Genomic DNA, 55,507 nt, shown 5'->3' with positions numbered 1-55,507 from the left:
GGCTGCAAGAGCAGGGCGCAGAGGTCCGTGTGATCAACGCTGGCGTATCGGGCGACACGACGGCGGGGGGCGCGTCGCGTGTTGAATGGACACTGACACCCGATGTGGACGGGATGATCGTCGCGCTGGGTGGCAATGATCTGTTGCGGGGCATCGACCCAGAGGTGTCACGAGGCAATCTCGAAACCATTTTGAAGGTGGCGCAGGCTGAGGATGTTGGAGTTTTGCTGGTTGGGATGCAGGCGCCAGGAAACTACGGTGCCGAGTATAAGCAAAGTTTTGATGCCATGTATCCGGAGTTGGCGCAGGCATATCAAACCCAATACGCGAACAGCTTTTTTGACGGCTTGGCCGCGGACGGAGATCCGAGCGCGGTTGGTCAGTTCATGCAGGCGGACGGCATTCACCCCAATGCCAAAGGGGTCTCTCGGATTGTCGAAACGCTTGGGCCCTTCGTATTGGATCTTGCCAACGAGGTTGCCAAACAGGAGTGAGCAATGCCCGGGCGGTTTTTTCTGATACGGCCAATGACCGAGATCGCGACGGTTCTGGGTGTTTCGAATACAGCCCCGGGCCAGTCAGCCCGTAATAACATTCAGCCGGGGCAGGAAATGGTTGTGCTGACCACCCGCGGGTTGGTGTCCATGCGGTGGGGCATGATCCCGGTGGGGCGTGTCAACGCTCGCGGACGACCAGTCATGGAAACCATCATCAACGCGCGGTCAGAAACTGTATTTGACAAAGCCGCGTTCGAAGGGGTCGGTCGGGCAGTTGTCCCGGTGGATGGCTGGTATGAGTGGACCGGAGAAAAGCGCCTAAAAACGGCGTGGCGCATTGCTTCAAAGGATGGGGCACCGTTGTTTTTTGCCGCGATCACTGATCGGTGGCAGGCGCCCGGTGGCCTGCATGTTGACCAATTCGCGGCTGTGACATGCGAACCAAATGCCGATTTAGAGCCGATCCACCACCGAATGGGCGTGTTACTGGATTTGGCAGGGGTGCAGCTATGGCTTTCCGCGCCCGAAGAGCAAGCTAAGGAATTGGCGCAACCCTGGCCAAATGGATTGCTGCACATCGAGCAGGCAACAGATGTGGATTGGACCGCACCCTGACGATGCGGTCAGACGACAGTGACAACCGTTCCGATGGGAACCCTGTTGTATAGATCGACGACATGCTCGTTCAGCATCCGAATGCATCCGTTGGACGCAGCCCGTCCGATTGTCTGCGGCTGAGTTGTTCCGTGAATGCGAAAATAGGTATCGACCCCGTTTTGGAACAAATACAATGCCCGGGCGCCCAAAGGGTTGCCATTGCCTCCGGGCTGAACATAGTCGTTGTCCTTGAATTTCGCGTAAGCGACCGGGTCGCGTTCGATCATTTCATTCGTAGGTCGCCAGGTTGGCCATTCTTTTTTTACATCGATTGTGGCCATGCCGGTGAATTCCAGCCCGGCTTTGCCGACGCCGCACCCATAACGGATCGCCTTACGGGGTTCTGTCACGAAATAAAGATAAAACGAGCGTGGAACGACCAGTAGCTGACCGGGCAGGAACTGCTTTTTGACCCGGACAAATTGCGGTGCCGGGTCATATTCCACCGCTTTTTTCGCCACAGCGAGGCCAGGTATTAAGCTGGCGGCGGCCGTTGACGCAAGAAATACGCGACGCGTGAACATGATGGTCCTCACAAAATTGCCAAATAAATCATTGCCGTAGTTTGAGAATGATAGCCTATCTGGTCAATTGCAGGGCAAGGATAACCGAAAAGTGATGTATTCCGCGGGCCACACTGACGGCCGCGAGGAGTTATGTCTCCGAAGAAAAAGGGCGAGGAAAAACCTCACCCTTTCAAAAGCTTAGACAAGCTGGATGTCGTCGGCGCTTTCGCGACCGTCACGACCAGCGCGCAGCTCGTATGTGACTTTCTGGTTGTCGGCGAGACCGGTAAGGCCCGAACGTTCGACGGACGAGATGTGCACAAACACGTCTTTGCCACCATCTTCAGGTGCGATAAAGCCGAAGCCTTTTGTGGTATTGAACCATTTTACGGTGCCTGTAGGCATTCCGAAATCTCCTATAAGTGCTACCCACGGTGTTGCGGCAGCCCGGCGTCGTTGTCTGTATCGATAGACTGAGCGCCGGAATCGGAGACAGTAGGTCGAATAGAAAAACGTAAGCGCCCTTGATATGGCATTGAGAACTGCGTGTGACAAGGTAATTTGTGCGGTTTGTACAAGGGTTTGAGGGCCAATCGTTGGTTTTGCACAAGAATCCGCCGACGCAATCTGCCGTGAATCTAAGTGTCATAAAGATACTGAATTGCGACAGTTTGAGGCTGTGGATTGCAATTCAGACGACGGTTTTGCGAGCTATGGATCGTGCGTCATGCCAGGATCAGTTTTTGTATCTGCAGAGAACGAGGATACGATAGCGAGGTCTTTTTCAATCGACATGTTGGAGGAACTCTTATGCCCGTCCCGCAGATTGTAACCGTCATCGGATATTTTTTGGTACCTGCCGCGAATGCCGCTGCCTTTCGCAAGAACTGTGCCGAGATGATTGACCTGCGAAAGAAAGAGACCGGCCATTTGGCCTCCGCCTATAGTTTCGGGGCCGATGGCACGGCGGTGTCCCGTGAGGACTACGACAGCGCTCATGCGGTGATCCGGCATATGGAGGTGGGCAGCCACATCTTTGAAAGCACGCAGGCACTGGTGGAGACCACCGGGGTCGAGTTGAATGGACCCGAGGCCGAGCTTGAGAAGCTGCGCGATCTGTTCGGCGGGATGTCTCCGCGGGTTTATGTGACGGAGTTTGGGTTTCGGGGGTAGAAACGCGCTTTCCACTTTTTTTGGATCTGGTGCGAGTTTGGCGCGAAAGGCCCAGTGCTAAGCTAGATCTGCTGCTCCATTTGTTGCTTCAGTAGATTGCGGGCGTATTTGATGCGCTCGGCACTGTTGCGAACATACGCTTGGTAACGGAATCGCAGCAATTGCCGGAGCCCTGCGATTATGGCGACATAGGCGAAAACCCCGAACCAAAGGCCTTCGATAGAAATATCACCTGCCACCATGCCTATTGTCAGGACGACAACGGAAAACAGGAAATAGTAGTAAAGTATGATCAACGTCCAGCCGAAAGGCGTGCGGGGAACGGGCAAGAAAACCGCGCGCCTGATTGGTTTGAGCCTGCCCCATTCGATTGGTGTACCCGCACTTGCGCCCAGAACCTCCTCATCATGTCCACCAGCCCCAAATTCGGCGACCAGTTCAGCGGAAATGTCGTTCAACTGGGCGGATAGGTTGGTCCGGATTTCGGGCGAAAGATTGGAATTATCCATCAGGCCGTTGACGATTATCAGCCGTTTTTCCTGTGCTTCCAATCGTCTGATCTTGCCTGAAATCCCAAGCCTTTCGCCGACAAAGGCGACCAGACCTGCGGCAAGCGGACCAAAAAACGCGATCGCCAAAAAATCTCGGGTCGTCTCATTATTGAGCCAGTTCAAAAGAGTTGCAGTGTCTTCCATGTCGCACCGAACTTGTGTTGAAATCTGAATATCAAATGCAGACAAGATACCACTTTTGGCTAATAAAACATAGCGCTTGGACTGTAAGGAGAGGATAGCGGCGGTAGGGCAGTACACTAGGAACAAGCACGATTACCGCAATCACAAGCATATTGTTGGCGGTGAGCGCTATCCCACCGCAGGTGGCGAAACGTCCAGTGGGCGTTTCGAGGTGCGAACGCGCGGATCCCCGGTCAAGCATGGGTTGGCCAAGCACTCGACCGATTGGTTGCATTCGGAGAGCTGAAGCACAGGGAATTCCACCCATTGTATGAAGTGTAGGGTTGAACGGAAATTGGGACTAATACGAGCGAGCATCAATCCTGCGATTCGATATCTGCGTTTATGGTCTCGTCGATTCTTAGAATTACACGATCACCCCAAAAGGTAATTTTGCTTACCGAGCCCAATTCCAACTCGTACCAGCATTCTTTCTGTTTGATGCCGGGAGCATCGAACGCAATTCCTCGCAAACTTATACGATTTCGGCTACGCTTGACAGTTTCCACGATCCAATTCTCGGTTCGTTCGTTGGCCTCAAATTGAATTTTGGTCGGTGAGGACGGCACCAGACGAAGCGAGTAGCTGTAATTGCCCACTGCGAACTTAATCGATCTTTCACGCTCCAAACATGGGACATCTTCGGGTATTCGTTCCCAACTAAATGGCATGCCTCACCGCGCAAACTTCTTATGCTTCAACCGTTTGGGCTCCAGCGCGTCCGGCCCCAGACGGCGTTTTTTGTCCTCTTCGTAATCCTCGAAGTTGCCTTCGAACCACTCCACGTGCGCGTCGCCCTCGAAGGCCAGAATATGCGTGCAGATCCGGTCGAGGAAGAAGCGGTCGTGTGAGATGACGACGGCGCAGCCGGCGAAATCGACCAGGGCGTCTTCCAGCGCGCGCAGGGTTTCGACGTCCAGATCGTTGGTCGGTTCGTCGAGCAGCAGGACGTTGCCGCCCTCTTTCAGCAGGCGGGCCATGTGGACGCGGTTGCGCTCACCACCCGATAGCAGTGAGACCTTTTTCTGCTGGTCGCCGCCCTTGAAGTTGAAGGACGAGCAGTAGGCGCGGGAATTGACCTGCGCGTCGCCCAGCTGAATGATCTCGGCGCCGCCGGTGATCGCTTCCCACACGGTGTCGTTGTCCTTGAGGTCGTCGCGGGACTGGTCGACATAGGACAGTTCGACCGTGTCGCCCAGCAAGATGGTGCCTGCGTCGGGCTGTTCCTGACCGGTGAGCATCTTGAACAGGGTTGATTTACCGGCGCCGTTTGGGCCGATGACGCCGACGATGCCGCCGGGGGGCAGGGCGAAATCCAGCCCTTCGATCAGTTGCTTGTCACCCATGTGTTTGGCCAGACCCTCAACCTCGATCACCTTGCCGCCAAGGCGCTTGCCGTTGGGGATGACGATCTGGGCGCGGGTCAGCTTTTCGCGCTCGGACTGTTCGGCCAACTCATTATAGGCGTTGATCCGGGCCTTGGATTTGGCCTGACGGGCCTTTTGACCCTGACGCATCCAATCCAGTTCGCGCTGCAGGGTCTTCTGCTTGGACTTGTCCTCGCGCGCTTCCTGCTCCAGCCGTTTGGCCTTTTGTTCCAGCCACGCGGAATAGTTGCCCTCGTAGGGCAGGCCGCGGCCGCGGTCGAGTTCGAGAATCCAGCCGGTGATGCTGTCCAGAAAATAACGGTCGTGGGTGACGATCAGGATGGTGCCCTTGTAGTCGATCAGGTGCTGCTGCAGCCAGGCGATGGTTTCGGCGTCCAGGTGGTTGGTCGGTTCATCCAGCAACAGCATGTCTGGCGCTTCGAGCAGCAGTTTGCATAGCGCGACGCGGCGTTTTTCACCGCCCGACAGGTTGGCGATGTTGGCATCGTCAGCGGGGCAGCGCAGCGCCTCCATACTGACGTCGATCTGGCTGTCGAGGTCCCAGAGGTTCTGGCTATCGATCTCGTCCTGCAGCTTGGCCATCTCATCAGCGGTTTCGTCGCTGTAGTTCATCGCCAGTTCGTTATACCGGTCGAGGATCGCCTTTTTTTCGGCCACGCCCAGCATGACGTTTTCACGAACGCTGAGGGTTTCATCCAGTTTCGGTTCCTGCGGCAGATAGCCGACCTTGGCACCCTCGGCGGCCCAAGCCTCACCCGTAAAGTCCTTGTCGAGCCCCGCCATGATCTTCATGAGCGTCGATTTACCGGCGCCGTTGACGCCGACGACACCGATTTTCACGCCGGGCAGAAAGCTCAGGTGGATGTTTTCAAAGCACTTCTTGCCACCTGGATAGGTCTTTGAGACACCTTGCATGTGGTAGACATATTGATAGGCGGCCATGTCGCGTCCTCTGGGTCGGGGAAATCAGGTTGGGCGGGGTGATAGCGGATGGTTCGATTGGGGGCAATGGATAGGATCGTCGAAGGCGTCGGTGGACTACGAGATTGAGATTGGGTAGTTCAAGCGTGGATCATTTGGCTGCAGGATTAGGTGTACGGTTTGAGCAACTCTATTGGATTAACCGAGTCCGCCGGATATCTTTTGTGGTTCGGATTGTTTTGCTTTTCGATGTTTTGTCTGCGGAAACTCCACCGGGACGCCGCGCGGGCACGCTCGGAAATCTACAACGAACCAATCCGACGCATTGACCGATTGATGCCACCTGCTCCCGCGCACAAGGCGGAAGTCAGACCGGAAGATATTCGCTATCGGTGGTATTGGAGCAAGGCATTTTGGAGAACAAATATCGATGTTGGGTTGGCCTGAGGCCTGATGTACGCAATTAAGAAACTGGTGATTTAGGTGGCCTTGAAAGATCTCATAGCTGGTTGGACGCAGCCGGGGCGTGTCGAATGGATCGGTCTGCGGCCTGAGCGTCGTGCGGAGATGGTCGCGGTTAAGGAAGGCATGATCTCCACCAATGGGCTTGATGGCGACCGGGGCCGCGCAGGCAAACGGGCGGTGACCCTGATCCAGCATGAGCATCTGGCGGCGATTGGGTCATGTTTGGGGCAGGGGCCGGTGTCGCCCGATATTCTGCGCCGCAATCTGGTGGTCTCAGGGATCAATTTAGCCGCGCTCAAAGGGCGCGAAGTGCAGGTGGGCGAGGCGATCCTACGCTTTACCGTGATCTGCGCGCCGTGCAGCCGGATGGAGGAGGCGCTGGGCAAAGGCGGCTATTCCGCCGTGCGGGGGCACGGTGGGTGGTGCGCCGAGGTGGTGTGGCCGGGGCGGGTCACGTTGGGCGATGCGGTTCAACCGGTTGATTGACAACGTTGTCCAGTTCTGAACATCAGCAAGGCATGGATCGTTTTGGCATTCCATACACGCGGCCCGGGCAGGTCATCGGGCTGTTCGGTGGGTCGTTTGACCCGCCGCACCAGGGGCATGTGCATGTCACGCTTGAGGCGATGAAGGCGTTTGGACTGGATCGGGTGTGGTGGCTGGTGTCGCCAGGTAATCCGCTAAAGGAACGTGGCCCTGCTCCATCGGCGCGGCGTATGGCGGCGGCGCGGGAGATGATGCAGCATCCTCGGGTCGAGGTGACAGATATCGAAGCGCTGACGGGGACGCGCGCGACGGCGGATACGCTGGCGGCGATGCGAAGGCTTTATCCGCAGGTCCGGTTTGTCTGGCTGATGGGTGCCGACAATCTGGCGCAGTTTCACCGTTGGAAAGACTGGCGACAGATCATGGACAGCGTACCGGTGGGCGTGGTGGCGCGACCGGGGGATCGGATATCGGCCCGGATGTCTCCGGCGGCGCGCGCATATGCACAGTACAGGATCGATGGGCAGGCGCGGCATTTGCTTGGGCGGGCTGCTGCGCCGGCGTGGTGTTTCGTGAATGTGCCTATGATCAATGTCAGCTCGACTGAAATTCGCGGGCGCGGCGGTTGGGGCGATGGGGTGTTGCCGGAATAGCCACACCCGGCGCATAGTGCATTTCAGTGGTTGTTTGGTTGTGATCTCTGGGATTTTAATTGACCCATGGTTGATCGTATTTCACGTCGTTTGTTTCTGGGGGGATTGGGGGCGTCTCTGATCCCGGGCATGTCTTTGGCACAAGCCCCCTTGGTGTCTTTGAGGCCGCAGGCGCGTGGACCGCAGCTGAGCGGCGTCGAACGGTTCATCAAAGCCGAGGGTTTAAAGGGTGACGTTGTGTTCGCCGTGGCTGATGTAAAAACCGGCGCGCAGTTGGAAGCTTTTGGGGACGAAAAGGGATTGCCTCCGGCAAGTGTTGCCAAGGCGATGACAGCCCTTTACGCACTGGATGTTCTGGGGCCGGCGCATCGATTTGAAACCACGCTAATGGCGAATGGTCCTATTGAGAATGGAATTCTAAAGGGCGATCTTATCCTTGTCGGCGGGGGTGATCCGCTGCTGGATACGGATGCTCTGGCCCAGATGGCGGCTAATTTGCGCAAGGTGGGCGTGACCGAGGTGCGCGGGGCGTTCAAGGTCTATGACGGCGCTCTGCCGTATATTTTCAGCGTGGATCCCGGACAACCGGATCATGTCGGGTACAGTCCGGCGATCAGTGGAATATCGTTGAACTTTAACCGGGTGCATTTCGAGTGGAAACGTGAAGCCACGAGCTATGACGTGACCATGGACGCGCGCAGTGCGAATTATACTCCGTCGGTTGAGATGGCGCGGATGCGGGTCACGGACCGGCGACTGCCGATCTACACTTACGAAGCGAGTGCCCGCCAGGATCGCTGGACCGTCGCAAAAGGTGCCTTGGGCAAAGGTGGCGCGCGGTGGTTACCAGTACGCAAGCCCGCGCTGTATGCTGGTGATGTGTTCAAGACATTGGCGCGGGTAAACGGAATCGTTCTGGGCCGGGTGCAGGTTACAACCGAAACACCGCGCGGAGATGTACTGGTTCTGCACCAGAGCGATTCTCTGGACAGTATCCTGCGCGGGATGCTGAAGTACTCGACCAACCTGACCGCAGAAATGGTGGGGCTTGCCGCGTCGGTCGCACGGGGCGCTGCACCCAACAGCCTTGCGGATTCGGCCGCCGAGATGAACCGCTGGGCCGCTGAGACCTACGGGGTCGAAGGGGTCGCGATGGTGGATCATTCCGGGCTTGGCGATGCCTCGCGCATGAAACCGGGTGATTTGGTGGCTGCGCTTGTCGCTGCGCGGAAGACGGGTGCGCTGCGGCCATTGCTGAAGCCGTTTTCTTTGACCGATGCCAATGGCAAGCCGATCAAGGATCACCCGATCCGCGTGGATGCCAAAACCGGGACGCTGAATTTTGTTTCGGGGCTGGGCGGGTTCCTGACAACTGCGGGTGGCTCGGACCTGGCTTTTGCCATTTTTACCGCCGATATGGATCACCGCGCCACGATCCCGCGAGAGGCCCGAGAACGCCCGGATGGCGCGCGCAGCTGGAACCGAAGATCACGCAAGCTGCAACGAGCATTGATAGAGCGATGGGGCGCATTGTACGGAAGTTAGATTCAGACGACGTGACGCGCCCGCGAACCGCGCTCGATCGCGGCTGCGTGCAGCCGGTCGATATTCAATTCATACCGGATTTCTTCCAACAGGCGCAGTTCGGTTTCAGCCAGTGACCCGTCAGCCGCAGCAACGTCGCAAGCCAGTGCATAAGCGGTTTCGTTCAAACGCTCGGGCAGGTTGACCCGGATCAAGCCAAAAAGGGCATCCAGCCCATCCTCTTGTTCGAACAGGTCGAACACGATCTGCGACACGCGGCGGGTGCGGTCGATGTCGTAACCCGAGAAGACCGGCAGCATGTTGACCGCAGTTTCGATTTTGACCAGCTCGGCAGTGCGAATGGTTTCATCCGACGCAGAGACCGCAACCATGATCGCCACAAGGCAATCTTGTGGGGACATGGGGTGGGGAATTTGATCGGTCATTATATGTGTCCTGCTTGGAGGTGTTCGAACGCGTAGGATATGGGCGGGTGGAAGCAGGTACAACACTTTGTTTGATCTGCGGGCGCGGCGGATAGCGCAGGTCAGTTGTATACTTTGATTGTCTCGGCCAATAGCAACCCGTCCCAGTTTTTTAACCGTGTCAAATGTAGCTCTGATCAGACCACCACCGCCGGTGTAGGTACTATTATGCTGGTTGATCCTTTGTCGGTGTCTCTGAGGCCGTTTGTTCTGCGAGGTCTTCGCAGTAGTAAATGTCCCGCCCGATGTCCTCGCAGACATGTACTTTGGGGCTCGGATATACCGCGCGAAGAAAGCTGTGGGTATAGGGAAAGAAGTTGAAGTGCGGGTTGAAGCTGTACCGGTATTCGCGTTCCAACGGGACAACAATGATGACGCGCTTGCGAGCAACACGACGGAGTTCTGCAATGGCGCGGCGGTAATCCAGCAGATGCTCGATCACATGGGTGCAGATCACTGTGTCGAAGGTGTTATCGTCAAATGGCAGATCTTCGATACGGGCTGCGACGTAGTCGATATTGTCGATGGTGGCGACGTCGTCGATTACAAAATCAACACCAGTCATCTTTTCGATATCGGGGCGTGCAGTAAAGACACGTTGCAATAGAAAACCAGTGCCACAGCCAACGTCGCAGACGCTTTGACCAACAACGTCCTTTGCGATCCGCTCAATACATGCTTCGGAGTTGTCAGTTCCCTGATGAACCCGCGGGTGGTCACGATAGAGCGCCTCATACTCGTCATCAGCCAGATATGGCGCACGCTCACGAAACTCAGCAAGACGGGTGATATGGGTTCCCCAGACACGGCGGGCCAGCCAGTGGAATGCTGAGCTGTCGCGCAGGACCGGCGGTAGGATATCCTCAAGGACAAAGCGGATCCTGTTGGTCGTTTCGCGTCGCATGCGTCTTCCTTGTTTTCAGATCGTTTACTTTGTTCTCGCAGAAGACGCGTCATAGCAGGCTTTGGAACCGGGACGAAGCAGAAATACCGCCCAGAGGTTGTTCTGTTTTTTGGCGCACCTGGCAATGCCGTCAAATTCCTTTCGGGCGGGTATTGAGAAATACGGTCCGCTTTATTGACTCATGCTGCATCCGCACAATAACAGGGGCCGGGCTGGTTGCATGGGGTGGCTGGCACGATCCCCGATGGAGTTCAATACAAATGTCTGACCTGCGTGAAACCGCGATGACGTCCAAGGCCTGGCCCTTTGAGGAGGCGCGGCGGTTGCTCAAACGGTACAAGCAGGGTGCTCCGGAAAAGGGATATGTGCTGTTCGAGACGGGCTATGGTCCCTCGGGCTTGCCGCATATCGGAACGTTTGGCGAAGTTGCGCGGACCACCATGGTCAAGCGCGCGTTTGAGGCGCTGTCGGACATTCCAACCAAGCTGATCTGTTTCTCGGACGATCTCGATGGCATGCGCAAGGTGCCCAGCAACGTGCCAAACCCTGAGGCGCTGCAAGACTATTTGCAATGCCCGCTGACCACGGTTCCCGATCCGTTTGGCGAATATCCTAGCTTCGGCGAATACAATAATGCGATGCTGCGTCGGTTTCTCGATACCTTTGGCTTCGAGTATGAGTTCTATTCAGCACGGGACTTTTATCGCTCGGGTCAGTTTGATGAGATCCTGAAGCGGGCGGTCGATAACTATGATGCCGTGATGGCGATCATGCTCAAAAGCCTGCGCGAGGAACGCCAGCAGACCTATTCGATCTTCCTGCCGATCCATCCCGAAACCGGTCGCGTTCTGTATGTGCCCATGAAGAAGGTTTGTGCTGAGACTTACGCGGTTACCTTCGACGACGAAGACGGCAAGGAGTGGACGCTGCCGGTCACCGGCGGCAACGTAAAGCTGCAATGGAAACCGGATTTTGGTGCGCGCTGGGCGGCGCTGGGCGTTGACTTCGAGATGTATGGCAAGGAACACGCCACCAACGAAAAGATCTATGACGCGATCTGCCGGGCGCTGGGGGGCCGTGCGCCGGAGCATTTCTCGTATGAGCTGTTTCTGGATGAAAACGGTCAGAAGATTTCCAAGTCTTCGGGCAACGGGGTGTCGATTGACGAATGGCTGACCTATGCGCCGACTGAAAGCCTTGCGTATTTCATGTACCAAAAGCCCAAGACGGCCAAGCGGATGCATTTCGATGTGATCCCAAAAGCCTACGATGAATATCACCAGCAGTTGCGCGCTTATCCGGGGCAGGAATTGAAGGCGCAATTGAACAACCCCGTCTGGCATATCCACGGCGGCGACGTTCCTGAGTCGACCCTGATCGTCCCCTTTGCAATGATGTTGAACCTCGCCTCGGTTTCCGGGGCCGAGGACAAAGAGGCGCTGTGGGGTTTCATCCGTCGCTATGCGCCGGATGCCACGGCCGAGACGCACCCCGATCTGGATCAGGCGGCGGGTTTTGCTGTTCGGTACTTCAATGATTTTGTCAAACCCACCCGCATGCACCGGGTGCCGACGGATCAAGAGCGTGAAGCGCTGGAAGCATTGAAGGCGGAGTTGGAAGCGTATGACGGACCTATCGAGGATGAAGCGCTGCAATCGGTGGTTTATGCCGTCGGACGTGAGCGGTTTGATCCCCTGCGGGGCTGGTTCACGGCATTGTATGAGGTGCTTTTGGGCGCCTCGCAGGGCCCGCGGTTTGGCGGGTTCATCGCGCTCTATGGCGTGCCGGAAACCATTGCACTGATCGACAAGGCGCTGGCCGGAGAGCTGGTCTGATTTGACCTGACCCAGCGTGAGGCTATCCTTCGAATAGGAGGTGGCCCCATGCGTCGTTTATTGCTTGCTATATCCCTGAGTGCCGGACTGGCATCAGGTGCCTTCGCCCAGAACGCCGAGATCGAGGCTAATATTGCCGCACAGATACAGGCATTCAAGGCGGATGACTTTGCCACTGCCTTCACCTTTGCCAGCCCCAATATCCAGCGCTTGTTCGGAACACCTGAGAATTTTGGCGTTATGGTGCAGCGCGGTTATCCAATGGTCTGGCGGCCAGCAGATGTGCGGTTTCTGAATCTGCGAGAGGTTGCCGGAGCGTTGTGGCAGAAGGTCATGATCACCGATGGTGACGGGCGGGTGCATATTTTGGACTATCAGATGGTGCAGCAGAACGACGCCTGGAAGATCAACGGTGTACAACTGTTGGGCAACGCGGATCCGGCAGCCTGACGCAACACCATCGTTACGGTGATTTGAGCGGCGGTTAATTCCTTTTGGATACTCAGACTTTCGCGTTCGGGGTGGACCTGAGCACGGGGTTTGAACGTGTCGCAGATTTGTGCGGCGCGATTGGGAAAGGGATTTCTATGAACAAGGCAATCACCGACGGCATCGTGTTCATGCCGCCTCAGTTCGCGAATGGCTTAGGTGTATGGTCTGCGGGCGACGGCACGCCGGGCTCACCAACCTATGACGGATCAGGGACAGGCGCCTTTGTTCCGGCGGATGCGGATTTCGGAGGCTGTCTTGAGATACTGAAGGTTAATGCCACGCAAAAGCTGCGTTACATGGGGCAGACGCCAATCGTGCCGGGCTGTTACTTGCAGATCAAGGCCCGGGTAAAGGCGATCAGCGGGCCGCTGCCTGAGGTCAGGATTGCGGCCTGGGCCGGGGCTGCTGGCGACACCCATTTGGCTGCTGTTGCCGAACAGGGGCCCGCCACGCAGCTTTCTGGCTATGGTACGGTGCATGAGATTACGGCGATCGTCGGCACCGGACAGCGTCCTGGGGTGGATATGCCTTGGGGTGTGTCGGCTCTGTACGGGCATTTTGGTTTGGATATCGAAGGGGTCAACGGGGCATTGGTCCGGGTCGATGATATTGAGATCACCGATGTAACCGGTATTTTTTTGCGCGAGATGATCAGCGTCGTCGATGTCCGCGATTTTGGCGCTATAGGGGATGGAGTCACCGACGATTCAGCCGCGTTTGAAGTGGCGGATCAGGCAGCCGGTGGACGCAGGGTCTATGTCCCTCAAGGTACTTATCATCTGGCGGAAAACACCAGCATGGCGTCCGAGATGGATTTCGAAGGCACGGTCACAATGCCCGACGACAAAATGCTGCTGCTGACCAAGAACTTTGACTTTCCTGCCTATGACGCGGCCTTTGGCGACGAAGAGCTGGCGTTTAAGAAGGCATTTCAGGCGTTGTTGAACAACGCAGATCATGAGTCGTTGGATCTGGCGGGGCGCAAGATCTCGGTCAATGCACCGATTGAATTGGCCGCTGCAGTCCCCAACAGGCAAAGCGGGTTTTCCACGCGCCGCGTGATCCGCAACGGGCAGTTTGATGTTAAAAGCAATTCGGCCTGGGATACCGAGACATTTACTTCGGTCGCGACCTACGATCCGTCGGATTCGAAACGACTGACGAATGTGGCCAATATTGCAAACATCCCCGTAGGCTCGTTGGTGGAGGGCAGTGGTGTGGGGCGCGAGATCTATGTGCGATCAAAGGATATTGGCGCCGGAGAGATCACCCTGAACGCACCCATCTATGATGCATCAGGCACCCAAACGTTCACCTTTCAGGCGTTCAAGTATCTCTTGGATTTCAGCGGCTTCAGTACGCTGCGGAAATTCGGAATGGAGCAAATCGAGTTTCAATGCAACGGGCGCTGCAGCGCTATCCGATTGGCGCCGTCGGGCAGTACGTTCTCGCTGACGGATTGTTTTGTCAGCCGACCCAAGGATCGCGGAATCTCGTCGATCGGAACCGGGTGTAAGGGGATGCTGATCGACAATTGTCAGTTCCTGTCTGCGGAGGAGTCGTTCGTTGTCACTGACCGCAATTCGATAGCGCTGAATACCAACGCGAATGACGTGAAGTTACGACACAACCGAGCGGTACGTTTCAAACACTTTGCCGTTGTGGGCGGGGACAACAACATGATCCTGGGTAATCATTTCTTTCAGGGTGACAGCATTCCGCAGGGTGTCCGTACCGCCGGGCTGATCATGATCGGGACCTACAACAGTTCGACCATCGCCGAGAACTATGTGGATAACTGTTTCGTCGAATGGTCAAATGAACGGGATGCCACTCCCAGTTATGTTTCGGGGTACTCGTTCAGTGCAATGAGCATCACTGACAACATTTTCTATTCCAGCGAAGCCCCACCTTGGTTCAGTTATATTGTCATCCGCCCGCATGGTCCCGGGCACTTCTTGAATGGATTGGCTGTCACCGGGAACAAATTTCGCGCCAGTAGCGGCGGGATTGACCGTGCGGAGAGAGTGGATACCACGTTTGCCGATCTGGATAAGAACCGCCATGTTAACGTGACCTTCCAAAACAACACATATCATGGCGTGAGCGTGAAGGCCGCGAACCCTTTGCGAGTCCGGAACATACAGCCGGCCGCAACCAGCGCCTGGCCAGTTTGGTCTTATGCTCATTTGCCGTTCGGCGGTAAGGTCCTGAGTTGTGACGCCGTAACTGTTCTCGGCCCGCTGCGGAGTGCCTTTGGATCGGTGCGTCACGCGACACCTTATGTAGAGCTAGCGCAAGGCAGCAATGGCGATGGGTTATTGCTTCGGTGGCCGGAAAACTTGCAAGGTGAAGTCTCGGTGCTAATGCGGATGGAGCATTGATCTAATGGATGTTGCACACCAACGGGCAGCCACATTTATCGGGTGGTATCCTTGCCTATACTGGGTGCCATTTGGATTTGACAAGAAAGCCGAAGGAAACAGGAGACGTTTCAATTTCCTATGCTAGGCTCAGGTCAGCCAAAGGAGGAGCCAGATGCCGAACATAGCTAAAAACACCAGCGTCCAAACTGTTATTACCACCTTTGAAATGACCCCCGGAACTTGCCAGGACTTGCTCGAATCGTTGACCGAAGCCTATGCTGACTTCATTTCCAAACAGCCAGGCTTCGTTTCAGCTGGGTTGCATGTAAATGACGCTCAGACACGTATCGCCAACTATTCTCAGTGGAAGCGCCGGGAAGACTTTCTGGCGATGCTGCGCACGCCTGAGATGCGCGACCGAAACCGCAAGATCAACGAGCTGTGCAAAAGCTTTGAGCCTGTCATGTATGACGTGGCTGAAACATTCGGCAATTCCTGACCTGGATCAAAGCACGCGCTAGTTTTTAGGCTCATGTTAGATGGGTATAAAAAGGAGGACTGCAGCATGTATCATAACATTCTTGTCCCCATTTCGTTTGATACCGAACGAGATACTTCCGGTTCGCTGAAACTGGCCGAAGTTCTGGCGACGCCAGATGCGCAGGTGACGTTGATGCATGTGGTTGAGCATATTCCGAATTATGCAATTTCCTACATGCCTGCCGAGTATTTGACGGAAGCGCGCAAGGCGATCCAAACCGAATTGGACAATATGGCCGCAAAACTGCCCAATGCGACGGGCTTGGTAGTAGAAGGCCATTCGGGCAGAACGATCTTGGATTGGTCGGAAGAACACAAACCGGATCTGATCATCATGGCCTCGCACAGGCCGGGAATGCAGGATCTTTTGTTGGGCTCGACGGCGTCGCATGTGGTGCGCCACGCAAAATGTGCTGTGCACGTGGTGCGGTGAGGGTTACAGATCGTCAGGGGCAAGGCGGTATGCCTTGCCAAACCCGCCGTTCAGAACGCCATCCTGAACGTCAAAATGGACAAAGCTGAAATCGGCGAAATCGACATAGAGCTTCGCCTTTGGGCGTAAGCTTAGATATCTTGCGCGCAATCTGTTGTGCTCTGGCGTTTCCTTCGGAACCAGCCGTGCGATTGCATGGAGTGTTAACCGAGGATGGGTCAGCGGATCGCCTTTGTCGGCGGGCTCACCAATCAGAAGGGCGCAAGACGAATTTGCCCGCAGCGCTTGAGTATGATCCGCAAGGGTCGAAATCAGAGATACCGGGCGCCCAGCGTCATCCGTGGCCAGCGCGATACGAGAGACTGATGGCAATAAGCTGTCCGGACGCAGAACCGCCAGCGCAGCAAATGTTGCGTCGGTGATCAGTTCTTTCGCCTGACTACGGGCGGTGGCGTCCATTGGTTGGAACGGGTCGGTTTTGGTCATGTCGGGTGGTTCCGGGAACAATCACTAATTGCCATTGATAGATGCCTGATCTACTTGGGACCAGTCCAACTGTTGCCACATATCCGGAGTATCCTGACAGCATGTTGTTCGGAAAACCTGCACGAAACGAGAGCGATCTCAACCCGCGTTCGTCCAAACGGCACCGTCGGGCCGACGCCATGCGTCGAAAGGCCCTGTCCCCCGTGCGCATCCTGATCATGGTGCTTTTTCTGCCGCTGACCACCGCAGTGTTTGCGGCCGGTATGTTTCTGCGGATCTCTGACTATGACCGTAACGACGCTGTGCTGCACCTGATCGCTTTGGCCGGATGTGATGCTGCGGACGCCATCGGATTTGGCCCGTTTCGTAAGGGTCAGCCGGGCTACCACAAGCGCTACGATGCGGATGGGGATGGTGTGTCCTGTGAAAAGTTCGCTCCGGCCTTCACCCAGCAGGCGATACCGCCGACCAGTTCGGCGCCTGCGAACCGCACGGTTGGTAACGCCAAATTCGTGCGACCCTGATCCGCTTGCCTTGCCGGACCGGGGCACTTGGCCGCAACCGGGATGAAAATCAGCCCGATCCTTCCCATCTGACCCGCACAGCTATGGGAGAACGTCTGATGAAATGTCCGATTGATGGCACCAATTTGGTGATTGCCGAACGCAGCGGGGTCGAGATCGACTATTGCCCGCAATGTCGTGGCGTTTGGTTGGACCGGGGTGAGTTGGACAAAATCATTGACCGGTCCGCAGCCCATACCCCTCCACCACCACCTCAGCAGGGCTATGACGACCGCTCAGATCATGGGTATCGCAAGAAGAAAAAGCGCGGCGGTTTTTTGGATGAGCTATTCGATTTCTAACCAACTCAGACGAGGTCACGACAGCTGCCCGCCTGCGCAGTCGCGAAACTTGCGCACTTCGGGCGCGGCGCCGTTTAGCGGAAACTCGGTGATACGGTCCTGCGTGAAGGCGTAGGCCATGTCATTGTATTCCAACCCATCAAGGACGTTCCCAAACCCTGCGTCACTGACGCCAAGTGAATAGGTGTCGGGTGAAAGGACATGGCGCGGTGTTGCGATTTCGATCGGGTTACGCCCACTGAACCGCATCGCAAACCAGGGGGTCACTGTCCACGTGTCGGTTTTCCGAGTGACCGTCAGCGTATACAGCGGCTGTGCCGGATCGTAAGTCAGGAAGATACCTGCGTCATCAGTGTCATGGGCCAGCGTGCAAATCTCACCTACGGTGGCCTCCCAAGCATGGGCGGGTGTACCGACGAGAAGGCTGATAAGAAGTACGCGCATCTGCTGAAACTAGCTGAGGGCTGGGAATTGGCAAGTTCAACAGGGTTCGGACCACGGATCAGCAGTGCCGTGGCTTCGGGAACTCTGATCGTTGAGTTCTGTCTTCGATAGAACGCAAGCGCTTGTCTTGCACCACTAAGTACGCTCAGATTGGCCCCATGACCCGCGATGAATTCAATACCTTCTGTTCCAGCCTCAAAGCCACCAGCCATGTGGTGCAATGGGGCAATGCGGATGTGTGGAAGGTGGGCGGCAAGGTGTTTGCGCTGTGTGGCTGGAATGACGGGAAAGACGCGTTCACCTTCAAGGCCACTGATCTGGCCTTTGAGGTATTGAGCGATGAGCCCGGCATCCGCCCGGCCCCCTATCTGGCGTCCCGGGGGATGAAATGGCTACAGGTTTACGAGGAACGTGGCATGAGCGACACCTCGCTGCGTGAGCATATCGTGACGTCTTATGAATTGGTTGTGGCCAAGTTGACCAAGAAGGCGCGGGCGGAGTTGGGGGTTTAGAACGGGAGAGCAACGGCGCTGACGGATTTTCCTGAGAGTTGCGCCAGATCCTCGGCCGGTACCACGCGGGTGCCTCGCACCCGGTGAATGGCGTTTTGGACTTCACGCGTGCTGGGCAGGGTGTCCGGGTTCGTCAAGGCAACCGTTTGGAATCACAATTTGTGATTTCAAACGTGAAGGAGGGAGCGCTGGGCTGCAAGTTTGAAGTGTGAGGCGGTCTTGAAGCCGCAAGCCATATTGATCGCCTAAAAATTGAGGTCGAAGTGTTGGGCGGCCTGCCCGGGCTATCCTCATAGAAACTTTCAGCATTCGAGGTATTGCAGAGCCTTACAAACTCGTTATCAACCCCAGTATGATTGGATTGTCGCTACTTCTACTTTTATCGGTTGGTTTAGCATTTTGGTCGGTGATGACATCCGGCCCGATATTGACTCTACCGCTTCTACTGGGAGCTATCGGTGTTGTTCTGGCAGTGATTCTGCTGCTGAGACTCAGACTTCGAAAACGGATTAACTGGGTCGTCGTTGATGGATCAAATGTGCTCTATTGGGAAAACGATGAGCCAACTTTGTATTCAGTCAGATTAGTTGTTGAAAAGCTAGTTCTAGATGGGTTTGTACCGTTACTGTGGTTCGACGCGAATGTTGGCTACTTGGTTGCGGGTCACTACATGAACCCTGCCAAACTATCAAAAGCTCTTCGATACCCAGCAGGCCGAATATCAGTTGCGCCAAAAGGAACACCTGCTGACCCGTTGTTAATCAGCGATGCGGAAAGGTTGAGGGCATTAATAGTGACGAATGATCGGTTCAGAGATTGGCAAGAACGTTTTCCCCAAGTAGCTCAGCAAGACTTGTTTTTGCGGGGTGGAATCAGAAACAAGTGCGTTCACTTGAAGTAAGGCACTACCGCTTCCGCCGCTTCACATTCCCACCCCGCTGCCCCGGTCTGCCAGCCGTTGACCGCCCGCGTGACTTCACCGCGTCTTCCGAGGCTTTCTCGACCGCCCATTGGCGTGCCATGGGGTCGTCGGCGATGGCCAGATCGACGGCTTCCAGACGTTTGATCTCATCCCGGATGTTGGCGGCCTCTTCGAACTCAAGGTTCTCGGCGGCTTTGCGCATCTTGTCGCGCAGACCGTCCAGATGGGCCTCAAGGTTGGCGCCGTGCATCGGTTTGTCGATGGTGGCGGTGACGCGGTTCATGTCGACGTCGCCCTGATAGAGCCCGGCCAGAACGTCCTCGACATTCTTTTTCACCGTTGCGGGGGTGATGCCGTGTTCCTCGTTATAGGCGACCTGCTTGGCGCGGCGGCGATTGGTTTCGCCAAGCGCGCGTTCCATCGAGCCGGTGATCTTGTCGGCATACATGATCACCCGCCCGTCGGCGTTCCGCGCGGCGCGTCCGATGGTCTGGATCAGTGAGGTTTCCGATCGCAGAAAGCCCTCTTTATCCGCGTCCAGAATGGCAACCAGCCCACATTCGGGGATGTCGAGCCCTTCGCGCAGCAGGTTAATGCCGATCAGCACGTCGAACGCGCCCAACCGCAGGTCGCGCAGGATTTCGATGCGTTCCAGCGTGTCGATGTCCGAGTGCATGTAGCGGACCCTGATGCCCTGTTCGTGCATGTATTCGGTCAAATCCTCGGCCATGCGCTTGGTCAGCGTAGTGACCAGCGTTCGGTAGCCATCGGCGGCGACCTTGCGCACTTCGTCCAGCAAATCGTCAACCTGCATGCCGACAGGGCGGATTTCTACCTCGGGGTCCAGCAGGCCCGTCGGGCGGATCACCTGTTCGGTGAAGACGCCGCCGGTCTGTTCAATCTCCCACTTGGCCGGGGTGGCCGAAACGAAAACGGATTGCGGGCGCATGGCGTCCCATTCCTCGAATTTGAGGGGACGGTTGTCCATGCAGGACGGCAGGCGGAACCCGTGTTCGGCCAGGGTGAATTTGCGCCGATAGTCGCCCCGGTACATGCCGCCGATCTGCGGCACGCTGACGTGGGATTCATCTGCAAACACGATGGCGTTGTCGGGGATGAATTCGAACAGGGTAGGGGGCGGTTCACCCGGCGCACGGCCTGTCAGATAGCGCGAATAGTTCTCGATCCCGTTGCAGACGCCGGTGGCCTCAAGCATTTCCAGATCGAAATTGGTGCGTTGTTCCAGTCGTTGCGCTTCCAGCAGTTTGCCTTCGCCGACCAGTTGATCCAGCCGGATGCGCAGTTCCTTTTTGATGCCGATGATCGCTTGGTTCATCGTTGGTTTCGGCGTCACGTAGTGGGAGTTGGCGTAGACTCGCACCTGCTCCATATTCGCGGCGCGTTCGCCGGTCAGGGGGTCAAACTCGGTAATGGTTTCAAGTTCTTCGCCGAAGAACGAGAACTTCCAGGCGCGGTCTTCTAGGTGGGCGGGCCAGATTTCGAGGCTGTCGCCGCGCACGCGGAACGAGCCGCGCTGGAAGGCCTGATCGTTGCGGCGATATTGCTGGGCGACCAGATCGGCCATGATCTGGCGCTGGTCGTATTCGCCGCCGACTTTCAAATCCTGTGTCATCGCCCCATAGGTTTCGACCGAACCGATACCGTATATGCACGACACCGAGGCGACGATGATCACATCATCCCGCTCCAGCAGCGCCCGCGTGGCCGAGTGGCGCATCCGGTCGATCTGTTCGTTGATCTGGGATTCTTTTTCGATATAGGTGTCTGACCGCGCGACATAGGCCTCGGGCTGGTAGTAGTCGTAGTAGGACACGAAGTATTCTACGGAATTTTCGGGAAAGAAGCCTTTGAATTCGCCATACAGTTGCGCCGCCAGTGTCTTGTTGGGCGCAAGGATGATGGCGGGGCGCTGGGTTTCCTCGATCACCTTGGCCATGGTGAAGGTCTTACCGGTCCCGGTCGCGCCCAGCAGGACCTGTTCGCGTTCACCATCCAGCACTCCGCTGGTTAATTCCTTGATCGCTGTCGGCTGGTCGCCTGCGGGCGCAAATTCTGTATGCATCACGAATTGCTTGCCGCCTTCCAGTTTCAGGCGCGCGCGCACGTCCTCGGTGGTCATTTGGGTCTTGTCAGAATGGGCGTAAGGCATGGGCAGGCTCCGGGTCAGGCCTCTACATTTGTTCTTATTTTGTCCAACTGCAAGGGCTGAAGGAGATGTGATGACGGCTTAGGATGTCGAAACCACGTCACGACGTAGTTTTTCGGCAAGTCCGTTCAGATTGGCATCCAGAACTTTGCCCATCATCATCTTCATCAGGGTCTGCCCCAGCAGCCATCCCAAAGGACCGTATTTGACCCGGTAGTCCATGCCCCAAATCACACGAGTACCGTCGCCCGGCAATGGTTCTAGGACCAGCGCAGCGCTAGCCTCGTGCAGGGGCATGGCGTCCATTTCGCTCAGCCGCACGCCATATCCGTGGCGGGCCTGCCAACTGGTGACTTCCTCGACGACCGACGTCCCGTTTTCGAAGTGACAGCGCCGGCGCGATCCGATCCCGTCTGTGCCATCTGTCAACGCATCCACCGATGTGACCGCCGGGGCGAATTCGTCGATATGCATGTAGCGGCCTAAGACAGCCCATACTGCATCGGGTGTCGCATCGATATCCAGTTTGCATTCTTTGCGAATCATAGTGGTTGTCCCGATTTGAAAGCTACGGAATGTCTAGACGCCGCTCACGACAGAAATTGTCATTAGCAGCGTCACAATACGTTGGCAGCTGAGTCAGGGCCATCCGGGATTGTCGGATGGATTTGTTGCAGAGCATTTTATCGTTCAGCCGGACAATCCAACGCGTTCCAAGGCCACATCCGGCCAATCCGTAATTTGCGCTGGATCGGTCACGATGATCTCGGGTCGTCCCGTATCGTTGTCCGGGAACATCTTGGTTGCGCCTGTGACATAGGCATAAGATCGACGCGGGACGTCTTCTCCATCTGCACGATAGCGTGTGAGGATCAGGTTCATCACATCCTCGCCGCCGCCCATGTTCCCGTTTGGAATGAACAGTTGATAGGGCTGGGTCAGACTGCCTGTGTTGAACAGTATGTGATCCCCCGAGGTTGGGGTAAAATCGCGCAGCTCGATGAACACGGTGGTTTCCTGCCCGGCTTTGGCAATTTCGACCAGCCGGTCATAATCCAGCCGGGTATTGAACATGTTGATCTGCGGATTGCGGCGTTTGATATCGCGGTAGCCTTCAATGATCCGGGCGCGCAGGTCCCACCATGTGGTCAGGGGCGCATAGTTTCGCATGACCGAGCCGTTGTTGGCGACCTGGTCCCAGATCCCAAGCTTTGCGGTCTGGGCCCGGCGCTCGGCATCTCGGTAGCGATCGTGTAGATGGGCGAATTCTGCATACCCATATTTCTGGAAGTAAGGCGACAAGCCTTCCTGAATCATCACCTGTTGAAAGTCTGTGCCGTCCTCCAACTCCAGATAGCACAACACACGGCCGAAATTTCCACGGTATTTCTGCAAGGCCTCTTCACGGGGTTCGGTTCCGGGCAGGATCAGTTTCACGGTATCGCCTGGCGTGATCAGTTCCTTGGCGCGGTCAGATGCAGCCTGACCCAATGGGGTGACGGGCTTGCTGCCAGCAAACACCTCTTCGGTGTCCAAAGCCAGAACGCGCAGGCTTTCGCTATTGTCGCTGTCGTCATCCAGAAAGACGCGAACGGTGTCGCCGTCGACCACACGGTCCACTTTGGCTGTAAATGATGTGCCAGACATAAGATTCCTCCAAATGGCATAAATAAACAGGGCCAGTCTACCATGGCGGGACGACAGATTGTTAACTGTGACAATTGCAATCTTGTCCCGGCCCGCACTCTGACGCATAAACAGGCACAGCCAAGTGAGTACTACGGAGAGGCGACATGCGCGCAAGGATCTACCAACCTTCACGGAATGCGATGACTTCGGGCATGGCAAAGACCCGGAAATGGGTTCTGGAATATGCCCCGTCTTCGGCGCGCGAGGTTGATCCGTTGATGGGGTGGACTTCGTCCAACGATACCCAAACCCAAGTGCGTTTGAAATTCGACACCAAGGAAGAAGCGCTGGATTACGCCAAAGACAATGGGATCGACGCTCAGGTCAGCGAGCCGCATAAGCGCAAGCCGAACTTGCGGGCGCGTGGGTATGGCGAGAATTTTGCGACCGATCGGCGTGGTCCCTGGACGCACTGAATGATCGATATCCGCGAGGCTGACCCCGGCGCAGAGGATCTGCGACCTATCATTGAGGCGCATCTTGCCCATAGTTGGGATGCGACGCCGCAAACCTCGAATCACACCTTGGATGTTGATGCTCTGCGAGAGCCGGGTATTCGGTTCTTTGCCCTCTATGATGAGGGACAACCCCTGGGGTGTGGCGCGCTTAAAACGTTGCCTGATCACACTGCCGAAGTAAAATCGGTCCATATTCTGGCAACCGCGCGCGGCCGCGGCCTAGCGCGCGTGATGATGACTCATCTCACCGACATGGCGCGGGCCGAGGGCATATTGGCGCTGGTTCTGGAAACAGGTGCCGCGCATCTGACGGAATATGATGCCGCACGCAAGCTCTATGAGACACTCGGCTATTCCTACTGCGAACCGATCTATGGGTACGACCATGACCCGAACAGCGCCTTCATGCGCTTGGCTCTTGAACCTCGGTCGTAAAAGCAGCAAGAAGAACCCAGCGGTCCCTTAGCTCAACTGGATAGAGCAGCTGACTTCTAATCAGCAGGTTGAGGGTTCGAGTCCTTCAGGGATCGCCATTTCAGACTTTATTGCCCAATAAGTACCGCAAGTGCGAGCGCACCGTGCTTGGTTTATTTTACTTTTGGGGAGGTCTGAGGGGCTGGGTGAGGGGGTCAGGCCAGCCCCTCATCAAGGGGGTCGTTGAGTGGTAGTGTGTTCCAGTAAATCCAACTTAGCCTAGGTTAACGACTCAATAAATTGGGGGATTCCCGTAGTTGTTGAAATTAGGTGTCCTAAGCCGTCATTTCTTTGCGCTCTGCTAGGAAACATCGCTGCTTCGCGGACCTATGTGGGAGCAACTGATTGGCGAGCAGCTGAGGCCCCAAGCGGCGGGTTGGAAGGTGTTTCTAACGCTATTAGGCGTGTCCCGTGAAATAATTCTTGCAACCGGTTGCAAAGAAACTCATTGTTGGGTCCAACAAGGATTCGGGAGAGTTGAATGCTGAAGGTTGGACTGCTGGGCGCTGGGCGCATCGGTCGCGTTCATGCGCAGGCCATTTCTGCCCATCCGCGCAGCAGGCTTTGCGCGGTCTCTGACGCGGTGCCCGAAGCAGCCGCTGATCTTGCGGACGCGCATGGTGCCAAAGTGCGCAACTCGGACGAGATCATTGCGGATTCTGACATTGATGCGATTCTAATTGCGACGCCGACAGATACACATTCTGACCTGATTGAAGCAGCGACCAGCTCGGGCAAGGCTGTTTTGTGTGAAAAGCCTGTTGATCTGGATTTGGAGCGGGCCATTGCATGTCAGGTAAATGTTGCGATCCACGGGCTACCGGTGATGATCGGATTCAACCGTCGATTTGATCCCAGCTTTTCGGCGATCAAAACAGCCGCCAACGCGGGTGAGATCGGCAAAACCGAATTGCTGTCGATCACCTCCTTTGATCCGGCACCGCCACCTGTAAGCTATATCAAGGTGTCGGGGGGGTTGTTCCGGGACATGATGATCCATGATTTTGATATGGCCAACTACCTGATGGGAGATGTGCCAACGGTTATCTCTGCTGTTGGGTCTTCGATCATTGATGCTGAAATCGGTCATGCCGGCGACGTTGATACCGCAGTTGTTACAATGACTTATGCAGATGGCCGGATTGCCGTCATCAAGAATTCGCGCCGGGCTGCATATGGCTATGATCAGCGGGTCGAGATGCTGGGGTCCGAAGGGCTATTACAAGCGCAGAACATGCTGGAAAACACAATGGTCAAGTCTACAGCCGATGGCGTCATAGCGGCCAAGCCGACCTACTTTTTCCTTGAACGCTATATGCCGGCCTATCAGGCAGAATGGGCCGCTTTTGTCGAGGCGGCGCTGTCCGGCGCAAAGGTGCCCGTGACGCTGGAGGATGGCGTCGCGGCGCTGGCGATGGCCGAGGCAGCAACGCGCTCAGTCCAGTCTGGCGGGCCAGTGCGAATGGATGAAATTTTGAAACCGGTTGCAAAATGATCGGATTTCTTCAAACTGAACACAGCTCGGCCTTGGGTTGGAGCGTCAGAGATTCGGCTGTGCCGAACTATTGGGGTTAAGACCCCGGCGACAAGACAAACTGTTCTAATGGGAGGAATGGAAATGAAAATGTTCGTAAAAGGGGTATTAATGGCAAGCGCGGTCGCGCTTGGCGCAGCGACCGGTGCTGCGGCGGAAGGCGAGAAGTACATTCTGGTCAGCCACGCACCTGACAGCGACAGCTGGTGGAACACAATCAAGAACGGCATCGCCTTGGCGGGTGAGCAGATGGGTGTCGAAGTCGAATATCGCAATCCCCCCACCGGAGACCTTGCCGATATGGCGCGGATCATCGATCAGGCGGCGGCATCTGGGCCCAACGGCATCATCACAACTCTGGCGGACCCAGACATTCTGGAAGGTCCGATCAAGGCCGCGGTTGATTCCGGGATCGATGTCATCATCATGAACACCGGTACGCCTGAAAAAGCCCGTGAAATTGGTGCACTGATGTATGTCGGCCAGCCCGAATATGATGCCGGCTTTGCCGCAGGTCAAAAGGCCAAGGGCGATGGCATTGGGTCGTTCCTGTGCGTGAACCATTACATTGTGCAGCCGTCCAGCCAAGAGCGGTGCCAGGGCTTTGCCGATGGTCTGGGAATTGAGCTGGGCGAGCAAATGATTGACGCAGGTCAGGACCCTGCGGAAATAAAAAACCGGGTTCTGGCCTATCTGTCGGCGAACCCAGACACAGACGCAGTTCTGACGCTTGGCCCTGTTTCTGCCGACCCGACCATCCTTGCTTTGCAGGAAAATGGCATGGCCGGTGACATCTATTTCGGCACCTTCGATCTGGGTGGTGAAATTGTCAAAGCAATCAAGGACGGCACCATCCAGTGGGGCATCGATCAGCAGCCCTTCTTGCAGGCGTACCTGCCGGTTGTTGTAATGACCAACTACCACCGTTACGGCGTTCTGCCGGGCAACAACATCAACTCGGGCCCCGGCTTTGTAACCGCTGATGGCCTGACCAAAATTGAAGAATTTGCGGGCGAGTACCGCTGATCTTCACTTAGGTGCGGGCGCAACAAATGCGCGCCCGTACCAACCTTGTTTTCCAATTCTCAGAAGACCGCTTGAGGGAGGATAAAAATGGCTGAGTCGGCGCAATCCACGACAGGCGATGACGAACGAATCAAACAAATCTCACCCCTGCGTCAGGCCCTGATCCGTCCGGAACTGGGCGGTATGGTGGGCACAGTTGCTGTCTTCACGTTTTTCCTGCTTTTTGCTTTTGACAGCGGAATGTTCAACAGTCAGGGCGTTCTAAACTGGTCCATCGTTTCGGCGCAATTCATGATTATCGCAGTCGGGGCATGCCTGCTGATGATTGCTGGTGAGTTTGACCTATCAGTGGGATCAATGATCGGCTTCGCCGGTATGATGATCGCGATATTCTCGGTCACGATGAGCTGGCCTGTCTGGATGGCGATCATTGTGACCTTTGTCCTCTGTGTCTCTATCGGCGCGCTCAATGGCTTTATTGTCGTTCGAACCGGTCTTCCGAGTTTTATCGTGACGCTTGCATTCCTGTTTATTCTGCGCGGTTTTACCATCTTCCTGCCACAGACAATCGAACGCAAAACCATCATTGGCGGTATCAAGGATACGGCCGAAGGCGACTGGCTGGCGTCCGTGTTTGGCGGCAAGATTGGTCAGGGTTTCTTTGCGTGGCTGGGTGACACAGGGATCATTGCTACGTTCGAACGCGGAACACGCGAAGGGCAGCCCGTTGTTGACGGGATACCAATGCTGATCATATGGGCCATCGGGCTTATTATCTTTGGCCATGTGTTGTTGACCAAAACCAAGTTTGGGAACTGGATTTTCGCGGCTGGTGGCGACGCCGAAGCGGCCCGAAACTCTGGTGTTCCGGTGAACAAGGTCAAGATACTGATGTTCATGTTCACTGCCTTCTGCGCAACAGTCTTCGCGACCTGTCAGGTTATGGAATTCGGCTCTGCCGGGGCCGATCGCGGCCTGTTGAAAGAGTTCGAAGCAATCATCGCTGTGGTTATCGGCGGCGCATTGCTGACCGGCGGCTACGGCTCGGTATTGGGGGCCGCACTTGGGGCGTTGATCTTTGGCGTGGTGCAGCAGGGGCTGTTCTTTGCCGGGGTTGAAAGCTCTCTGTTCCGAGTGTTCCTGGGCGTCATACTTTTGGGCGCGGTGATCCTGAACACATACATCCGCCGCATCATCACAGGAGAACGCTGAGATGACTGAAGACAGCAAATTCCATCACGGCGATGCAGATCAGAAAGAACCGATCATCAGAATGGTGAATATCGAAAAGCACTTTGGTTCGGTAATTGCCCTAGCTGGTGTGAGTTTTGATCTGAGGCCCGGTGAGTGCCACTGCCTTCTGGGTGACAATGGTGCGGGCAAGTCGACCTTCATCAAGACGATGTCCGGTGTACATAAGCCAACTGCGGGCGAGATCTTCTTTGAGAATCGTCCGATGCATTTCGAAGATCCGCGCGATGCAATTTCGGCGGGGATTGCGACCGTGCACCAGCACCTTGCTATGATTCCGCTGATGAGCGTCAGCCGCAATTTCTTCATGGGAAATGAGCCGACCCGAAAAGTCGCGGGGATCAATTTCTTTGATAAGAAGCAAGCTGATGAAATCACCATGGAGGAAATGCGAAAGATGGGCATTAACCTTCGTGGACCAGATCAGGCGGTTGGAACCCTGTCAGGGGGCGAGCGCCAAACGGTCGCCATTGCCCGCGCTGTGCATTTTGGCGCCAAGATTCTAATCCTTGATGAGCCGACCTCGGCCCTTGGTGTACGACAGACTTCGAATGTTCTGGCGACCATCGACAAGGTGCGTAGCCAGGGTGTGGGTGTTGTCTTCATCAGCCACAACGTGCGGCATGCATTGGCCGTCGGCGACCGCTTTACTGTGCTGAACAGGGGTAAAACCCTTGGCACGGCCAAGCGCGGGGAAATCACGCCGGAAGAGTTGCAGGATTTGATGGCCGGGGGTCAGGAGATGGCGCAGCTGGAAGGATCGCTGGGCGGTACCGTCTAGGCAGGCAGAAATCAGGGTGTTCCGCCGTGTTGGGTGGGACATCCGAAACGACAGCATAGGCTTTCTAGCCCTAAGCCATGCCAGTCAAGAGAATGAGAACCTTCAAAAAAATGAGACATGATGGATTGCCCGGCGTGGGCTCCTGTTGAAAGGGATTATCATGAGCAAGACAATCCGACTGACCGCAGCGCAAGCTCTGGTGCGCTATTTAGGCGCTCAGATGAACGAGGCCGGAGAACCGTTCATCGCCGGTGTCTGGGCAATATTCGGCCACGGAAACGTGGCTGGGCTGGGCGAGGCATTGCACGCCGTGAAAGACAGCCTGCCCACCTATCGTGGCCACAACGAGCAGACCATGGCGCATTGCGCGATTGCATATGCCAAGCAGATGCGACGTACACGTACAATGGCGGTCACGTCGTCGATCGGTCCAGGGGCAACCAACATGGTGACGGCGGCGGCGCTGGCGCATGTGAACCGGCTGCCGGTTCTGATCATTCCCGGTGATGTGTTCGCCACGCGGGGACCTGACCCGGTTTTGCAGCAGATCGAAAGCTTTGGTGATGGGACCGTCAGCGCCAATGACTGTTTCAAACCCGTCAGTCGGTATTTCGACCGCATTTCCCGCCCTGAGCATCTACTGACCGCGCTGCCGCGTGCCTTCCGGACCATGACGGACCCGGCCGATTGCGGGCCCGCAACGTTGGCCTTCTGTCAGGACGTTCAGGCGGAAGCTTATGAATATCCCGAAAGCTTCTTTGAGCCGCGCGTCTGGTATCAACGTCGTATCCGTCCGGATGAGGCGGAATTGGCCCGCGCGGTTGCTGCTATCAAGACAGCAAAGCGACCGGTCATCATCGCCGGGGGCGGGGTGCACTACTCGGGTGCGACTGATGCACTGCAAAGCTTTGCCGAGACGCACAACATTCCCGTGGCTGAGACGCAGGCGGGCAAATCCGCCTTGGCCTGGGATCATCCGCTGAACCTTGGTCCGGTCGGCGTGACAGGCGGCGAGCCGTCCAATGCAGTTTGCGCCGAAGCCGATCTGGTATTGGGCGTTGGCACGCGGTTGCAGGACTTCACGACAGGTTCCTGGGGGCTGTTCTCAAATCCGCAGCGTGAATTGGTCTGCCTGAACACGGCCGCTTATGACGCTGAAAAGCACGGCGCGATGCCCCTGCAATCCGATGCGCAGGTTGGTCTGAACGAACTGGGCCAAGGGCTGCAAGGCTATCGCGCAGAACCGGTGGCCGATACGCTGAAATCGGGCTGGTTTAGCAAGGTTGATGCGCTGACGGATGCGCCGGGCGAGGGCAACGCGTTGCCGACCGATATGCAGGTGGTGGGCGCTGTTCAGCGGGCATCAAATGACGACACAGTTGTGATGTGCGCCGCGGGCACCATGCCCGGAGAGTTGCACAAGCTGTGGAAAGCACCGCGCCCCGGGTCTTACCACATGGAATACGGGTTCAGCTGCATGGGGTACGAGATTGCTGGTGCCATGGGCATCAAGATGGCCCAGCCCGAGCGTGACGTAATCTGCTTTACCGGCGACGGCACATATATGATGGCGAACTCGGAAATGGCGTCGGCAGCGATGATGGGTATGTCCTTCACCGTCGTTATCACTGATAACCGCGGTTTCGGCTGCATCAACCGTTTGCAAATGGGCACCGGCGGGGCGGAGTTTAACAACCTTCTGGACCATGCCGTGCATGACACGCCGTCGGCCATCGACTTCACCGCCCACGCGGCAGCGATGGGCGCGACCTCGGTCAAAGTCACTTCGATTGCAGAGTTGGAGGAGGCATTGGCCAAACGTTCTGAGGTCAAAGGCCCGTATGTGGTTGTTATAGACACCGACCCATACCCGTCGACTGAATATGGCGGCACATGGTGGGAAGTGGCGGTGCCCGAGGTCAGCAGCCGCCCCGAAGTGAATGAAAAGCGAGCGGCATATGAAGTCGCCATAAAGGAAAGAAACACGAAATGAGCGTGAAAATCGGGATCTCGCCGATCGCCTGGCAAAATGATGACCTGCCCGATCTGACTGCGGCCTACACAATGGAGCAGGCTTTGAAAGAGGCGCGCGAGATCGGCTATACCGGCGTGGAACGTGGCCAGCGGATGCCCGGCGATACCGAAGGGCTGCGCGCCTATCTTGACGGCAGTGATATCGCGCTCTGCGGTGGTTGGTGCTCGGGCGCGTCGCTGATTAATGACTTCGCAACCGAGCGTGATGCCGTGCGTGAGCAGGTAGAACAGTTCGTGGCGCTGAATAGCCCATGTATCGTTTACGCGGAATGCTCGAACACAATTCAGACGCAGGCTGGGACACCGCTCAACGATCGTCCGAAACTGTCCAAAGACGAGGTGCTGGCCTACGCCGCAAAGATCACCGAACTGGCCAAATGGATGGCCGATCGGGGCATGCCGATGGCCTATCACCATCACATGGGCACGATCATCGAAAGCGAAGATGACGTGAACTGGCTGATGGAGGGGGCCGGTCCCGAGGTGAACCTGTGCTTTGACGCTGGCCATCTGTTGTTTGGTGGTGGCGATGTCATGGCGACGTTGAACCGGTGGGGCGATCGCGTTCATCACGTGCATTTTAAGGATATCCGCCCGGCTGTGGTACAGGACACGCGCGAAAACAACCTCAGTTTCCTGGACGCGGTGATTGCCGGTGCCTTCACGGTGCCCGGCGATGGCTGCATCGATTTTCAGGCCGTCGCCCATGCGCTGAAGGCGATGGACTACAACGGCTGGATCGTGGTCGAGGCGGAACAGGATCCAGCCAAAGCGCCACCATATGAGTACTCAAAACTGGGCTACGACCACATTGTCGATGTCTGCGGACATGCTGGATTGGAGATCAAAGCCTGACGACCTGCCCTTTCGGGAGCATCACCTTGGCCATGAGGAAGGAACAAAATCATGGTAGATCAAGACCTTGGATATGTCGGATATTTTGACCGGGAATCCTGTGATCTGGATGAATTCAAGGTGTTGACCTCACAAAATCTAATAGCCCACGCCGTGCCACATGCTGCGTCGGTTGAAAAGAACGTGCCGATATACGACATGCATGCGTTGCGCCCTGCGTTGAAGAACGGTGAAACGCGCCGTGCGCTGCTGGCGGAATGGGGCTGGGTGCTGGATAAATCGTCGGGTGTTATTGCTCTTAAGGGGGCATATGCGGACACGTCCGTGATTGATCGGGCCACAGATGTATTCCGTCAGATCATCGAAGATGAGAGCAGAAGCGGGGCAGGCGAGGGCGATCATTTCGCCGCGTCCGGGGCCAATGACCGGATTTGGAATGCGCTGCAAAAGCAATGCCTGCGCGACCCGGAAGGATTCGCGCTCTATTTCGGCAACACAACAATCGCGGCAGCGTGCGAGGCTTGGCTGGGTCCGAACTATCAGGTCACAGCGCAGATCAATCAGGTGCGCCCGGGTGGAAAGGCACAACAGGCGCATCGGGACTACCATCTGGGGTTCCAAAGCGCCGACAGCGCCGCCCGGTATCCCGTACATGCGCATCTGGTGACAGCTGCGCTGACGTTGCAAGGGGCGGTTGCCCATTGTGACATGCCGGTGGAGAGCGGGCCAACCAAGCTGTTGCCGTTTTCTCAACTTTATCCGCCCGGGTATCTGGCGTTTCATGATGATGGGCATCGGGCCCATTTCGAAGACCGCTATATCCAGTTGCCATTGGCAAAGGGCGATGCTGTCTTTTTCAACCCGGCGCTGTTTCACGCTGCGGGCGAAAACAGCAGTTCGGACATCCACAGAATGGCGAACCTGCTGCAAATCTCCTCGGCTTTTGGTCGCGCGATGGAGGTGGTGGATCGCCGGACCATGTCCGAGGCCATTTTCCCCTCACTTGTTGCGTTGAAACAGCGTGGTGATCTCAGCGCGGCTGAGGTGGACGCGGCCATCGCGGCTACGGCTGAAGGCTACCCTTTCCCAACCAATCTGGACACAGACCCGCCGATTGGCGGCAACGCACCGGCAAGTCAGGCCGACATTCTGCGCCGTGCGGTGTCGGAAGGGTGGACAGAGGGGCAACTGGCCGAAGCACTTTCGGCCTTGCAAAACCGGCAGGCTGCCTGAAGCAAGAAACGGGTGGGCGTTGCGCCCGCCCATCAAGGAGAGACCCAAATGGCCGATCTGCTCAAAAAACCCGTTGGCACGAGTGGTAAAGTGCATGACATCACCCCTGCCAGCGCGGGATGGCAGTACGTTGGGTTTGGGCTTTTCCACCTTAAAGCGGGGGACCTGGCGGCAGAGGACACCGGAGACAACGAAGTCATTCTTGTTATGGTCGAAGGCAAGGCACAGGTCACCGGAGCTGACCAGGATTGGGGTGTTCTGGGCGACAGGATGAACGTTTTCGAAAAGACGCCTCCGCATTGTCTGTATCTACCGAATGGGACGAGTTGGGAGGCGGTGGCTGAAACCGATTGCGTCATCGCCGTGTGCTCGGCGCCGGGGAACAGAGGGCATGAGGCGCGCCGGATCGGACCTGATAGAATTACCCTGACCGAACGCGGGAAGGGCGTGAATACAAGGTATATCAATAACATTGCGATGGAGCATGAAGACTACGCTGATAGTCTGTTGGTGACCGAAGTCTTTACGCCCAACGGGCATTGGTCTTCCTACCCAAGCCACCGTCATGACGAAAATGACTTTCCCCGGATCACCTATCTGGAAGAGACATATTATCACCGCCTGAACCCGGCCAATGGTTTTGGCATTCAACGGGTTTACACTGATGATGGGCAGTTGGATGAAACCATGGCCGTGTCCGATGGCGATGTCGTGACCGTTCCACGTGGACATCACCCTTGCGGAGCACCTTATGGGTTTGAGATGTACTATCTGAACGTCATGGCCGGACCCTTACGGAAATGGCGTTTTGTTCCGGCCCCCGAGGTCGAGTGGATCATGGAGCGTGATAGTTGACCAAAGACTTTGCCATCTACCCCAGCCTGCGCGGCAAGACTGTCATTGTCACCGGCGGTGCTGGTGGTATCGGAGCAGACACCGTACGCGGCTTTGCGGCGCAGGGTGCAAAGGTCGGATTTATGGACATCAATGCGGATGCCGGGCACGCGCTGCTGACCGATCTTGAGGGTGAGCATGTCTTTGCCCCGTGTGATTTGCGAGACATCGACGCGCTGCGGGATGCTTTCACCCAGATAACCGAAGAGTTAGGGCAAGCTCAGGTGTTGGTTAACAACGCTGCCCATGATGACCGCCATGATTGGCGCGAAGTCAGCCCGGCCTACTGGGACGAACGCATGGCGACCAATATCCGCCATATGTTTTTTGCTATCCAATCCGTCGCCCCGGGGATGATTAAAAACGGTGGAGGGTCGATCATCAATCTCGGTTCAAATTCCTGGTGGGAGGCGGGCGCTGGGTTCCCGGCCTACGCCACGGCTAAATCGGCCGTCCACGGCCTGACCCGGACCATGGCGCGAGAGCTGGGCAATCACCGTATCCGCGTGAATACGGTTGTGCCGGGCTGGATCATGACCGAGCGTCAGAAAGACCTGTGGGTAACGCCTGAGACGCTGGCAAAACAGCTGGACCGCCAGTGCCTGCCGGACCCGATTGACCCAATATACGTCGCGCGGATGGTGCTGTTTCTGGCTTCCGACGATGCCGCAATGTGCAGCGCTGGAAACTTCATGGTCGAAGGCGGATCGATCTGAGGCCAAGCCTCGCGTCTATTAACCTTGTGGCGGTGCTCCAAATGCACGGATGACCGCACGGGCGGCGGCCTCAACGGGGGCGTGGGTCTCTTTCAGGATCGTCACGCGATCAAATCGGCTCGGGTCTTGGTTGACGGCGTCACGCAGGGCTGCACCAAAGGCCATACGCAGCTCGGTCCCGATGTTGAACTTGCAGATTGACGTTTCGCGCGCCAGTCGGGTGCGCTGTTCGATTGGCACACCCGATCCGCCATGGATCACCAATGGCACCTCAGTCATGGCATCGATCTGGCGGATGCGGTCTTCGTCCAACCCGCCTTCCTTGTTTTCCTGCAGATGGACGTTGCCAACCGAAATGGCCATCGCATCAACACCGCTTTCCTTCGCAAACTGTGCGGCCTCGGCGGGGTCGGTGCCGTTGGATTCTTCTCCGCCGGAATAGCCAACGAACCCGATCTCGCCCTCGCATGAGATGCCCGCCGCATGGGCCATCTCGGCAATTGCCGCGGTTTCGTCAATATTCTGCTGCAGGGGTTTTCGAGATCCGTCGAACATTAGAGATGTGAAGCCGCTGTCCAAGGCGATTTTGCAGTCTTCGAACGTATAGCCATGATCCAGATGGGCAACCACGGGAACAGATGCGTTGTCGGCCAGATGGCGGAACATCTTACCCAGGACTGGCAGCGGCGTGTGCTCCCGGCAACTGGGACCTGCTTGCAATATAACCGGTGCATTTTCGGCCTCAGCAGCGGCCACATAGGCGCGCATGTCTTCCCAACCGAGCGTCACCAGGCCGCCAACAGCATAACCTTGATTATGAGCAGGCGTCAGAACGTCTTTGAGCGTGACGAGGGTCATTTGAACTTTGCAATCATGTCTTTGATGCCCGGGATCGTTTCGATCTGATAGGCATGGGTAGGTTGGAAGTACTGCACCAACGATCGTTGACTCAGGCCACCGAGGATTGTGAAGTAGTACATCTCGTACCCCGGAAGCACGCAGCAGGGGTGATAGCCTTTGTCGATGCAAATCGTAGACCCGTCAACGATGTGATAGGCATCCCCTGGTTCGTTGTCCTCGCGCTGCAGCATCTGCAGGCCGGATCCCCAGTTGGGTTTGAACCGGAAGTTATAGGTTTCGTCGTGTCGGGTTTCATCCGGCAAGCGATTGGTGTCATGCTTGTGGCTGGGAAAGCCGGACCAGCCACCCTGACCGACGGTGAACAACTCGCTGACCAAAAGGCGCCCGACTTTTTCGTGTTGTTTCTGGCCTAGGATGTGTTTGATTTTGCGATGGGTTTTAGTGTCGTCGCTACCATACTGAACCAGATCATGTTCGCGGACGTCAAACGGGTCGAGCACTTTGTCATATCTGGCGCCTGCGATAAAAACCTCGGTATTGTCCGAGACGCAAACCAGCCGAACCTTTGCCCCAACCGGAACGTAAACCCCTTCGGGTTCACCATCCCAGACATCTTCGCCGCGATTGCCAAGGCGGGGGAACTGAACCCCTTCTACGTCGACATCGACGCTGCCGGTTGCAGGTGCGATGCAGGTTTCATAACCGGGCACCTGATATTCGAACACCTCGTCTTTTTTCAGTTTGACGATGTTGAAATAGTTCAACGGCACCGTTGGATCGTCGGCATCTACGATGGCTTTGTTCTGATTGTCGTAGGGCGCGATATGCATGGGAAACTCCTATCGGGTCGGACCTGGGTGGGCGGCGAGAAACGCGTCCAATTGAGATGTTGTGGGCATGGCAGGGGCGCAGCCGGGTTGTGACACGACGATGGATGCGCAGGCCGACCCACGCATGACCGCGTCCTCCAAAGAATGCCCTGTTGCGATTGAGGCCAGCAAACCGGCCATGAAACTGTCGCCCGCGCCATTGGGTTTAACGGCGTCGATCGGGTAGATGCCGGTGTGAATCTCTTGGCCATCGGCTAAGGTGACAGCACCCTTTTCGCCCATTTTGTAGATGACGATGCGGCCCGGCTTTTCCGCCAGCTCCGTTGCTTTGGCAAAACCCTTGTCGACTCCACCTGCCATAAACCCGAACTCTTCATCATTTCCGACGATCAGGTCACTGGCTTCACCCGCGCGGGACAGGACGTCAGCGGCGACCTCGGGCGACGGCCAGCTATAGGGACGGTAGTCGATGTCGAAGATGATCGGCAACGTTGCATTGCGCGCGTTCTCAAAGGCCCGAAAGGTGGCGCTGCGTGACGGTTCGGCAGCAAAAACTGTTCCTGCCGATATGATCGCCGAGAAAGAGCCATAGTCGACCTTGTCCATGTCTTCTTTGGTCACCTGAAAATCGACCGCGCCGTTTCTGTAGATGACGTTCTGAAAGTCGTCGATCCGGCTTTCGTAGACAGCCAGAGACATACGATATTCTCCACCCACGATGCGGATGAACGACGTATCCACCCCATAGTATTCCAGCTTGTTCATGCAAAACCGTCCGACTGCATCATCTGAAACTGAGGTGATCAGCGAGGCCTGACTGCCCAGTTTGGCCAGACCAGTGCAGATATTGGCGGAAGACCCGCCCAGATCTGCACGGAACGTATCGGCATCTTCGCTTTTGGTACCAATGGGATCGGCAAAAAGATCCATGCCAGCGCGCCCCAATACGGCGAAACGGTTTCCTTTGATACCGTCTATCAAAGCGCTCAACTCATATCCTCCGGCAAATTGGGGTGGGCAAAGTCGGTTGGACCTTGCGTTTGATCGATTCACACGATACTGATTTTGCAACCGGTTGCAAATGATATGTTCGGAGCCGCCAAAGATGCCTAAAATCGGAATTGGAATTGTAGGTGGCGGCTATATGGGCAAGGCTCATTCCGTCGCTATGTCAGCGGTCGGCGCGGTGTTTAACACGGCGCTGCGTCCTCGGCTGGAGATGATCTGTGCCTCGACCCCTGAAAGCGCCGAGAGGTATCGAGCAGCTTATGGGTTCGAGCGCGCGACTGACAACTGGCGTACACTGGTAGATGATCCGGGGGTCGAAGCCATCGTGATCGCCTCGCCACAGTCAACACATCGACAGATCGCCGAGGCCGCATTTGGTTGCGGCAAGCCCGTGTTATGCGAAAAACCACTGGGTGCTTCGTTGGATGACAGCCTTGCGATGACGGCTGCGGCCGAGGCGGCAGGCGTGATCAACATGGTTGGGTTCAACTATATACGCACGCCAGCCAGCCAATACGTGCGTCAGCTGATTGCCACAGGCGAGATTGGCGACGTCACCTGGTTTCGGGGCGAACATACCGAAGACTTCTATGCGGACCCAGAAACGCCTGCGACCTGGCGCACAACTGGAATGGCGAACGGAACCATCGGGGACCTTGCCCCACATATGGTCAATGGCGCGCTGGCGCTGATCGGTCCGATTGCGCAGGTCATGGCGGATGTTGAAACCGTGCACCGGACCCGGCCCGGTGGAGATGTGACAAATGATGATCATGCCCAGATGATGTGTCGCTTTGAAAATGGCGTGATGGGCAATCTGTATTTCAGCCGCGTCGCGACCGGACGTAAGATGGGCTACGCCTATGAAATCTCGGGAACTAAGGGCGGCATTCGCTTTGATCAGGAAGATCAGAACGCCCTTTGGTTGTATCGGCGTGAGGGGCCAGAGGCGTCACGTGGGTTTACCAAAATCCTGACCGGTCCTGCGCATCCTGACTACGAGCCGTTTTGCCAGGGGCCTGGGCATGGCACTGGGTATCAGGACCAGATCATCATAGAGGCTAAGGATTTCCTGCAAGCCATCCACTCCGGCGAAGCGATCTGGCCGACATTCCGCGATGGGCATGAGGTGAACCGCGTTTTGACGGCCGCGCTGGCTTCGTCAGAACAGCGGCAGTGGAAAGAGATCAGCGATTTCTAATCGCAGTACCAATGAAATTCTGAAGAGAGACGAAGACCATGGCAAAGCTGAAATGGGGCATGATCGGTGGTGGTGAAGGTAGTCAAATCGGACCCGCGCATAGGTTAGGTGCTCTTGCTGACGGGATGTTCGAGTTCGCCGCAGGTGCGCTGGATCATCGCCCCGACGTTGGCCGCGAATACGCCCTGCGACTGGGTGTCGCCGAAGATCGCGCGTATGGCAATTGGCAAGAGATGCTGGCAGGCGAACAGAACCGCTCGGACCGGATTGATCTGGTTACCATCGCCACGCCGAATTCAACCCATTTCGAGATTGCGAAGGCCTTTCTTGAAGCTGGCTTCAACGTGTTGTGCGAAAAGCCGATGACGATGACCGTGAAAGAAGGCGAAGAGATTGTCCGCGTTGCCGAAGCTTCGGGGAAAATCTGTGCTGTTAACTACTGCTATTCGGCCTATCCCATGATCCGTCAAGCGCGGGCAATGGTGCGTGCCGGTGAGATCGGCAAGGTGCGTCTGGTGGTCACGAATTTCAGCCATGGTCACCACGGTGACGCCACGGATGCCGACAATCCACGCGTTCGTTGGCGGTATGATCCGGCAATGGCCGGTGTATCGGGCCAGTTTGCGGATTGCGGGATTCACGCCTTGCACATGGCCAGCTTCATCTGCGATGACGAGGTCAAGTCGCTGTCAGCTGATATGGCCTCGACCATTTCCAGCCGCGAACTGGAAGATGATGCGATGATCAATTTCCGTATGGAGGGCGGCACGGTCGGGCGGCTGTGGACCTCATCCGTGGCCATCGGGCGCCAACATGGCTTCGACATTCAGGTCTTTGGTGAAACCGGCGGGCTGCGCTGGGCATCCGAGCAACCCAACCAATTGATCTACACACCCGTCGGAGGTCGGACGCAGATCATCGAAAAGGGCGAAGGTGGCCTGCATGATGAAGCTCAGCGCTTGTCCCGCGTTGCCATTGCGCATCCCGAAGGGTTTCCGCTGGCGGTCGCCAACATCTACTGCGATTTAGCTGATGCGATCCGGGGCGAAACCCGCGACGGATTGCCCGGCGCGTCGGATGGTGTTCGATCTATCGCTGCAGTTCATGCGGCAGTGGCGTCGGGGAATGAGGATGGCGCATGGAAAGATGCGCGCCCGCCGATGTTCCAATGATCAGGGGCGGGGCCGTAATGTGCCCCGTTCGATCACACGACAGGGAAAAATACGTGCCTCAGGATAGCGCTGAGGCTCTTTCAGCATTTCCTCGATCAGATCCACAGATGAGGTGATGATCTGCTTGATTGGCTGATGAATCGTCGTCAGATCGACGCTTTCCCAACGGGACATCTCCATGTCATTCAGACCGATGATTCCGATCTCTTGGCCCGGTTGCAGCCCGTGATCCTTAAGCGCTGACAGCGCGCCAACCGACAGGATATCATCACCGCAGAAATAGGCTTGGGCTGTTGTGTCTTCCAGAAACCGCAGCATCTCCGCGCGACCGGCTTCAAACGAATAGGCATCGGCAAAACAGTGGGTGACGTCGATTTCCGGATGGTTCGCCAATTCTTCCATGAAACCACGATACCGGTCGAGTGCCGAGGTCGCATTCTTCGGGCCGCCCAGATATCCCACGCGCTTATAGCCTCGGGCCAGCAACTCTCGCGCCGCCATACGGCCGCATTCGACATTGTCGATCCCGACCACATGCACCTCGGGCGAAGTGGCTGACCGCCCAAACGTATGGACCACAGGTACGCCCGCATCGTGGAAGGCCTTTGCAAAGCTTGGCGGCAACGTCGAAGATGCAACGATGGCGGCATCGACCGAATACTGCCGTAACATCCGAACCGAATTTGCCGGTTCGGTTTCGTCGGTCAGATTTACGATCAGAGGGCGCAAGCCTCGTTCTTGCAAGGCACGTGTGAACTGATCGAAAACCTCAAGGAAAATAGGGTTGTGAAAGTTGTTGGAAATCAGCCCGATCAGCTTCGTCCGCCCGGTCGTCAGCGAGGAGGCCAACGCATTCGGGCTGTATCCCAGCTCGTGCGCTGCTTTTTCTACCTTGCTGCGGGTTTTGGCCGACACCGACGCGCCTTCGGTGAAGGTGCGCGAAACCGCTGATCGCGATACCCCAGCAAGGGCTGCAACGTCTTTTAGGGTGACACTCATGGGCGTTGCACGGTTGGTTTGAGGAGCAGTTTGACTGTTGGTATTTTCATGGCAGGAACATTATGCACCATAGCCCTGTGGTTGCAACCGGTTGCAACTTGAGCTGCTGAGCTCTGGCCCGGCGCAGATACTTGTATCCATAAGGGGATGGTGGGTGATGAGAGACTCGAACTCCCGACATCTTCGGTGTAAACGAAGCGCTCTACCAACTGAGCTAATCACCCGTGACGGTGCATGTAGCCAAGCCTGCGCGCGGACGCAAGAGGGTCTGGAACAATTTCTTGCGCTCAATTGGCGATTGTCGGGTCAGTTCGCCATATCGTTCAAAGCGGCCAGCAGTTGGGCGACCTCATGCTCCGTGTTGTAGTGACACAGCGAAATCCGGATGCAATCGCTTAGACCCAATGGGGTCAGCACATTGCCACTGTAGTGATCGGCTTTGCGTGTGTGGGTCCTTATGCCCTGTTCGTTTAGCCGGGTCACCACTTCGGCCGATGGGAGATCGCGCACTGTGATCGAGATCAGACCCTCTCGGGCTGGGTTGTCCGGCCCTGCCAGTATGCTGATGTGGTCCATATCGCGCAGACCGGGCAGGTTTCCAGTTCCGTTGATCATTGCGCTCGTCAGATGGGTTTCATAGGCGTGAATCGCGTGGCCTGCTACCTCAATCCGGACGCGGCGGTCGGTGGTATCGGACAATTGGCTGCCCAGCCAGTCAAAATAGGTGACCACATCGGACATCGTCGCATATGCGCCCGTGTCTCGGGTGCCGAATTCCCAGCCGTCGGTTGGGGCGTCGATCAACTGGTCGTGGGGCTGGGCGGTCAACCGGTCCGAAATCCACGCGATGCCATACCCATGTCGCGAAAACACTTTGTAGGGTGAAATCGCGTAGCCATCGACATTGTAGCTGTCTATGTCCAATTGGCCGTGGGCTGCATGTTGAATGCCGTCCACAATGATGAAACAGTCGGGCGCAACATCGCGGATGGCGCGGGAAATTGCAGCGACATCCATACCCATCCCGGTCACAGGCGATCCATGTAAGATTGTTGCCACCGAGACATCCGGCGTCATCAGCGCGCCATAGTCTTCGGCGGTCACCAGACCGGTCGCGTCACAATGTGGAACGCTGACATAGTTCAGACCGGCAACTTCCGCCCAGCGGCGTGCGGCGCTGCGGCTGGCAGGGTGTTCAATGGAGCTGCCAATGACTTTGCTGCCCTTGGGCGCGTTTACACAGGCGGTTCGGATCACGCGAAACAGCAGCTCGGTTCCGCTTTCCCCCACAAAGAACTGCCCCGACGAGGCATTCATGAAAACCGACAGATCTGATTTGGCCTTGTCTATGATGTCGACCAACGCGTGGCTGGCGGTATTGTCACGCCCCTGATTGTCCGGGATTGCGGCAAATTTAGCGGAGGTTTCAACGACAGAGTTCAGCGTCAATGCGCCGCCAGCATTCTCGAAAAAGATGCGTTTGCCTTGAAACGGGCAGCTTTCGACATGGGCAAAACGGGCCCGTATGGCGTCAATCAAACCGGGTGTTTCCTGCAGCATATTCGGTGTCCTGTTTCCTGTGGCTGACGCGTGACGCTTTGCCTAAGCTTTGTCCGGGGCATTCTGCGAGATCAATACCCAATGCGACATCCGTGGCAATCGCTATGGCGGAGAAGACGCTCAATAGCTGACTTCATTGTATTTTCTGTGATTTTCGAATTCTTCACTGGTATGAACATTGAAAGGCGCTTGCGTGTCGCCTTTGGCCTCCGATATTCCCGGAGGGACTGCAATGTTCCAGCCGGGAGTGCACATGACCCTATCCTCCGCCAGCAGATCTCTGATCGCGGCACTGGTTCTTGGCGCGACGATGCTGGCCCCGATCCGGGCCGGGGCCGAGGGGGTTTTGGTATTTGCAGCTGCCAGCCTGAAGACAGCTTTGGATCAGATTGCAGCGGAATATGAACTGCAGATGGATGAGACCATAACTGTGTCTTACGCAGCCTCATCGGTTTTAGCGCGGCAAATACAGCTGGGCGCGCCAGCGGATCTGTTCATTTCGGCAAACCCTGATTGGATGGATCTGCTTCAGGATGCAGAACAGATCGATGCAACATCGCGCGTGGATTTGTTGGGAAACGGGCTGGTCCTGATCGGTGCTGCGGGTCGCGCTTCGGTTGGTCAGATCACGCCGGGGTATGATCTGCTCTCGGTGCTGGACGGGGGGTATCTGGCCATGGGTTTGGTCGATGCGGTTCCCGCCGGAGTGTATGGCAAGGCGGCTTTGCAGCGATTGGGAGTATGGAGCGCTGTGCAGGATCTGGTCGCGCAGACCGATAACGTACGCGCCGCGTTGGCCCTTGTGGCAACCGGTGCAGCACCGCTTGGCATTGTGTACCGATCAGATGCAAACGCCGAAACGCGGGTCAGCGTTGTCGGCACGATCCCCGCTGATATGCATCCGCCGATTATCTACCCTGCTGCGGTTACGTTGTCGGCGGGTGACAATGCAAAGGCCTTTCTGGACCATCTGCAATCCGATGCTGCTACGTCGGTCTTTCTTGCGCAGGGTTTTACCCTGCCGGGCGGGTGACAGGGATGGATTGGTTGGGTCCAGCCGAGATAGAGGCGCTTAAACTGTCCCTGAGGGTGTCGTTCTGGGCCACGCTGGCGACGCTGCCATTTGGTATCTTCGTTGCCTATGCGCTGGCCCGCTGGCGGTTTCCGGGCCGGCAAGTGCTGAATGGTCTGGTACATTTGCCTCTGATCCTGCCGCCGGTGGTTACCGGTTATCTGCTGTTGCTGACGTTTGGCATCCAGGGGCCGGTGGGTCGTCTGTTGGGCGAAATCGGGATCGTTGTGGCCTTTCGCTGGACGGGCGCCGCGCTGGCCGCGGGGATTATGGCATTTCCGCTTATGGTCCGGGCGATCCGGCTGTCGATTGAGGCGGTCGATCCAAAACTGGAACAAGCCGGAGCGACCCTGGGCGCGTCGCGCGCCATGGTCTTTGCAACTGTGACCTTGCCGATGATCCTGCCGGGCGTGACTGCCGGTGCTATTCTGGCCTTTGCCAAAGCGATGGGAGAGTTCGGAGCCACGATTACCTTTGTGTCAAACATTCCCGGCCAGACGCAGACGCTGCCATCAGCCGTCTATGCGTTTTTGCAGGTGCCTGGGGGTGAAGCCGCAGCCACGCGGCTGGTCATCATCTCGATCATCATTGCCATGGGTGCGCTGCTTCTGTCGGAATATGTCGGACGTCGCGCCGCAGCACGGGTGGCCGGAACATGAGCCTTTCTGTGCAATTGCAACACCGCCTGCCGGGGATCGATCTGGACCTCAGTTTCGATGCGCCACCGGGTGTGACCGTTCTGTTCGGCAGGTCGGGTTCTGGTAAAACCACCATCGTCAATGCCGTAGCGGGATTGCTAAGGCCCGAGGCCGGGCGCGTCGCAGTGAATGATTGGGTTCTGTTTGATATTGAGCGACACCAATGGATGCCGCCACACAAACGTCGGTTGGGTTACATTTTTCAGGAAGGACGGTTGTTCCCGCATCTTAATGTTCGCCAGAACCTCGCCTATGGGCGCTGGTTCGCCCCAAAGAACGCACGCCGTGAAAACCCGGACAAGGTGATCGAGATGCTAGGGGTCGGGCATTTGCTGAATCGTCGTCCGGCGCGGCTATCGGGTGGTGAAAAACAACGCGTTGCCATTGGTCGCGCCCTTTTGGCCAGCCCGCGTCTGATCCTTGCCGATGAACCGCTGGCCTCATTGGACGATGCCCGAAAGGCCGAAATTCTCCCGTATTTTGAACGACTACGGGACGAGGTTTCAGTGCCAATTCTGTATGTTACCCACGCGGCGGCCGAGGTGGCGCGGCTGGCGACATCGGTTGTGGCATTGCAGGACGGCAAAGTTGTGCGACAGGGCCCGGCCGTTGACGTACTGGCGGATCCTTCGGTTGCACCTGCCGGTGTGCGCGCAATTGGGGCAGTGTTGAAAGTCAGGGTGCTGGCGCATCATGACGACGGGTTGACCGAGTTGGACGCGAACGGCGCGCGGCTTTTTCTTCCTCGGATCTCGCACGATTTAGGGGAAGACTTGCGCATTCGAATTCCAGCTCAGGAAGTGATCCTGTCGAAGACGCCACCACAAGGTCTGTCTGCCCTGAATGTTCTAAGCGGCACTGTCGACTCCATCCGGTCCGGCGACGGGCCTGGGGCCATCGTTTCGGTGAAAACGCCTGCCGGAATCGTCCTGGCACGTGTGACGCGCCGGTCGGTCAACGCGCTGGGGCTTGAGGCAGGGGCGCCGTGCCACGCGGTCATCAAGACCGTTGCGCTTGCGCCGCAGGATGTAGGTGGCCGGATAATCTCCAACGAGTGAACCCATATTGATCTTCTGATCCGGCAAATCGGCTGGGTAAGCGGCTTTACTCAGAAGTGGCAAAGCCTATGCTGTAAGAGGTTGGATAATATATTCTGGGATTTTTTTATGATGCAATTTTTCAGGTTAGCTGCGCTGTCGGTTTTGTTGATAACGCCCGGTTTGGCACAGGCCGTGGGCTTTGGCCTGAGTGTCAGGCCGCAATTCAAAACCGAAATCACGCCACTGCAAAACGGAATCTACGAAGTCAAAGCCAAGGGGTCGTCTGCAGCGGTCAACTATTGGTGTGGGATCGGGGATTACGCGATCCGAACGCTGCGCGTTCCGAATTCTCAACGCATCTATATCTCGAGAGCCTACGAGCCCGGGGTTAGGACAGTTCAGTTCTCACTGACCCCGCCCGAAGGGGCCGATACCAATCCCGGCTATTCCATCACCGTCAAACGCGTGGGCGAAAACATGTCGGCAATCTCGGCGCAAAACTACTGCTATGATAACTTCATGGATTTTGATTTCTGAGGTTCAGATCCACTTGGCCATCGGCGGTAGGCTCATCAGGACAGCGTCCGGATCATGGCCGGTTTCCAGCCCAAACTTCGTGCCCCGGTCGTAGACAAGGTTGTATTCGGCGTAAAGGCCGCGATGTACCAGTTGCGTCGTCTTGTCAGCGTCCGAAAAGCTGTGTCCGCGGCGCCTTTCCACCAATGGCAGGTAGGCTGGAAGGAATGCCCTGCCGATATCCTGCGTCAGAGAAAAATCATTCTGCCAATCCCCGGTACAGTAGTCATCCATGAATATGCCGCCGACGCCGCGTGCGCGTTTACGATGCGGGATGTAGAAGTATTCGTCTGCCCAGTCTTTCAAGCGCGGATAGTGTCCCGGCCCATGCGGGTCCAGATGAGCTTTTTGAGTGGCGTGGAAATGCACCGTGTCATCATCGTACTCGATGCAGGGATTCAGGTCTGATCCGCCACCGAACCACCAGGCATGCGGGGTCCAGAACATGCGTGTGTTCATATGAACGGCTGGCGCATGGGGGTTCTGCATATGGGCAACAAGGCTGATACCCGAGGCCCAGAACCGAGGATCTTCGGTCATGCCGGGAATGCCCTTGCGCGCGGCCATGGCGCGTTGGGCCCGCTCACCCAGCGTGCCGTAGACAGTCGAGACGTTGACCCCGACCTTCTCAAACACGCGTCCGCCGCGCATGACGGACATCAGGCCACCGCCCGCATCTGATCCATCCTCTGATTGGCGTTTGGTTTCCTTGACCTCGAAACGGCCGGCTTCGGCATCCGCGAACGGGCCGGTGTCGTGACTGTCTTCCAAGGCTTCAAACGCCGCAACGATATTATTGCGCAGTTCCCGGAACCAGGCGGACGCGGTGGATTTCTCAGTGTCGAACATAGGGATCAATGCGCTGGGGCTGCGACGGGGTCCAGCAGGGTGCGGCCGCCATCAATTGTCAGAATTTGACCGGTGATGAACCCGGCAGCGTCCGAGGCTAGGAATTGAGCGGTTTCGGTCAATTCGTTCGGGGCTGCGATGCGGGCCAGTGGCGTGTGTTTTTCGATATCGTCGCGAAAATCGCGGTTCTCTTTCAGTGTGGACTGTAAAGATGCACTCATGACTGATCCCAACGCGATCGAGTTCACGCGGATACGGCTTGGTGCAAATGCAACGGCCAGCGACCGGGTCATCTGATCCAGCGCGGCTGTGGAAACCGAATATGCCATCAGGTCAGGATGCGTGCGTCGGGCGGCGATCGAAGACAGGTTGATGATTGAGCCCGCCGGGCCTTCGTCATCTTCATCGGACTGCTTGATCATGCGTTTTGCGACAAGTTGGCTAAGCCGTAAAGCGGGCATCAGGTTCTGGTTCAACAACGTGCGAACCGAGTCGTCATCGGTGTCCAGCGGGTCGGACGGGATCACCTGCCGCGAGCCGTTGATAAGGATGTCTACCTGATCAAATGCATCCAGTGTGGCCGAAAGTAAATTGGCTATGGTCAGTTTTTCCCGAAGATCCCCGGCGAAATATCGGATGTTGCTATCATCGGCCTGCTCACCCAACTCTTCCGCCAGTCGTTTCTCATCCATGTCCGCAAACATGACATTCGCCCCGGCATCCGCGAAATGACGCCCGATGGCCAAACCAATGCCATTGGCGCCGCCGGTCACGATTGCTGTTTTGCCGGTGATGGAAAAGGACATCCGAATCCTCCTGAGTTGAAGGGCAGGTTAGCGGGCCTTATCGCCGAGGGCGAGAGGCGTGAAACACCTTGAAGCGATTGTCTCCTGTAACCTCTTGGACTTGCGCGAATACATCGTTCAACGTGGCCTCATAGGGCAGGTGACGGTTGGCAACCATCCACAGATCACCATTACGGGTCAGGTTACGGGCTGCTGCCGCGATAAAACCCTGGCCCAGGGCGGAATCAGCGCTGCGCGTTGTATGAAACGGCGGGTTCATCATCACGGTATCGATGGGCTCGGGGCTGTTCCAGATGACCGCATCCGCCCAATGAAACTGCGCCCGGGGGTCCGGCACGTTGACCCGAGCACATTCGAGTGCGGCGTGATCTGCTTCGACAAGATGCAATGCCTTGATGCTGTCGTGGTCCAGCAACTGGGCGCTTAAGTATCCCCAGCCCGCGCCCAAATCGGCCACCCGGGCTCCTAGTTTTGTCGGTAGAGTTCGTACAAGCAGGGATGACGCCGGATCGATTCCATCCGCCGAAAACACGCCGGGAGCGGTTTGAAATCCGTCCGCGGTTTGAGTGTCTGGCGCAGCCCAATCCTGGAAGGCTTCTGGATCAGACTGGAACCAGAAAATCTTGCCATGCGCTTTGGCAATCGGTCCCTCAATAGACACCCGTTTGCGGATGTCCTTCATAATGCTGTCCACACCGTTGGTTTTGGCACCATCAACGACAACCAAACCCTCCGTACGGCTGCAAGCCTGTTGGATCATCGCACGGGCCAGTGCTTTCGCCCGAGGAAGAAACAGGATTGCGCTCTGGCAGCGGTCTTGCGCAACAGGGGCGACATCAAACCCCTGCGCTGCAAAGTGATCGTGAAACGGTTTGAACGGTTGTACTACGTGCGTTTCACGCGGCAGAGATGAGAGGTCGTGTTCCGGAGTTGGGCCAATTACCGTCAGCGGCTGTGACAGCGTCAGGCCGCTTTGCAAGACAAGATCTAGGCGAGGGGACATGGACAATTCCAGCTAAGGGTGAGCATGGGGTAAATTGCCCCGAAACGCGTTATTCTTCGCGTTCCATTGTGCATTGCAAAGGGTGCTGGTGCCGGCGGGCGAAGTCCATCACCTGACCAACCTTGGTTTCTGCAATCTCGTGACTGAAAACGCCCACCACTGCCACGCCCTTTTTGTGAACAGTCAACATGATCTCGAACGCTTCGGCGTGGGTCATTCCAAAGAACCGTTCCAGCACGTGCACCACAAATTCCATTGGTGTGTAGTCGTCGTTCAGCAACAACACCTTATACAGCGGCGGACGCTTGGTCTTGGGGCGCGTCTGAACCAGAACGGACGCGTCATCGTCGCCGTCCAGTTTGTCAGACATCATCCATTGGTTTTCCAGCATCTTGTGCAACTGTCCGATTCAGGCATTTGGATTATCTGTGCGCTTATATAACGTGGGCGTGGCCAGTGAAAAGAGCAAGCGAACGAAATCGGAATGAACACTAAGCTTACAACAATCGCGTTCGACGCCGATGATACCCTTTGGCACAATGAAAGGTTCTTTCAGCTGACCCAGGCTTATTTTGCCGAGTTGCTTGCTGATCACGCCGAACAGGACCACTTGATGGAGCGTCTTCTGGCGGCAGAAAAACGCAACATCCGGCACTACGGGTACGGGATCAAAGGGTTTACTTTGTCGATGATCGAAACCGCTATCGAGGTTACGGAAGATCGTGTGCCAGCCTCGGTCATTCGTCAGTTGATCGACGCGGGGCAAGATATGTTGGCCCATCCGATCGAATTGTTGCCATTTGCGCGCGAAGCGATCGAGAGCGTTTCAAACTCTCATCGCGTGGTGCTGATCACCAAGGGCGACCTGATCGATCAGGAACGCAAACTCGCGCAATCGGGATTGGGCGATCTGTTCGATGGGATTGAGATCGTGTCCGAGAAAACACCGGACGTCTATCGGACGATCTTTGACCAGCATGGGGATGGGCCTGCGGCCTCGATGATGGTTGGCAATTCAATGCGCTCGGATGTCGTCGCGCCGATTCAGGCGGGATGCTGGGGTGTTTACGTGCCACATGGCCTGGTTTGGGAGGTCGAACATGCCGAAACACCAGAGGACAATCCGCGATTCCGAGCGCTGGATGATCTGAGCGAATTGGAAGGTCTTATTTGTACGCTAGAGTGATGTGGCTATTCCGCCGCAGTTCCAAAAATTCCATTTTCGAAAATAGCCTCACTGCGCCGAAAATAGCCCATTTGGTGTTTGTGGGGAAAAAACGGCCAGATATAGCGTGTGAAAAGCGGCCAAACGAAACTGCAAAAACCACAGCTTTCGGTTTATTTCATGGGACCTGTGTGTTAGCCTTATCGTTAACAAAATAAATTTTGCTGACCGGGAAAACCCGGCGGCTTGAGGCAGACAGAGGCAAAAATCGTGCAGGTTCGGCGGACAGTTCCGGCCCGAATGGGCTTATTCCTTATAGCATTGTTGTGGCTGCTATTTTTTGTGCCACTCAAAGGCTTTGCTGCACCTTACGCAGCGGTCGTGATCGACGCGAGGACAGGCGAGGTGCTTCATTCTCGCAATGCCGATACGCGGCTCCATCCTGCATCCCTGACCAAGATGATGACGCTGTACATCGCATTCGAGGCGGTCCGAAACGGTGAAATCACGTTGGATACGCCGGTTCGCATTACCAAAAAAGCAGCGGCAGAGCCGCCGTCAAAACTGGGCCTGCGGTCTGGCCAGACTATCGCGTTTCGTTACTTGATTCGCGCGGCCGCGGTGAAGTCCGCCAACGATGCGGCGACTGCCATCGGTATCGCAATCAGCGGGTCCGAGGCAGCTTTTGCACGTCGCATGACCCGCACGGCCAAAGCAATGGGGATGAGCCGGACGACCTTTAAGAACGCGCACGGTCTGACCGAGTCGGGACATCTGTCGACAGCGCGCGATATGACAACGCTGGGGCGTCATTTGCTTTATGACTACCCGCAATACTACAACCTGTTTTCGCGCCAATCGACCCATGCGGGGATCAAAACTGTTCCCAATACCAATCGCCGTCTGCTGGCGGCCTACAGGGGCGCGGACGGGATCAAAACCGGCTATACACGGGCTGCGGGATTCAATCTTGTAGCGTCAGCCAAGCGTAAGAACGAACGTATCATTGCGACAGTGTTTGGCGGTAAGTCAGGTGCGTCGCGCAACGCCAAAGTGGCAGAGCTGTTGGATCTGGGTTTTCGTCGAGCACCGTCCCGCGCACCCATCCGCAAACCCGGGCGCCCGGTTTATGCCGGGAACACTGGCCTTGGCGGAACAACGCAAGTTGCGCGTCTGACTGGCGCGCCCAAGAAAAGCCTGCGTCCGATTGTGCGTCCCAGCGCTGCGACCCAGGTTGCAAGCGCGGTTGTCGATACGGCGAACCAAGATCGTGACCGCATCCAAAGCGGTATCGCGGCCGCTATGGCAGAAGCCGATATTGCACCAACCGCACCTCCGGTCGATAGCTCGGACACGCGTCCGGCTTTGCGGCCTGAAAACCTGGTTTTGGCTGCGGCCGAAACGGTCAAGCAGCCCGCGCCCGAGCAGGAAATCGTCACCCGGTTGTCGACCTCAGGTGGGCACCTGTGGGGCGTCAACGTTGGACGCTACACAACGCGCTATGAGGCCGAGAAGGTTTTGCTAAAAACAGCGCTGTCGGAAATGACCACGCTGGAAGGCACACTGCGTAAAGTGAACCAAAGCTCACGCGGGTTTGATGCAACTTTTCAGGGCATGACACGCGAACAGGCTGATCTGGCTTGCCGCCGCCTGAGCGCTCGAAATGTAACGTGTTTCATGATCGGACCATCATAAGGCCCGACGACTCTCCTGACTGGATCTGGGCTGCGGAAGAGGTTTCGCAGCCGTTTTTTTCGTGAGAACCCGGAAAGAGCTTGCACAGTAAAGAGGCACCCCAGCATAGCTTTCTACGGTTGATCAGACAGTTTCTCTTGCTGCCTCAGTCAAACACGTGGCCATGCTGATACTGCTCATCTTGACCTGCAGCGGCAGTCAGAGCAGCGACATTATCCTTGGTGAAGAACCCGTCATACTTGTGACAGCGCTCGATATACTCAGTGATCAGCAGCGTGTTCTTTGAGTGCTTTGAGAAGATCTGTTTCAGGTTCGGATCATCTTTGCATTCACCAACCACATGAGCCAGAAACGGGACGCCTTCGTCTTTGAGCGTATTGACCACGAAATCGACGTTCTTTTCACCGGCGCCGTGATCGCCATCCAAAATCTCGACCGCCATATGATGCAGACGGCGTCCGAAATTGCGCACGAAATCCTCGGTTGGCATCGGCAGTTTTGCGAATGAATTCACGAAGGATGGTGTATTGTTGGCTGTGAACACCTTGGCAGGAGACTCCTTGTCATCATCCACATTTGGGTTGCGGTTCACATTGGTCGACGAGTTCATGTCGAATATGTTGTACGCCCCCCAAAAGTAGTAAGGCACCATTGTCAGAAATTCGAGGATCGCATCCTCGCGCTCTCCGGCCAGAACCCGTGTGGCGAGGTGGTCGATGCCCAGCATAAGCGGGGCGATCTTGCTGTCGGTGCTGAAGGCTGCCGCCTGAACCAATCGCGCTTGTTCTGTATCACTCAGCAATACCCGGTCGCCCAGTCCAAGGCTGTCGGTGTCATTGAAATCTAGCGTCGAATAGCCGACCCGATTGCAGGTAAAATCGGATGGGGTCGTAAAGCGGAACCCATCCAGCGTGTAGAAAGGGTTTTCGGTATCGCCGCTGTATTCGAACCGGATGTTCTGATCCTCGAGCGTTTTACTCAGATTATTCAAATCCGTCGCGGCAAAGATCTCGCCCACATATCGGGTCTGAGGCGTCTTGCGCGCCAGCGGGTACATGCGGTTGATGCGCGGGATGAAATCCTCGAACGTGTCACTGAGAGGTGCCATCAGGATCAACGCCGGGTAGTCGGCGTGCGAGTGCATCACCGAAAACTTGTGCGTTCGTCCCAGATAGCTGGCTGAATGGCGATAGGGCGTCATTATATAAAGCTCGACCATGGTGTCGAACAGAGCCCCGGCTTCAACCTGCATCACAATTGCCCGCATTGGGCCGACCAGTTCCGCAATACCCGAACTGTTGCGTCTTTCGTAGATTTTCGGGAGGTATTCACCGAAGAAGTCCGAGTTCTTCTTGTCGCCTCGCGGTTCGTAGGACATCAGGTCGAAAGACATATTTGCCTCCTTGTGCAAAACTGGCTGGGATTGAGATGGCCGGGCATCTGTCCACGCGTTGAGTTGCTAAAATTACAGTATTGAGAACATGCACTTGCAGGCATGCTAGGGTCAGAACACTGTCCGGGCAACAGAAAGAAAATGATCAGGTTTGATTGCGGATAGATGACTATCGGGTGAATTTCGTCACATCGACGCCGCCTTCGATCAGGTTTTCGCGGACCGAGCGGGCGATTTGAACTGCAGTTGGCCCGTCGCCGTGCAGGCAGATCGTATCGATCGATGTTTCCAGTCGCTTGCCGCTTTCGGTTATGATTGCCCCCTCGCGAACCATGTTCAGGATACGAGGGCCGGCGATCTCAGGATCATGTATGACTGCGCCGGGCAGGTTGCGATCGACCAGAGTGCCATCGTCGTTATATGCGCGATCCGCGAAGATCTCGCCGACCCATTTGCACCCTAGCTCTAGTACAGCGTCTTCCTGTTTAGTGGCGGCCAATACCATGATGATGATGTCGGGGCTCACATCCAGCGCGCCCTGATAACATGCGCGCGCCATGTCGATATCGACCGAGCACACATTGGCCAAGGCGCCATGCAATTTCAGGTGGCGCACTTTTGTCCCGACAGCAGTCGCCATGCCTTGCGCCGCACCCAGCTGATATCGCACCAGGTTGCGCAGGCTCGCATGTGGCACTTTCATGATGCGGCGGCCAAACCCTTGCAGGTCTGGAAAACCGGGATGCGCGCCAATACCCACATCATTTTCAGCGGCCAACGCCATCGTTTTGGCCATCACATCCCAATCGCCGGCATGAAATCCGCAGGCGATATTGGCAGAGGTTATTATCTTCAGCAGGCTTTCATCATCGCCCATGGTCCAGGGGCCAAAGCTTTCACCCATATCGGCATTCAGATCGACGCGGGGCATCGGCAACTCTCCTTAGTCGTTGGCAGAGATCACTCCACCGATCAATTGGTAGGACAACAGGTCCTGGATGTCATGCGGGTCTCGCAACAGCGGTTCGACCTTGCCGCGTAGGCGTGCGAGCTCAGCGTCGAAGGCGGACTGAAGCGCCATCGCCTGATCCATCGTCACAAACTCAAAGCGGATAGCGGCACCTGCCGGTGTTTGTGCTGCGCGCGCCATGTCGCATGGTAGAACTGTTGCGATCCGAGGATACCCCCCCGTCGTCTGGCATTCAGGCAGCAGGATGAACGGATTTCCGGTGCCGGTCATCTGAATATCACCGGGGGTGATCACCTCGGACAATATGTTCAACTGACCCTTGGCAGCAAAACCGTCGCCGTCGCTTTCAAGTTGCATGCCCATACGGTTTGCGCGTGTGCCTCGCCAAAACGTGGTTTGCGCGAAACGATGCAGCGTTGTGTCGTCGAACAGTGTCGTTTGAAAACTGGCAACCACATGAAGCAGACCGCCCGAAAACCGCTCCGCCGGGGCTAGTTTTAGTCCCGTATGGCCCGAATCTGCTCCGACCGCCAACACGTCACCGACCTGCACTGCCCGACCTACTTTGGCCGTCAGGTGGGTCGAGCGTGATCCCAAAAGCACCTCGGATTGGATGCCGCCGCCCACGTGAAGATATCCGTAGTTGCCTTGCAATGCCGCGCCGATCACCAGGCGCTGGCCTGCTTCCAGTTGATGCGAGGCATTCCAGGGCACCGGGCTGCCGTCTAGCGTAACCTGCATGGGTGCCCCTGTCAGCGCAATGCGAGTGGGTAGGGTTGCCTCGAATTCTCCGCCAAGCCCGGCCATTTCCAATGCCGCACAGTCCGGGCTCTGTCCCAGCAGTGCAGCCCCTTCATATAAGGCCAAAATGTCGGCTGCCCCTGATCTGGACAAACCCTGATCCAGAAATCCAGGCCGGCCTTGGTCCTGAATGGTGCATGCCGGGCCGATGCGGTGGATCGTCAGGCTCATGCAGTGATCTCCTCACATGTCGCTCCACCTGTCCCATCGGTATTGTTCGCCCGGATCTGATCCAGTTGATCGGGCGAGACTGGTTCGAATATCATTTCATCGCCGGGTTTCAGGACAAAGCTCTGCTCCATTTCTGGGCGAAAGCACCGAAACGCGGTTTGCCCAACATGCCGCCAGCCGGTTGGCGTAGGGCCGGAAAACAGAACAAACTGCGAGATTGCCAAGACCAACGCCCCTTCGGGCACCATCGGCGTAAGGTCCTGCAAGCGGGGGATGTCAAACTCAGGACCCAACGGACCTAGATAAGGCTGCCCCGGAGCGAACCCGATAGTCAGAACCCGGACCCGAGTTGTGCTCAACCGCTGAATTGCGTCCTCCGGATCCAACCCGGCTGCCGCTGCGGCTTCCTTCAGTTGGGGCGCCAGATCGGTTCCATAGACCGTTGGCACGCGCCACAGCCGCCGCCCTTCGGGCAGAGGCGCGCTGTACCAGTTCTGCTGTTCCAGCAGGCTCTGAAGGCGCAGTCTGATTTCCGCATGTGTCAGGTGCTGTGGATCGAACCGGATATAGGCGGATCCCAATGTGGCCGATGTTTCGGTCACACCGTCCCATCGCAGCTGTTCAATTTCTGCCCGAAACGCCAGGGCCGCGCGGTTTGCGTCTTCGGTCATTGTGTTGGCGAAGGTCACCAAAGCACCATCAAAGCCAACGGTGCGAACCAAAGGAAAAGTATCAGCGACGGTCATGAGCGTTCCACTGCAGGTCGGTAGGTTTCGTGCGGGAACCAGACCGTATCCAGTTCAGATGCGCAAGGCCGGGAATACATGCTTGATGATTTCGTAAAGCCGGGAAGCTGGGCGAGCGTTCGGTGTTTGAATTATGATCCGATTGTATGGGCGCGAATTAGCGAAGTTGGTCTGAAATACCAGTTCAACGTGAATCAATTTGCCGATTTGAGTCGTATTCACTAGTACAGGGTCTCCGCCAATTGTCTATATATTGTGTCTGGCCATTAGACAGCATGGATCAGTCGTCCGTCTTCTTGGACTTTTTGGGGGAAACCCGCGCGAAGGTTTTTTGTTTTGTGCCGCTCAACCTATTGTTTTTGATAGTATAAAGTTAGTAACGCAAAAAAGATGATCAGGATGTCTTTTTCTGCTTGCGGTCTTTGTCAGTAGTACTTAGAACCCCCTTCACCGGCGCTGCTGAGGCGGCGCTGACGGGTCGGGGAGACGGC

General features: G+C 56.5%; 58 protein-coding genes and 2 tRNA genes (1 of these 60 cut by a window edge). 35 read left to right on the top strand and 25 right to left on the bottom strand.

Annotation, left to right across the window (positions count from 1 at the left end; translation table 11 throughout):
- Together ACR0BU_RS14495 and ACR0BU_RS14490 are read left to right on the top strand one after the other, a co-directional pair.
- Positions 1-494 carry the 3' portion of an arylesterase gene (locus ACR0BU_RS14495; RefSeq protein ID WP_480736668.1) on the top strand. The gene continues 133 nt to the left of window position 1, outside the view, so the window shows 494 of its 627 coding nt (coding positions 134-627); its start codon lies beyond the left edge, outside the window; its stop codon occupies positions 492-494.
- Between the two features lie 3 nt (positions 495-497).
- Positions 498-1,112, top strand: a complete 615-nt coding sequence (locus tag ACR0BU_RS14490) for an SOS response-associated peptidase (protein ID WP_480736380.1) — start codon at positions 498-500, stop codon at positions 1,110-1,112.
- Between the two features lie 8 nt (positions 1,113-1,120).
- On the opposite strand, the gene ACR0BU_RS14485 is transcribed toward ACR0BU_RS14490, so the two are convergent.
- Positions 1,121-1,678 (bottom strand): L,D-transpeptidase, encoded by a 558-nt coding sequence (locus tag ACR0BU_RS14485; RefSeq protein ID WP_480736378.1) that lies wholly within the window; start codon positions 1,676-1,678, stop codon positions 1,121-1,123.
- Between the two features lie 180 nt (positions 1,679-1,858).
- Positions 1,859-2,065: a cold-shock protein gene (locus ACR0BU_RS14480; protein WP_298935245.1), complete on the bottom strand. Its 207-nt coding sequence runs from the start codon at positions 2,063-2,065 to the stop codon at positions 1,859-1,861.
- A gap of 405 nt (positions 2,066-2,470) precedes the next feature.
- On the opposite strand from ACR0BU_RS14480, the gene ACR0BU_RS14475 reads away from it, so the two are divergent.
- The gene (locus ACR0BU_RS14475; RefSeq protein ID WP_480736377.1) at positions 2,471-2,833 is read left to right on the top strand and encodes a hypothetical protein; all 363 of its coding nucleotides are present in this window, start codon (positions 2,471-2,473) and stop codon (positions 2,831-2,833) included.
- A gap of 62 nt (positions 2,834-2,895) precedes the next feature.
- Here the strand turns inward: ACR0BU_RS14475 and ACR0BU_RS14470 are convergent, their stop codons facing one another.
- Together ACR0BU_RS14470 and ettA are read right to left on the bottom strand one after the other, a co-directional pair.
- Positions 2,896-3,528 (bottom strand): hypothetical protein, encoded by a 633-nt coding sequence (locus ACR0BU_RS14470; RefSeq protein ID WP_480736376.1) that lies wholly within the window; start codon positions 3,526-3,528, stop codon positions 2,896-2,898.
- A gap of 713 nt (positions 3,529-4,241) precedes the next feature.
- Positions 4,242-5,897, bottom strand: coding sequence for an energy-dependent translational throttle protein EttA (ettA, locus tag ACR0BU_RS14465; RefSeq protein ID WP_480736375.1), 1,656 nt, complete (start codon positions 5,895-5,897; stop codon positions 4,242-4,244).
- A gap of 462 nt (positions 5,898-6,359) precedes the next feature.
- Between ettA and ACR0BU_RS14460 the strand changes: the two genes are divergently transcribed.
- The 3 genes from ACR0BU_RS14460 to dacB all read left to right on the top strand — a co-directional run bounded on the left by ACR0BU_RS14460 (position 6,360) and on the right by dacB (position 9,025).
- A complete protein-coding gene (locus ACR0BU_RS14460) occupies positions 6,360-6,827 on the top strand; it encodes an MOSC domain-containing protein (protein ID WP_298935241.1) in 468 nt (155 codons plus the stop codon).
- A gap of 32 nt (positions 6,828-6,859) precedes the next feature.
- The gene (locus tag ACR0BU_RS14455; protein ID WP_300073110.1) at positions 6,860-7,480 is read left to right on the top strand and encodes a nicotinate-nucleotide adenylyltransferase; all 621 of its coding nucleotides are present in this window, start codon (positions 6,860-6,862) and stop codon (positions 7,478-7,480) included.
- Positions 7,481-7,546: 66 nt separating this feature from the next.
- Positions 7,547-9,025, top strand: coding sequence for a D-alanyl-D-alanine carboxypeptidase/D-alanyl-D-alanine endopeptidase (gene dacB / locus ACR0BU_RS14450; RefSeq protein WP_480736372.1), 1,479 nt, complete (start codon positions 7,547-7,549; stop codon positions 9,023-9,025).
- Positions 9,026-9,027: 2 nt separating this feature from the next.
- Here the strand turns inward: dacB and ACR0BU_RS14445 are convergent, their stop codons facing one another.
- Positions 9,028-9,450, bottom strand: a complete 423-nt coding sequence (locus ACR0BU_RS14445; protein ID WP_298935238.1) for a tellurite resistance TerB family protein — start codon at positions 9,448-9,450, stop codon at positions 9,028-9,030.
- 205 nt (positions 9,451-9,655) lie between these two features.
- On the bottom strand, positions 9,656-10,393 hold the full coding sequence (locus ACR0BU_RS14440; protein WP_480736371.1) for a class I SAM-dependent methyltransferase: 738 nt from the start codon (positions 10,391-10,393) through the stop codon (positions 9,656-9,658).
- Between the two features lie 260 nt (positions 10,394-10,653).
- On the opposite strand from ACR0BU_RS14440, the gene ACR0BU_RS14435 reads away from it, so the two are divergent.
- The 5 genes from ACR0BU_RS14435 to ACR0BU_RS14415 all read left to right on the top strand — a co-directional run bounded on the left by ACR0BU_RS14435 (position 10,654) and on the right by ACR0BU_RS14415 (position 16,059).
- Entirely contained in the window at positions 10,654-12,228 is a 1,575-nt protein-coding gene (locus tag ACR0BU_RS14435) for a lysine--tRNA ligase (protein ID WP_480736369.1), read from the top strand.
- Positions 12,229-12,276: 48 nt separating this feature from the next.
- Positions 12,277-12,678 (top strand): DUF4864 domain-containing protein, encoded by a 402-nt coding sequence (locus ACR0BU_RS14430; protein WP_480736367.1) that lies wholly within the window; start codon positions 12,277-12,279, stop codon positions 12,676-12,678.
- 137 nt (positions 12,679-12,815) lie between these two features.
- On the top strand, positions 12,816-15,104 hold the full coding sequence (locus ACR0BU_RS14425) for a glycosyl hydrolase family 28-related protein (protein WP_480736365.1): 2,289 nt from the start codon (positions 12,816-12,818) through the stop codon (positions 15,102-15,104).
- Positions 15,105-15,258: 154 nt separating this feature from the next.
- The gene (locus ACR0BU_RS14420; protein WP_298935233.1) at positions 15,259-15,585 is read left to right on the top strand and encodes an antibiotic biosynthesis monooxygenase family protein; all 327 of its coding nucleotides are present in this window, start codon (positions 15,259-15,261) and stop codon (positions 15,583-15,585) included.
- A 66-nt stretch (positions 15,586-15,651) separates the two neighbouring features.
- Positions 15,652-16,059: a universal stress protein gene (locus tag ACR0BU_RS14415; protein ID WP_299080909.1), complete on the top strand. Its 408-nt coding sequence runs from the start codon at positions 15,652-15,654 to the stop codon at positions 16,057-16,059.
- A 3-nt stretch (positions 16,060-16,062) separates the two neighbouring features.
- Here the strand turns inward: ACR0BU_RS14415 and ACR0BU_RS14410 are convergent, their stop codons facing one another.
- Positions 16,063-16,545 (bottom strand): HugZ family pyridoxamine 5'-phosphate oxidase, encoded by a 483-nt coding sequence (locus tag ACR0BU_RS14410; RefSeq protein ID WP_299080911.1) that lies wholly within the window; start codon positions 16,543-16,545, stop codon positions 16,063-16,065.
- 41 nt (positions 16,546-16,586) lie between these two features.
- On the opposite strand from ACR0BU_RS14410, the gene ACR0BU_RS14405 reads away from it, so the two are divergent.
- Both ACR0BU_RS14405 and ACR0BU_RS14400 read left to right on the top strand, forming a co-directional pair.
- The gene (locus ACR0BU_RS14405; RefSeq protein ID WP_480736364.1) at positions 16,587-17,069 is read left to right on the top strand and encodes an excalibur calcium-binding domain-containing protein; all 483 of its coding nucleotides are present in this window, start codon (positions 16,587-16,589) and stop codon (positions 17,067-17,069) included.
- Between the two features lie 98 nt (positions 17,070-17,167).
- Positions 17,168-17,410 carry a TFIIB-type zinc ribbon-containing protein gene (locus ACR0BU_RS14400; protein WP_480736362.1) on the top strand — a complete coding sequence of 81 codons (243 nt, stop codon included), beginning with the start codon at positions 17,168-17,170 and terminating at the stop codon, positions 17,408-17,410.
- 15 nt (positions 17,411-17,425) lie between these two features.
- Here ACR0BU_RS14400 and ACR0BU_RS14395 read toward each other — a convergent pair whose 3' ends face one another.
- Positions 17,426-17,854, bottom strand: coding sequence for an excinuclease ABC subunit B (locus ACR0BU_RS14395; RefSeq protein ID WP_300073084.1), 429 nt, complete (start codon positions 17,852-17,854; stop codon positions 17,426-17,428).
- Positions 17,855-18,012: 158 nt separating this feature from the next.
- Between ACR0BU_RS14395 and ACR0BU_RS14390 the strand changes: the two genes are divergently transcribed.
- Both ACR0BU_RS14390 and ACR0BU_RS14385 read left to right on the top strand, forming a co-directional pair.
- Positions 18,013-18,366: an MmcQ/YjbR family DNA-binding protein gene (locus ACR0BU_RS14390; RefSeq protein ID WP_298935227.1), complete on the top strand. Its 354-nt coding sequence runs from the start codon at positions 18,013-18,015 to the stop codon at positions 18,364-18,366.
- 352 nt (positions 18,367-18,718) lie between these two features.
- Positions 18,719-19,267 (top strand): NYN domain-containing protein, encoded by a 549-nt coding sequence (locus ACR0BU_RS14385; protein ID WP_480736360.1) that lies wholly within the window; start codon positions 18,719-18,721, stop codon positions 19,265-19,267.
- A gap of 4 nt (positions 19,268-19,271) precedes the next feature.
- Here the strand turns inward: ACR0BU_RS14385 and uvrB are convergent, their stop codons facing one another.
- From uvrB to ACR0BU_RS14370, 3 genes are all read right to left on the bottom strand, one after another.
- Positions 19,272-21,458, bottom strand: a complete 2,187-nt coding sequence (gene uvrB, locus ACR0BU_RS14380; RefSeq protein ID WP_480736358.1) for an excinuclease ABC subunit UvrB — start codon at positions 21,456-21,458, stop codon at positions 19,272-19,274.
- 78 nt (positions 21,459-21,536) lie between these two features.
- Positions 21,537-22,001, bottom strand: a complete 465-nt coding sequence (locus tag ACR0BU_RS14375; RefSeq protein ID WP_480736357.1) for an SRPBCC family protein — start codon at positions 21,999-22,001, stop codon at positions 21,537-21,539.
- A gap of 144 nt (positions 22,002-22,145) precedes the next feature.
- The gene (locus ACR0BU_RS14370) at positions 22,146-23,102 is read right to left on the bottom strand and encodes a thermonuclease family protein (RefSeq protein WP_299080931.1); all 957 of its coding nucleotides are present in this window, start codon (positions 23,100-23,102) and stop codon (positions 22,146-22,148) included.
- Positions 23,103-23,248: 146 nt separating this feature from the next.
- Here ACR0BU_RS14370 and ACR0BU_RS14365 point away from each other — a divergent pair, with 146 nt between their 5' ends.
- From ACR0BU_RS14365 to ACR0BU_RS14310, 12 genes are all read left to right on the top strand, one after another.
- A complete protein-coding gene (locus ACR0BU_RS14365; protein ID WP_298935221.1) occupies positions 23,249-23,560 on the top strand; it encodes an ETC complex I subunit in 312 nt (103 codons plus the stop codon).
- Positions 23,561-24,037 (top strand): GNAT family N-acetyltransferase, encoded by a 477-nt coding sequence (locus ACR0BU_RS14360; protein ID WP_298935220.1) that lies wholly within the window; start codon positions 23,561-23,563, stop codon positions 24,035-24,037.
- 21 nt (positions 24,038-24,058) lie between these two features.
- Positions 24,059-24,135 (top strand) — tRNA-Arg (locus ACR0BU_RS14355).
- 422 nt (positions 24,136-24,557) lie between these two features.
- Positions 24,558-25,571, top strand: a complete 1,014-nt coding sequence (gene iolG, locus ACR0BU_RS14350) for an inositol 2-dehydrogenase (RefSeq protein ID WP_300073071.1) — start codon at positions 24,558-24,560, stop codon at positions 25,569-25,571.
- A 123-nt stretch (positions 25,572-25,694) separates the two neighbouring features.
- Positions 25,695-26,636: a sugar ABC transporter substrate-binding protein gene (locus ACR0BU_RS14345; RefSeq protein WP_480736355.1), complete on the top strand. Its 942-nt coding sequence runs from the start codon at positions 25,695-25,697 to the stop codon at positions 26,634-26,636.
- A gap of 87 nt (positions 26,637-26,723) precedes the next feature.
- Entirely contained in the window at positions 26,724-27,848 is a 1,125-nt protein-coding gene (locus tag ACR0BU_RS14340) for an ABC transporter permease (RefSeq protein ID WP_480736353.1), read from the top strand.
- 1 nt (position 27,849) lies between these two features.
- Positions 27,850-28,668 carry an ATP-binding cassette domain-containing protein gene (locus ACR0BU_RS14335; protein WP_298935217.1) on the top strand — a complete coding sequence of 273 codons (819 nt, stop codon included), beginning with the start codon at positions 27,850-27,852 and terminating at the stop codon, positions 28,666-28,668.
- Positions 28,669-28,828: 160 nt separating this feature from the next.
- Positions 28,829-30,661: a 3D-(3,5/4)-trihydroxycyclohexane-1,2-dione acylhydrolase (decyclizing) gene (iolD, locus tag ACR0BU_RS14330; protein ID WP_480736351.1), complete on the top strand. Its 1,833-nt coding sequence runs from the start codon at positions 28,829-28,831 to the stop codon at positions 30,659-30,661.
- Positions 30,658-31,557 (top strand): myo-inosose-2 dehydratase, encoded by a 900-nt coding sequence (iolE, locus tag ACR0BU_RS14325; protein WP_480736350.1) that lies wholly within the window; start codon positions 30,658-30,660, stop codon positions 31,555-31,557. Before iolD ends, iolE begins: the two co-directional genes overlap by 4 nt.
- A gap of 51 nt (positions 31,558-31,608) precedes the next feature.
- On the top strand, positions 31,609-32,790 hold the full coding sequence (locus ACR0BU_RS14320) for a phytanoyl-CoA dioxygenase family protein (RefSeq protein ID WP_480736349.1): 1,182 nt from the start codon (positions 31,609-31,611) through the stop codon (positions 32,788-32,790).
- 48 nt (positions 32,791-32,838) lie between these two features.
- Complete coding sequence (gene iolB, locus ACR0BU_RS14315) at positions 32,839-33,645, top strand: 5-deoxy-glucuronate isomerase (protein WP_480736347.1); 807 nt, start codon at positions 32,839-32,841, stop codon at positions 33,643-33,645.
- Positions 33,642-34,400: an SDR family NAD(P)-dependent oxidoreductase gene (locus ACR0BU_RS14310; RefSeq protein ID WP_480736345.1), complete on the top strand. Its 759-nt coding sequence runs from the start codon at positions 33,642-33,644 to the stop codon at positions 34,398-34,400. Before iolB ends, ACR0BU_RS14310 begins: the two co-directional genes overlap by 4 nt.
- An 18-nt stretch (positions 34,401-34,418) precedes the next feature.
- On the opposite strand, the gene ACR0BU_RS14305 is transcribed toward ACR0BU_RS14310, so the two are convergent.
- Genes ACR0BU_RS14305 through iolC form a run of 3 tightly spaced genes read right to left on the bottom strand, consistent with a single transcriptional unit; the run spans position 34,419 to position 37,081 of the window.
- Positions 34,419-35,258, bottom strand: a complete 840-nt coding sequence (locus tag ACR0BU_RS14305) for a class II fructose-bisphosphate aldolase (protein ID WP_480736344.1) — start codon at positions 35,256-35,258, stop codon at positions 34,419-34,421.
- Positions 35,255-36,091: a 5-deoxy-glucuronate isomerase gene (locus tag ACR0BU_RS14300; protein ID WP_480736342.1), complete on the bottom strand. Its 837-nt coding sequence runs from the start codon at positions 36,089-36,091 to the stop codon at positions 35,255-35,257. Before ACR0BU_RS14300 ends, ACR0BU_RS14305 begins: the two co-directional genes overlap by 4 nt.
- 9 nt (positions 36,092-36,100) lie before the next feature.
- Positions 36,101-37,081, bottom strand: a complete 981-nt coding sequence (iolC, locus tag ACR0BU_RS14295) for a 5-dehydro-2-deoxygluconokinase (RefSeq protein ID WP_480736341.1) — start codon at positions 37,079-37,081, stop codon at positions 36,101-36,103.
- Positions 37,082-37,196: 115 nt separating this feature from the next.
- Between iolC and ACR0BU_RS14290 the strand changes: the two genes are divergently transcribed.
- Together ACR0BU_RS14290 and ACR0BU_RS14285 are read left to right on the top strand one after the other, a co-directional pair.
- Complete coding sequence (locus tag ACR0BU_RS14290; RefSeq protein ID WP_480736339.1) at positions 37,197-38,300, top strand: Gfo/Idh/MocA family protein; 1,104 nt, start codon at positions 37,197-37,199, stop codon at positions 38,298-38,300.
- A 38-nt stretch (positions 38,301-38,338) separates the two neighbouring features.
- The gene (locus ACR0BU_RS14285; protein ID WP_480736338.1) at positions 38,339-39,472 is read left to right on the top strand and encodes a Gfo/Idh/MocA family protein; all 1,134 of its coding nucleotides are present in this window, start codon (positions 38,339-38,341) and stop codon (positions 39,470-39,472) included.
- Here ACR0BU_RS14285 and ACR0BU_RS14280 read toward each other — a convergent pair whose 3' ends face one another.
- From ACR0BU_RS14280 to ACR0BU_RS14270, 3 genes are all read right to left on the bottom strand, one after another.
- Positions 39,473-40,471: a LacI family DNA-binding transcriptional regulator gene (locus tag ACR0BU_RS14280; RefSeq protein ID WP_299888571.1), complete on the bottom strand. Its 999-nt coding sequence runs from the start codon at positions 40,469-40,471 to the stop codon at positions 39,473-39,475.
- A gap of 148 nt (positions 40,472-40,619) precedes the next feature.
- Positions 40,620-40,695 (bottom strand) — tRNA-Val (locus ACR0BU_RS14275).
- 82 nt (positions 40,696-40,777) lie between these two features.
- Positions 40,778-42,031: an aminotransferase class V-fold PLP-dependent enzyme gene (locus ACR0BU_RS14270; RefSeq protein WP_480736336.1), complete on the bottom strand. Its 1,254-nt coding sequence runs from the start codon at positions 42,029-42,031 to the stop codon at positions 40,778-40,780.
- Between the two features lie 253 nt (positions 42,032-42,284).
- Between ACR0BU_RS14270 and modA the strand changes: the two genes are divergently transcribed.
- The 4 genes from modA (at position 42,285) to ACR0BU_RS14250 (ending at position 45,378) form a co-directional block, all read left to right on the top strand.
- Complete coding sequence (gene modA, locus ACR0BU_RS14265) at positions 42,285-43,064, top strand: molybdate ABC transporter substrate-binding protein (protein ID WP_480736334.1); 780 nt, start codon at positions 42,285-42,287, stop codon at positions 43,062-43,064.
- A gap of 5 nt (positions 43,065-43,069) precedes the next feature.
- Positions 43,070-43,762 carry a molybdate ABC transporter permease subunit gene (gene modB / locus ACR0BU_RS14260; protein ID WP_298935203.1) on the top strand — a complete coding sequence of 231 codons (693 nt, stop codon included), beginning with the start codon at positions 43,070-43,072 and terminating at the stop codon, positions 43,760-43,762.
- Positions 43,759-44,859, top strand: coding sequence for a molybdenum ABC transporter ATP-binding protein (gene modC / locus ACR0BU_RS14255; RefSeq protein WP_480736332.1), 1,101 nt, complete (start codon positions 43,759-43,761; stop codon positions 44,857-44,859). Before modB ends, modC begins: the two co-directional genes overlap by 4 nt.
- Before the next feature lie 108 nt (positions 44,860-44,967).
- Complete coding sequence (locus ACR0BU_RS14250) at positions 44,968-45,378, top strand: hypothetical protein (protein ID WP_298935201.1); 411 nt, start codon at positions 44,968-44,970, stop codon at positions 45,376-45,378.
- A 3-nt stretch (positions 45,379-45,381) separates the two neighbouring features.
- On the opposite strand, the gene hemF is transcribed toward ACR0BU_RS14250, so the two are convergent.
- Genes hemF through clpS form a run of 4 tightly spaced genes read right to left on the bottom strand, consistent with a single transcriptional unit; the run spans position 45,382 to position 48,466 of the window.
- On the bottom strand, positions 45,382-46,266 hold the full coding sequence (gene hemF / locus ACR0BU_RS14245) for an oxygen-dependent coproporphyrinogen oxidase (RefSeq protein ID WP_298935200.1): 885 nt from the start codon (positions 46,264-46,266) through the stop codon (positions 45,382-45,384).
- A gap of 5 nt (positions 46,267-46,271) precedes the next feature.
- Positions 46,272-47,072 carry an SDR family NAD(P)-dependent oxidoreductase gene (locus ACR0BU_RS14240; protein ID WP_299080991.1) on the bottom strand — a complete coding sequence of 267 codons (801 nt, stop codon included), beginning with the start codon at positions 47,070-47,072 and terminating at the stop codon, positions 46,272-46,274.
- 37 nt (positions 47,073-47,109) lie between these two features.
- The gene (locus tag ACR0BU_RS14235; RefSeq protein ID WP_480736329.1) at positions 47,110-48,075 is read right to left on the bottom strand and encodes a class I SAM-dependent methyltransferase; all 966 of its coding nucleotides are present in this window, start codon (positions 48,073-48,075) and stop codon (positions 47,110-47,112) included.
- 49 nt (positions 48,076-48,124) lie between these two features.
- Positions 48,125-48,466, bottom strand: a complete 342-nt coding sequence (clpS, locus tag ACR0BU_RS14230) for an ATP-dependent Clp protease adapter ClpS (RefSeq protein WP_480736328.1) — start codon at positions 48,464-48,466, stop codon at positions 48,125-48,127.
- Between the two features lie 93 nt (positions 48,467-48,559).
- On the opposite strand from clpS, the gene ACR0BU_RS14225 reads away from it, so the two are divergent.
- Positions 48,560-49,261 carry an HAD family hydrolase gene (locus ACR0BU_RS14225; protein ID WP_298935196.1) on the top strand — a complete coding sequence of 234 codons (702 nt, stop codon included), beginning with the start codon at positions 48,560-48,562 and terminating at the stop codon, positions 49,259-49,261.
- A gap of 279 nt (positions 49,262-49,540) precedes the next feature.
- Positions 49,541-50,935 carry a D-alanyl-D-alanine carboxypeptidase family protein gene (locus ACR0BU_RS14220; protein ID WP_299888548.1) on the top strand — a complete coding sequence of 465 codons (1,395 nt, stop codon included), beginning with the start codon at positions 49,541-49,543 and terminating at the stop codon, positions 50,933-50,935.
- Positions 50,936-51,080: 145 nt separating this feature from the next.
- On the opposite strand, the gene ACR0BU_RS14215 is transcribed toward ACR0BU_RS14220, so the two are convergent.
- The 4 genes from ACR0BU_RS14215 to ACR0BU_RS14200 form a co-directional block, all read right to left on the bottom strand.
- Entirely contained in the window at positions 51,081-52,328 is a 1,248-nt protein-coding gene (locus ACR0BU_RS14215; RefSeq protein ID WP_480736326.1) for a hypothetical protein, read from the bottom strand.
- Between the two features lie 169 nt (positions 52,329-52,497).
- Complete coding sequence (locus ACR0BU_RS14210) at positions 52,498-53,259, bottom strand: LamB/YcsF family protein (RefSeq protein ID WP_480736324.1); 762 nt, start codon at positions 53,257-53,259, stop codon at positions 52,498-52,500.
- Between the two features lie 12 nt (positions 53,260-53,271).
- Positions 53,272-54,270: a 5-oxoprolinase subunit C family protein gene (locus ACR0BU_RS14205; protein WP_480736323.1), complete on the bottom strand. Its 999-nt coding sequence runs from the start codon at positions 54,268-54,270 to the stop codon at positions 53,272-53,274.
- Positions 54,267-55,016, bottom strand: coding sequence for a 5-oxoprolinase subunit B family protein (locus ACR0BU_RS14200; protein WP_480736321.1), 750 nt, complete (start codon positions 55,014-55,016; stop codon positions 54,267-54,269). Before ACR0BU_RS14200 ends, ACR0BU_RS14205 begins: the two co-directional genes overlap by 4 nt.
- Positions 55,017-55,507: the final 491 nt, after the last annotated feature.

The organism is Ruegeria sp. CK2 (genome assembly GCF_056536585.1).
Note: the sequence above shows the minus strand (reverse complement) of the source record. Positions and strands in the feature narration are given on the sequence as shown.

Coding starts and splice junctions, on each gene's coding strand:
- ACR0BU_RS14490 (WP_480736380.1), top strand. CDS start 498: ATGCCCGGGCGGTTTTTTCTGATACGGCCAATGACCGAGATCGCGACG.
- ACR0BU_RS14485 (WP_480736378.1), bottom strand. CDS start 1,678: ATGTTCACGCGTCGCGTATTTCTTGCGTCAACGGCCGCCGCCAGCTTA.
- ACR0BU_RS14480 (WP_298935245.1), bottom strand. CDS start 2,065: ATGCCTACAGGCACCGTAAAATGGTTCAATACCACAAAAGGCTTCGGC.
- ACR0BU_RS14475 (WP_480736377.1), top strand. CDS start 2,471: ATGCCCGTCCCGCAGATTGTAACCGTCATCGGATATTTTTTGGTACCT.
- ACR0BU_RS14470 (WP_480736376.1), bottom strand. CDS start 3,528: ATGGAAGACACTGCAACTCTTTTGAACTGGCTCAATAATGAGACGACC.
- ettA (WP_480736375.1), bottom strand. CDS start 5,897: ATGGCCGCCTATCAATATGTCTACCACATGCAAGGTGTCTCAAAGACC.
- ACR0BU_RS14455 (WP_300073110.1), top strand. CDS start 6,860: ATGGATCGTTTTGGCATTCCATACACGCGGCCCGGGCAGGTCATCGGG.
- dacB (WP_480736372.1), top strand. CDS start 7,547: ATGGTTGATCGTATTTCACGTCGTTTGTTTCTGGGGGGATTGGGGGCG.
- ACR0BU_RS14445 (WP_298935238.1), bottom strand. CDS start 9,450: ATGACCGATCAAATTCCCCACCCCATGTCCCCACAAGATTGCCTTGTG.
- ACR0BU_RS14440 (WP_480736371.1), bottom strand. CDS start 10,393: ATGCGACGCGAAACGACCAACAGGATCCGCTTTGTCCTTGAGGATATC.
- ACR0BU_RS14435 (WP_480736369.1), top strand. CDS start 10,654: ATGTCTGACCTGCGTGAAACCGCGATGACGTCCAAGGCCTGGCCCTTT.
- ACR0BU_RS14430 (WP_480736367.1), top strand. CDS start 12,277: ATGCGTCGTTTATTGCTTGCTATATCCCTGAGTGCCGGACTGGCATCA.
- ACR0BU_RS14425 (WP_480736365.1), top strand. CDS start 12,816: ATGAACAAGGCAATCACCGACGGCATCGTGTTCATGCCGCCTCAGTTC.
- ACR0BU_RS14420 (WP_298935233.1), top strand. CDS start 15,259: ATGCCGAACATAGCTAAAAACACCAGCGTCCAAACTGTTATTACCACC.
- ACR0BU_RS14415 (WP_299080909.1), top strand. CDS start 15,652: ATGTATCATAACATTCTTGTCCCCATTTCGTTTGATACCGAACGAGAT.
- ACR0BU_RS14410 (WP_299080911.1), bottom strand. CDS start 16,545: ATGACCAAAACCGACCCGTTCCAACCAATGGACGCCACCGCCCGTAGT.
- ACR0BU_RS14405 (WP_480736364.1), top strand. CDS start 16,587: ATGCCTGATCTACTTGGGACCAGTCCAACTGTTGCCACATATCCGGAG.
- ACR0BU_RS14400 (WP_480736362.1), top strand. CDS start 17,168: ATGAAATGTCCGATTGATGGCACCAATTTGGTGATTGCCGAACGCAGC.
- ACR0BU_RS14395 (WP_300073084.1), bottom strand. CDS start 17,854: ATGCGCGTACTTCTTATCAGCCTTCTCGTCGGTACACCCGCCCATGCT.
- ACR0BU_RS14390 (WP_298935227.1), top strand. CDS start 18,013: ATGACCCGCGATGAATTCAATACCTTCTGTTCCAGCCTCAAAGCCACC.
- ACR0BU_RS14385 (WP_480736360.1), top strand. CDS start 18,719: ATGATTGGATTGTCGCTACTTCTACTTTTATCGGTTGGTTTAGCATTT.
- uvrB (WP_480736358.1), bottom strand. CDS start 21,458: ATGCCTTACGCCCATTCTGACAAGACCCAAATGACCACCGAGGACGTG.
- ACR0BU_RS14375 (WP_480736357.1), bottom strand. CDS start 22,001: ATGATTCGCAAAGAATGCAAACTGGATATCGATGCGACACCCGATGCA.
- ACR0BU_RS14370 (WP_299080931.1), bottom strand. CDS start 23,102: ATGTCTGGCACATCATTTACAGCCAAAGTGGACCGTGTGGTCGACGGC.
- ACR0BU_RS14365 (WP_298935221.1), top strand. CDS start 23,249: ATGCGCGCAAGGATCTACCAACCTTCACGGAATGCGATGACTTCGGGC.
- ACR0BU_RS14360 (WP_298935220.1), top strand. CDS start 23,561: ATGATCGATATCCGCGAGGCTGACCCCGGCGCAGAGGATCTGCGACCT.
- iolG (WP_300073071.1), top strand. CDS start 24,558: ATGCTGAAGGTTGGACTGCTGGGCGCTGGGCGCATCGGTCGCGTTCAT.
- ACR0BU_RS14345 (WP_480736355.1), top strand. CDS start 25,695: ATGAAAATGTTCGTAAAAGGGGTATTAATGGCAAGCGCGGTCGCGCTT.
- ACR0BU_RS14340 (WP_480736353.1), top strand. CDS start 26,724: ATGGCTGAGTCGGCGCAATCCACGACAGGCGATGACGAACGAATCAAA.
- ACR0BU_RS14335 (WP_298935217.1), top strand. CDS start 27,850: ATGACTGAAGACAGCAAATTCCATCACGGCGATGCAGATCAGAAAGAA.
- iolD (WP_480736351.1), top strand. CDS start 28,829: ATGAGCAAGACAATCCGACTGACCGCAGCGCAAGCTCTGGTGCGCTAT.
- iolE (WP_480736350.1), top strand. CDS start 30,658: ATGAGCGTGAAAATCGGGATCTCGCCGATCGCCTGGCAAAATGATGAC.
- ACR0BU_RS14320 (WP_480736349.1), top strand. CDS start 31,609: ATGGTAGATCAAGACCTTGGATATGTCGGATATTTTGACCGGGAATCC.
- iolB (WP_480736347.1), top strand. CDS start 32,839: ATGGCCGATCTGCTCAAAAAACCCGTTGGCACGAGTGGTAAAGTGCAT.
- ACR0BU_RS14305 (WP_480736344.1), bottom strand. CDS start 35,258: ATGACCCTCGTCACGCTCAAAGACGTTCTGACGCCTGCTCATAATCAA.
- ACR0BU_RS14300 (WP_480736342.1), bottom strand. CDS start 36,091: ATGCATATCGCGCCCTACGACAATCAGAACAAAGCCATCGTAGATGCC.
- ACR0BU_RS14290 (WP_480736339.1), top strand. CDS start 37,197: ATGCCTAAAATCGGAATTGGAATTGTAGGTGGCGGCTATATGGGCAAG.
- ACR0BU_RS14285 (WP_480736338.1), top strand. CDS start 38,339: ATGGCAAAGCTGAAATGGGGCATGATCGGTGGTGGTGAAGGTAGTCAA.
- ACR0BU_RS14280 (WP_299888571.1), bottom strand. CDS start 40,471: ATGAGTGTCACCCTAAAAGACGTTGCAGCCCTTGCTGGGGTATCGCGA.
- ACR0BU_RS14270 (WP_480736336.1), bottom strand. CDS start 42,031: ATGCTGCAGGAAACACCCGGTTTGATTGACGCCATACGGGCCCGTTTT.
- modA (WP_480736334.1), top strand. CDS start 42,285: ATGACCCTATCCTCCGCCAGCAGATCTCTGATCGCGGCACTGGTTCTT.
- modB (WP_298935203.1), top strand. CDS start 43,070: ATGGATTGGTTGGGTCCAGCCGAGATAGAGGCGCTTAAACTGTCCCTG.
- modC (WP_480736332.1), top strand. CDS start 43,759: ATGAGCCTTTCTGTGCAATTGCAACACCGCCTGCCGGGGATCGATCTG.
- ACR0BU_RS14250 (WP_298935201.1), top strand. CDS start 44,968: ATGATGCAATTTTTCAGGTTAGCTGCGCTGTCGGTTTTGTTGATAACG.
- hemF (WP_298935200.1), bottom strand. CDS start 46,266: ATGTTCGACACTGAGAAATCCACCGCGTCCGCCTGGTTCCGGGAACTG.
- ACR0BU_RS14240 (WP_299080991.1), bottom strand. CDS start 47,072: ATGTCCTTTTCCATCACCGGCAAAACAGCAATCGTGACCGGCGGCGCC.
- ACR0BU_RS14235 (WP_480736329.1), bottom strand. CDS start 48,075: ATGTCCCCTCGCCTAGATCTTGTCTTGCAAAGCGGCCTGACGCTGTCA.
- clpS (WP_480736328.1), bottom strand. CDS start 48,466: ATGCTGGAAAACCAATGGATGATGTCTGACAAACTGGACGGCGACGAT.
- ACR0BU_RS14225 (WP_298935196.1), top strand. CDS start 48,560: ATGAACACTAAGCTTACAACAATCGCGTTCGACGCCGATGATACCCTT.
- ACR0BU_RS14220 (WP_299888548.1), top strand. CDS start 49,541: ATGGGCTTATTCCTTATAGCATTGTTGTGGCTGCTATTTTTTGTGCCA.
- ACR0BU_RS14215 (WP_480736326.1), bottom strand. CDS start 52,328: ATGTCTTTCGACCTGATGTCCTACGAACCGCGAGGCGACAAGAAGAAC.
- ACR0BU_RS14210 (WP_480736324.1), bottom strand. CDS start 53,259: ATGCCCCGCGTCGATCTGAATGCCGATATGGGTGAAAGCTTTGGCCCC.
- ACR0BU_RS14205 (WP_480736323.1), bottom strand. CDS start 54,270: ATGAGCCTGACGATCCACCGCATCGGCCCGGCATGCACCATTCAGGAC.
- ACR0BU_RS14200 (WP_480736321.1), bottom strand. CDS start 55,016: ATGACCGTCGCTGATACTTTTCCTTTGGTTCGCACCGTTGGCTTTGAT.